The 57,671-nt window shown below is 62.5% G+C and carries 45 protein-coding genes (1 of these 45 running past the window's edge); 32 read left to right on the forward strand and 13 right to left on the reverse strand.

The window, feature by feature from the left end; genetic code table 11:
* A partial coding sequence (locus JMN22_RS14110; RefSeq protein WP_198797001.1) for a retention module-containing protein occupies positions 1 to 1,772 on the reverse strand: 1,772 nt, incomplete at its 3' end.
* Between the two features lie 360 nt (positions 1,773 to 2,132).
* On the opposite strand from JMN22_RS14110, the gene JMN22_RS14115 reads away from it, so the two are divergent.
* From JMN22_RS14115 to JMN22_RS14195, 17 genes are all read left to right on the forward strand, one after another.
* Entirely contained in the window at positions 2,133 to 3,482 is a 1,350-nt protein-coding gene (locus tag JMN22_RS14115) for a TolC family outer membrane protein (RefSeq protein WP_030138006.1), read from the forward strand.
* Positions 3,483 to 3,519: 37 nt separating this feature from the next.
* Positions 3,520 to 5,676: a type I secretion system permease/ATPase gene (locus tag JMN22_RS14120; RefSeq protein WP_030138005.1), complete on the forward strand. Its 2,157-nt coding sequence runs from the start codon at positions 3,520 to 3,522 to the stop codon at positions 5,674 to 5,676.
* Positions 5,666 to 7,033, forward strand: a complete 1,368-nt coding sequence (locus JMN22_RS14125) for an HlyD family type I secretion periplasmic adaptor subunit (protein WP_198797002.1) — start codon at positions 5,666 to 5,668, stop codon at positions 7,031 to 7,033. Before JMN22_RS14120 ends, JMN22_RS14125 begins: the two co-directional genes overlap by 11 nt.
* Before the next feature lie 427 nt (positions 7,034 to 7,460).
* Positions 7,461 to 8,363, forward strand: coding sequence for a TauD/TfdA dioxygenase family protein (locus JMN22_RS14130; protein ID WP_198797003.1), 903 nt, complete (start codon positions 7,461 to 7,463; stop codon positions 8,361 to 8,363).
* 37 nt (positions 8,364 to 8,400) lie between these two features.
* A complete protein-coding gene (locus JMN22_RS14135; RefSeq protein WP_198797004.1) occupies positions 8,401 to 9,426 on the forward strand; it encodes an ABC transporter substrate-binding protein in 1,026 nt (341 codons plus the stop codon).
* A 5-nt stretch (positions 9,427 to 9,431) separates the two neighbouring features.
* Entirely contained in the window at positions 9,432 to 10,292 is an 861-nt protein-coding gene (locus tag JMN22_RS14140; protein ID WP_198797005.1) for an ABC transporter ATP-binding protein, read from the forward strand.
* Between the two features lie 12 nt (positions 10,293 to 10,304).
* Entirely contained in the window at positions 10,305 to 11,171 is an 867-nt protein-coding gene (locus JMN22_RS14145) for an ABC transporter permease (RefSeq protein WP_198797006.1), read from the forward strand.
* Between the two features lie 281 nt (positions 11,172 to 11,452).
* Positions 11,453 to 11,941, forward strand: coding sequence for a cell division protein (locus JMN22_RS14150; protein ID WP_198797007.1), 489 nt, complete (start codon positions 11,453 to 11,455; stop codon positions 11,939 to 11,941).
* The gene (locus tag JMN22_RS14155; RefSeq protein ID WP_198797008.1) at positions 11,934 to 13,376 is read left to right on the forward strand and encodes a TIGR01777 family oxidoreductase; all 1,443 of its coding nucleotides are present in this window, start codon (positions 11,934 to 11,936) and stop codon (positions 13,374 to 13,376) included. Before JMN22_RS14150 ends, JMN22_RS14155 begins: the two co-directional genes overlap by 8 nt.
* 9 nt (positions 13,377 to 13,385) lie before the next feature.
* Entirely contained in the window at positions 13,386 to 15,821 is a 2,436-nt protein-coding gene (locus tag JMN22_RS14160) for a PEP-utilizing enzyme (protein ID WP_198797009.1), read from the forward strand.
* Between the two features lie 261 nt (positions 15,822 to 16,082).
* A complete protein-coding gene (locus JMN22_RS14165; protein WP_198797010.1) occupies positions 16,083 to 16,859 on the forward strand; it encodes an efflux RND transporter periplasmic adaptor subunit in 777 nt (258 codons plus the stop codon).
* The gene (locus JMN22_RS14170; RefSeq protein ID WP_198797011.1) at positions 16,856 to 18,175 is read left to right on the forward strand and encodes an efflux RND transporter periplasmic adaptor subunit; all 1,320 of its coding nucleotides are present in this window, start codon (positions 16,856 to 16,858) and stop codon (positions 18,173 to 18,175) included. Before JMN22_RS14165 ends, JMN22_RS14170 begins: the two co-directional genes overlap by 4 nt.
* Position 18,176: 1 nt before the next feature.
* Positions 18,177 to 20,273 carry a biotin/lipoyl-binding protein gene (locus tag JMN22_RS14175; protein WP_198797012.1) on the forward strand — a complete coding sequence of 699 codons (2,097 nt, stop codon included), beginning with the start codon at positions 18,177 to 18,179 and terminating at the stop codon, positions 20,271 to 20,273.
* Positions 20,274 to 20,288: 15 nt separating this feature from the next.
* The gene (locus JMN22_RS14180; RefSeq protein ID WP_030137993.1) at positions 20,289 to 20,780 is read left to right on the forward strand and encodes a GNAT family N-acetyltransferase; all 492 of its coding nucleotides are present in this window, start codon (positions 20,289 to 20,291) and stop codon (positions 20,778 to 20,780) included.
* A 291-nt stretch (positions 20,781 to 21,071) separates the two neighbouring features.
* Positions 21,072 to 21,605 carry a hypothetical protein gene (locus JMN22_RS14185; RefSeq protein WP_198797013.1) on the forward strand — a complete coding sequence of 178 codons (534 nt, stop codon included), beginning with the start codon at positions 21,072 to 21,074 and terminating at the stop codon, positions 21,603 to 21,605.
* Positions 21,602 to 23,011, forward strand: coding sequence for a PAAR domain-containing protein (locus JMN22_RS14190; RefSeq protein ID WP_198797014.1), 1,410 nt, complete (start codon positions 21,602 to 21,604; stop codon positions 23,009 to 23,011). The genes JMN22_RS14185 and JMN22_RS14190 overlap by 4 nt, the downstream gene beginning before the upstream one ends.
* On the forward strand, positions 23,008 to 23,397 hold the full coding sequence (locus tag JMN22_RS14195; protein ID WP_198797015.1) for a hypothetical protein: 390 nt from the start codon (positions 23,008 to 23,010) through the stop codon (positions 23,395 to 23,397). Before JMN22_RS14190 ends, JMN22_RS14195 begins: the two co-directional genes overlap by 4 nt.
* A gap of 76 nt (positions 23,398 to 23,473) precedes the next feature.
* Here JMN22_RS14195 and JMN22_RS14200 read toward each other — a convergent pair whose 3' ends face one another.
* Both JMN22_RS14200 and JMN22_RS14205 read right to left on the reverse strand, forming a co-directional pair.
* Positions 23,474 to 23,785, reverse strand: a complete 312-nt coding sequence (locus JMN22_RS14200; RefSeq protein WP_198797016.1) for a DUF6916 family protein — start codon at positions 23,783 to 23,785, stop codon at positions 23,474 to 23,476.
* 46 nt (positions 23,786 to 23,831) lie between these two features.
* Positions 23,832 to 24,419, reverse strand: coding sequence for a phage tail protein (locus tag JMN22_RS14205; RefSeq protein ID WP_030137988.1), 588 nt, complete (start codon positions 24,417 to 24,419; stop codon positions 23,832 to 23,834).
* A gap of 302 nt (positions 24,420 to 24,721) precedes the next feature.
* Here JMN22_RS14205 and JMN22_RS14210 point away from each other — a divergent pair, with 302 nt between their 5' ends.
* The 9 genes from JMN22_RS14210 (at position 24,722) to JMN22_RS14250 (ending at position 38,394) form a co-directional block, all read left to right on the forward strand.
* Positions 24,722 to 25,567: a sulfotransferase family protein gene (locus JMN22_RS14210; protein ID WP_030137987.1), complete on the forward strand. Its 846-nt coding sequence runs from the start codon at positions 24,722 to 24,724 to the stop codon at positions 25,565 to 25,567.
* Positions 25,568 to 25,618: 51 nt separating this feature from the next.
* A complete protein-coding gene (locus JMN22_RS14215) occupies positions 25,619 to 31,936 on the forward strand; it encodes an Ig-like domain-containing protein (RefSeq protein ID WP_198797017.1) in 6,318 nt (2,105 codons plus the stop codon).
* A gap of 43 nt (positions 31,937 to 31,979) precedes the next feature.
* A complete protein-coding gene (locus JMN22_RS14220) occupies positions 31,980 to 33,491 on the forward strand; it encodes a TolC family protein (RefSeq protein WP_181290289.1) in 1,512 nt (503 codons plus the stop codon).
* A gap of 12 nt (positions 33,492 to 33,503) precedes the next feature.
* On the forward strand, positions 33,504 to 34,289 hold the full coding sequence (locus JMN22_RS14225) for an aspartyl/asparaginyl beta-hydroxylase domain-containing protein (RefSeq protein ID WP_198797018.1): 786 nt from the start codon (positions 33,504 to 33,506) through the stop codon (positions 34,287 to 34,289).
* Complete coding sequence (locus JMN22_RS14230; protein WP_198797019.1) at positions 34,277 to 35,260, forward strand: sulfotransferase family protein; 984 nt, start codon at positions 34,277 to 34,279, stop codon at positions 35,258 to 35,260. Before JMN22_RS14225 ends, JMN22_RS14230 begins: the two co-directional genes overlap by 13 nt.
* Before the next feature lie 47 nt (positions 35,261 to 35,307).
* Positions 35,308 to 35,553 (forward strand): DUF2789 domain-containing protein, encoded by a 246-nt coding sequence (locus tag JMN22_RS14235; protein ID WP_181290286.1) that lies wholly within the window; start codon positions 35,308 to 35,310, stop codon positions 35,551 to 35,553.
* 211 nt (positions 35,554 to 35,764) lie between these two features.
* Positions 35,765 to 36,346 carry an alpha/beta hydrolase gene (locus JMN22_RS14240; RefSeq protein ID WP_198797020.1) on the forward strand — a complete coding sequence of 194 codons (582 nt, stop codon included), beginning with the start codon at positions 35,765 to 35,767 and terminating at the stop codon, positions 36,344 to 36,346.
* Positions 36,347 to 36,393: 47 nt separating this feature from the next.
* Positions 36,394 to 37,329, forward strand: a complete 936-nt coding sequence (locus JMN22_RS14245; protein ID WP_198797021.1) for a sigma 54-interacting transcriptional regulator — start codon at positions 36,394 to 36,396, stop codon at positions 37,327 to 37,329.
* 282 nt (positions 37,330 to 37,611) lie between these two features.
* The gene (locus tag JMN22_RS14250; RefSeq protein ID WP_198797022.1) at positions 37,612 to 38,394 is read left to right on the forward strand and encodes a MetQ/NlpA family ABC transporter substrate-binding protein; all 783 of its coding nucleotides are present in this window, start codon (positions 37,612 to 37,614) and stop codon (positions 38,392 to 38,394) included.
* Between the two features lie 110 nt (positions 38,395 to 38,504).
* On the opposite strand, the gene JMN22_RS14255 is transcribed toward JMN22_RS14250, so the two are convergent.
* The gene (locus tag JMN22_RS14255; RefSeq protein WP_198797023.1) at positions 38,505 to 39,665 is read right to left on the reverse strand and encodes an AAA family ATPase; all 1,161 of its coding nucleotides are present in this window, start codon (positions 39,663 to 39,665) and stop codon (positions 38,505 to 38,507) included.
* Positions 39,666 to 39,790: 125 nt separating this feature from the next.
* Between JMN22_RS14255 and JMN22_RS14260 the strand changes: the two genes are divergently transcribed.
* The 3 genes from JMN22_RS14260 to JMN22_RS14270 are packed head-to-tail and all read left to right on the forward strand — an operon-like array spanning position 39,791 to position 44,999.
* Positions 39,791 to 40,894 (forward strand): efflux RND transporter periplasmic adaptor subunit, encoded by a 1,104-nt coding sequence (locus JMN22_RS14260; RefSeq protein WP_198797024.1) that lies wholly within the window; start codon positions 39,791 to 39,793, stop codon positions 40,892 to 40,894.
* Positions 40,891 to 41,955, forward strand: a complete 1,065-nt coding sequence (locus tag JMN22_RS14265) for an efflux RND transporter periplasmic adaptor subunit (protein ID WP_030140539.1) — start codon at positions 40,891 to 40,893, stop codon at positions 41,953 to 41,955. The genes JMN22_RS14260 and JMN22_RS14265 overlap by 4 nt, the downstream gene beginning before the upstream one ends.
* The gene (locus JMN22_RS14270) at positions 41,952 to 44,999 is read left to right on the forward strand and encodes an efflux RND transporter permease subunit (protein ID WP_198797025.1); all 3,048 of its coding nucleotides are present in this window, start codon (positions 41,952 to 41,954) and stop codon (positions 44,997 to 44,999) included. Before JMN22_RS14265 ends, JMN22_RS14270 begins: the two co-directional genes overlap by 4 nt.
* Positions 45,000 to 45,197: 198 nt before the next feature.
* On the opposite strand, the gene JMN22_RS14275 is transcribed toward JMN22_RS14270, so the two are convergent.
* Complete coding sequence (locus JMN22_RS14275) at positions 45,198 to 47,417, reverse strand: heavy metal translocating P-type ATPase (protein WP_198797026.1); 2,220 nt, start codon at positions 47,415 to 47,417, stop codon at positions 45,198 to 45,200.
* Between the two features lie 87 nt (positions 47,418 to 47,504).
* On the opposite strand from JMN22_RS14275, the gene cadR reads away from it, so the two are divergent.
* Positions 47,505 to 47,951: a Cd(II)/Pb(II)-responsive transcriptional regulator gene (gene cadR / locus JMN22_RS14280; protein ID WP_030140536.1), complete on the forward strand. Its 447-nt coding sequence runs from the start codon at positions 47,505 to 47,507 to the stop codon at positions 47,949 to 47,951.
* Positions 47,952 to 48,088: 137 nt separating this feature from the next.
* Here the strand turns inward: cadR and JMN22_RS14285 are convergent, their stop codons facing one another.
* The 3 genes from JMN22_RS14285 to JMN22_RS14295 all read right to left on the reverse strand — a co-directional run bounded on the left by JMN22_RS14285 (position 48,089) and on the right by JMN22_RS14295 (position 50,769).
* Positions 48,089 to 49,060 carry a thymidylate synthase gene (locus JMN22_RS14285; protein ID WP_198797027.1) on the reverse strand — a complete coding sequence of 324 codons (972 nt, stop codon included), beginning with the start codon at positions 49,058 to 49,060 and terminating at the stop codon, positions 48,089 to 48,091.
* A gap of 48 nt (positions 49,061 to 49,108) precedes the next feature.
* Positions 49,109 to 49,918: a prolipoprotein diacylglyceryl transferase gene (gene lgt / locus JMN22_RS14290; RefSeq protein ID WP_030140534.1), complete on the reverse strand. Its 810-nt coding sequence runs from the start codon at positions 49,916 to 49,918 to the stop codon at positions 49,109 to 49,111.
* A 68-nt stretch (positions 49,919 to 49,986) separates the two neighbouring features.
* Positions 49,987 to 50,769, reverse strand: coding sequence for a sulfite exporter TauE/SafE family protein (locus tag JMN22_RS14295; protein ID WP_198797091.1), 783 nt, complete (start codon positions 50,767 to 50,769; stop codon positions 49,987 to 49,989).
* 292 nt (positions 50,770 to 51,061) lie between these two features.
* Here JMN22_RS14295 and JMN22_RS14300 point away from each other — a divergent pair, with 292 nt between their 5' ends.
* Positions 51,062 to 51,808: an NRDE family protein gene (locus JMN22_RS14300; protein ID WP_198797028.1), complete on the forward strand. Its 747-nt coding sequence runs from the start codon at positions 51,062 to 51,064 to the stop codon at positions 51,806 to 51,808.
* A gap of 126 nt (positions 51,809 to 51,934) precedes the next feature.
* Here the strand turns inward: JMN22_RS14300 and ptsP are convergent, their stop codons facing one another.
* On the reverse strand, positions 51,935 to 54,214 hold the full coding sequence (gene ptsP / locus JMN22_RS14305) for a phosphoenolpyruvate--protein phosphotransferase (RefSeq protein ID WP_030140531.1): 2,280 nt from the start codon (positions 54,212 to 54,214) through the stop codon (positions 51,935 to 51,937).
* A 22-nt stretch (positions 54,215 to 54,236) separates the two neighbouring features.
* On the reverse strand, positions 54,237 to 54,716 hold the full coding sequence (locus tag JMN22_RS14310; RefSeq protein WP_003186867.1) for an RNA pyrophosphohydrolase: 480 nt from the start codon (positions 54,714 to 54,716) through the stop codon (positions 54,237 to 54,239).
* 143 nt (positions 54,717 to 54,859) lie between these two features.
* On the opposite strand from JMN22_RS14310, the gene JMN22_RS14315 reads away from it, so the two are divergent.
* Complete coding sequence (locus JMN22_RS14315) at positions 54,860 to 55,516, forward strand: HAD family hydrolase (protein WP_030140530.1); 657 nt, start codon at positions 54,860 to 54,862, stop codon at positions 55,514 to 55,516.
* Positions 55,517 to 55,556: 40 nt separating this feature from the next.
* Here JMN22_RS14315 and JMN22_RS14320 read toward each other — a convergent pair whose 3' ends face one another.
* The 3 genes in view from JMN22_RS14320 to JMN22_RS14330 are tightly spaced (at most 15 nt apart) and all read right to left on the reverse strand, a layout consistent with a single transcriptional unit that may run on beyond the window.
* The gene (locus tag JMN22_RS14320) at positions 55,557 to 56,024 is read right to left on the reverse strand and encodes a DUF2269 family protein (RefSeq protein ID WP_030140529.1); all 468 of its coding nucleotides are present in this window, start codon (positions 56,022 to 56,024) and stop codon (positions 55,557 to 55,559) included.
* Positions 56,021 to 57,277 (reverse strand): SDR family oxidoreductase, encoded by a 1,257-nt coding sequence (locus JMN22_RS14325; protein ID WP_030140528.1) that lies wholly within the window; start codon positions 57,275 to 57,277, stop codon positions 56,021 to 56,023. Before JMN22_RS14325 ends, JMN22_RS14320 begins: the two co-directional genes overlap by 4 nt.
* A gap of 15 nt (positions 57,278 to 57,292) precedes the next feature.
* Positions 57,293 to 57,671, reverse strand: the 3' portion of a protein-coding gene (locus JMN22_RS14330) for a DUF2269 family protein (RefSeq protein WP_030140527.1). It continues 35 nt past the right edge of the window; 379 of the gene's 414 nt are visible here — the last part of the coding sequence; its start codon lies off the right edge, out of view; its stop codon occupies positions 57,293 to 57,295.

Here is a 57,671-nt window from a genome sequence, read left to right on the forward strand (position 1 = left end):
AATGTCACCGTGGTGGTGTCATCGACATCGCTAACGATGGTGCTGACCGGAACGGTGTTAGGAGCAATGGCTTCCAAGTTACCGCCCGATGCCGAAGCAATCGACTCAGTCACGGTGGTCGGGCCTTGGTAGACGTCATTACCGACCGGCACATCGAGCGCACCCGAACTTGCACCGGCTGCGATGGTGATGGTCTTACCGCTGTCCAAAGTCACGGTCACTGGACCGTTCTGCGCGGTGACAGGTTTTCCGTCGGCACCGGTCAGCGTGGCGGTGTAGGTGATGGTGCCGTTTTCGTTCACGGTCGGCGTAGCGGTCAATGTCACCGTGGTGGTGTCATCGACATCGCTAACGATGGTGCTGACCGGAGCGGTGTTAGGAGCAATGGCTTCCAAGTTACCGCCCGATGCCGAAGCAATCGATTCGGTGACGGTGGTTGGGCCTTGGTACACGTCGTTGCCGACAGGCACATTGAGCTCACCCGAACTTGCGCCGGCTGCAATAGTGATGGTCTTGCCGCTTTCCAACGTTACGGTAACCGGACCGTTCTGAGCGGTGACGGGTTTTCCGTCAGCACCGGTCAGGGTCGCGGTGTAGGTGATCGTGCCGTTTTCATTCACGGTCGGCGTAGCGGTCAGCGTCAGGGTAGTGGCATCTACCGAGTCGGTAATCGTAGTCACCGCAGGCGCCGTGCTCGGCACCAGATTCTCAAAGTTGCCGCCGGTTGCGCCGGTGATCGTGGTGCTAACGGTACTGCCGTTGTTGTAGACGTCGTTGGCTGGGGTATCGACAGCCACGGTACCGGTAGTTTGACCAGCAGCAATAGTAATGACCGAGCCGTTGCTCAAGGTCACAGTCACCGGGGTCTGAGCCGGATTGGTCAGCGTCGCGGTGTAAGTGATCTGGCCGCCTTCGGTAATCGTGTTGTTCGCACTCAGGGTGACGGTGGTGGTGTCGATGGTGTCGGTGATCTGGGTCACTGCCGGCGTGGTCGGCACGGTCACGGCGATGCCGCTGCCGCCGGTGGTACCCGTCACGGTCACGCTGATCTGGCTTGGGTCGTTGTAGACGGTGTCGTTCGGCGCGAGCGGTACGTTGACGCTACCGGTCAGTTGTCCGGCCTGGATCACGATGACCGCACCGTTGGACAAGGTCACGGTCAGGTTGGTCAGTGGCGCCTGGGTAACGGTTGCGGTGTAGACCAGCACGCCGCCGGCTTCGGTGATGGTCGGCGTGGCGCTCAGGCTCATGGTCGCATTGAGCACGGCGTTGGCTGTCGTATCGGCGGTGTCGCCGCCCAAGGTGTTGTTGTCGGTCGCGGCGGCCGCAGCGAGGCCTGCGGTCGGGAAGCCGATCGTCGGATCGACGCTGCCGGCCGTGGCGTCCAGCACGACGAAGCTGTGGCCGCCACCGGCGGCGCCACCTGTACCCGCGGCGGTTGGGCCTGCGGCGGTGGCTTCCAGGGCGGTCGTCGGGTCGACGCCGGCGGCGATGGCTTGCTGCAACTCATCTACAGACGGCGCGGCTTGGGCTGTGGCCTGTTCGAGGTCGGTGGAAGAGTCCGGAGCGCTGGCGCTCCACTGAGTGTCGCGACCCAGGTCCAGCGTGCGGCCATCGGCCAGCTCCAATGTGACGGCGCCGGCAGGGCCGGTGTCCAACTGGTCGCCCACATTCAGGCGATCGCCCTCAATGAGTACGCGCCGAATACCTTCGGGGGATACGGCGAAAACCTGACCAACAATGCTTTTGACAACGGCAATAACACTGCTCATTGAAGACTCTCCGGGTACCACGTTCAGTAGACTTCCATGGACCCGACAGCCTAGATGGCCATAGCGGTCTGGACGTTCATGCTCACTAAGGGGAAATGTTTTGACGCTTTAATATGACAATATTTTGACTGTGTTTTTCGGCGTATTTTGTTTCTGCCAAACTATTGACCTTCTGCCGGCCATCCTAAACAATCGCTTCCGTAATGTCACATTGATATTTAAGCGGCGACCTGTTCTTTCGGTGCGTGTTCCAGCCCCTGTTTTGAACTTTCCGACATACGGTCATTCCGGTTGCCATCATCCGATGCAGCGCCACGTTTCGCTGTGATTCAAGACAAGAGTTTCGGGAATAAACCAACCATGCGTTCGCACCTGCTCAAGGCTTTACCTTTCGCCCTCGCCGCCAGTTTCGTACAAGCACAAACCTTGCCGCAGGCCATGCAACAGGCATTGGACGTCCATCCGGAAATCCAGGCCGGCGTGAACAGTCGCCTGGCGGCGGACTATCAGCTCAAGGCGGCCAAAGGCGGCTACCTGCCTAGAGTGGACCTTGCAGCCGGTTATGGCCGTGAAGGCACCGACAGTGTGACGACCCGTTCGGGCAGTAATAATCATTGGGAAACCTTGAACCGCAGCGAGTCGAGCCTGCGTCTGTCGCAAATGGTTTTTGACGGTTTTGCGACGTCCAGCGAAGTAGGGCGTCAACAAGCCAACGTGAATTCCCGTGCTTATTCCTTGCTGGACGCGTCCGAGCGCACCGGGCTGACCGTGGCCCAGGTCTACCTGGACGTGCTGACCCGTCGGGAGTTCGTGCGCCTGGCCGAGGAAAACCTCAAGAGCCACGAGCGCATTTACGACCAGATCAAGCTGCGCACCTCCCGTGGCGTGGGCAGCGGTGCCGACCTGGACCAGGCCGAAGCGCGCATGGCCCAGGCCCGCAACAACCTGATCACTGAACAAACCAACCTGGCCGATGCCGAGACCAATTACCTCAGCGCCGTCGGCCAACTGCCCGATCAGTTGGATCGTCCCGCCGACTTTATGGCGCTGTTGCCGGCCAACCTGACCGAAGCCCGTGCCCAGATGCTGGAAAACAGCCCGGTGCTGCGTTCGGCCGAAGCCGACATCGCCGCTGCCGAGAAACAATATGAAGCTGCCAAGTCGAGCTTCTACCCACGCTTCGACGCCGAGTTGGGCCGCACCGCCGACAACGACCTGGACGGCCAGAACGGCCACAACAACGAGTGGCAAGCCATGCTGCGCATGCGCTTCAACCTGTATGCCGGTGGCAGTAACAAGGCCGACCTGGAGTCCAAGTCCTACCTGTCGAACCAGGCGTTGGATATTCGCAACAACGCGCTGCGCCAGTTGAACGAAGAGCTTGGCCTGGCCTGGAACGCCCTGAACAACGCCAACGCCCAGGTGCCGGTTGCCCAGCAATATGTGGATCGCAGCAACAGCGTGCGCACCGCCTATCAGCGTCAGTTCAGCCTGGGTGAGCGCACCCTGCTCGATTTGCTCGACAGCGAAAACGAGCTGTTCAGCGCCTCCCGCCGCCTGGCGGAGATCAAGAATGTGCAGCTGTTCACCCAGTACCGCATCAAGGCGACCATGGGCCAGTTGCTGAAAAGCCAGGGTGTGGTCGCGCCGTTGGCATCGGTTGTGCAGAACGACGTGAAACCCAAGGTCCAGTTGCCTGGGATGAATTGAGTCCTCCAACCCGTTTCAATCAGTCAGAGTGCCGAGCGTGGAATCAGAAGTCAGTCCAGTCGAACTAGTCCATGACCCGCGCACGCTGCACGACGACCCGCTGTTGGATGGTTTGCTGGCGCTCTGCATGCTGCATCAGAAGCCTGCCAGCGCGGCGATGCTCACCACCGGCCTGCCGTTGCCCAAGCAACGGCTGAGCGTCGAATTATTGTCGCGTGCGGCGGCCCGTGCCGGTCTGCAAGGCCGGGTGCTGCAACGCAAGCTCGAGCAAATCCCCGCCATCGCCATGCCGGCGCTACTGCTGCTGAAAGAAGGCCGCAGCGCCGTCCTGCTGGGCTGGGCCGAGGACGGCCAGGCGCGTTTGCTGCTCAGCGAAAGCGACGGCGGTGAGGTCACCGTCAGCCGTGACCTGCTCGCCGATGACTACAGCGGCAAGGTGTTCTTCGCCCAGCCGCAGCATAAATTTGACGTTAATCACGGCACGCTCATTCCCCGGGCGCGTTCGTGGTTTCGTGACACCCTCAAGCGGTCCCGCTGGCTGTACGCCGACGCCATCGCCGCCAGCCTGCTGATCAATATCATCGCCATGGCCGCGCCGCTGTTCGTGATGAACGTCTACGACCGCGTGGTGCCGAACCAGGCCGAATCGACGCTATGGGTATTGGCGGTCGGCATCACCGGCGCCTATGTGTTCGACCTCATCCTGAAAATGCTGCGCAGCCTGTGCCTGGATCTGGCGGGCAAGAAAACCGACCTGATCATCTCGGCGACGCTGTTCGAGCGTATCGTCGGCATGGCGATGAAATATCGTCCGGCGCGGGTGGGCAGCTTCGCCCAGAACATCCATGAGTTTCAAAGCCTGCGGGACTTCCTGGCCTCGCTGACGCTCACCAGCCTGATCGACCTTCCGTTCACTCTGTTGATCTTCATGGTCATCGCGATCCTCGGCGGGCATCTGGTGTGGATTCCGGTGGTGGCGTTTCCGCTTGCGCTGTTGATCGGTTATGCGCTGCAGAAGCCGTTGGTGGCGACCATGGAGCGAACCATGGCCCTGGGCGCCGAGCGCCAGTCCAGCCTGATCGAAACCCTGGCCGGCCTGGATGCGGTGAAGGTCAACAACGCCGAGAGCGAGCGCCAGTACCAATGGGAACAGACCATCGGCACCCTCAGTCGCCTTGAGCTGCGGGTGAAGATGTTGTCCGGCCTGGCGATGAACATCACGTTGCTGATCCAGCAACTGGCCGGTGTGGTCATGATTGTCTTCGGCGTCTACCAGATCATCGCCGGCAACCTCAGCATGGGCGGGCTGGTTGCCTGCTACATGCTCAGCGGCCGCGCCCTCAGCCCGCTGGCATCGCTCTCGGGTTTGCTGACCCGCTATCAGCAGGCGCGGGTGACGATGACCTCCGTCGACCAGATGATGGAGTTGCCACAGGAGCGCAATTTCGAAGAGCGTCCGCTGAGCCGCAAGGTGTTGCAGGGGGCGATTGAATGCCGTCAGCTGAACTTCACCTACCCGAACCAGCAGAACGCGGCGTTGAAAAACATCAACCTGGTGATCAAGCCTGGCGAGAAGATCGGCATCATCGGTCGCAGCGGCTCGGGCAAGAGTTCGCTGGCCAAATTGCTGGTGGGCCTTTACCAACCGGACGACGGCGCGTTGCTGGTGGACGGCGTGGACATCCGCCAGATCGATGTCAGCGAGTTGCGCTACAACATTGGCTACGTGCCCCAGGACATCCAGCTGCTGGCCGGCACCCTGCGCGACAACCTGACCTCCGGCGCCCGCTACGTCGAAGATGAACTGGTGCTCCAGGCTGCAGAACTCGCGGGCGTGCATGAATTTGCCCGCCTGCATCCGCAAGGTTACGAACTGCAAGTCGGCGAGCGCGGGCAGAACCTGTCCGGCGGCCAGCGGCAAAACGTCGCCCTGTCCCGCGCGCTGCTCCTCAACCCGCCCATCCTGCTGTTGGACGAACCCACCAGTGCCATGGACAACACCGGTGAAGAACGCTTGAAACAGCGCCTGGCCGCCGTGGTGGAAAACAAGACCGTGCTGCTGGTGACGCACCGGGCATCGTTGCTGTCGCTGGTGGATCGCCTGATCGTGATCGATCGGGGGCAGATCCTCGCCGATGGCCCGAAAGCCGCCGTCATGGAAGCGTTGAAGAAGGGGCAGATCAGTGTTGCTTAAATCGGATTCAAAAGGCGCTATCGGCCGCTACTTCAAAGGTTCCGAGTCGCTGCACGGCCAGCCGCTGCCCGAGGTCAACAAGGCGCTGATCGAAGACGCTCCCCGCGTGGTGCGCCTGACGATCTGGGGCATCATTGCCTTCTTCGTTTTCCTGGTGTTGTGGGCCAACTTTGCGGTGATCGACGAAGTCACCAAGGGCGACGGCAAGGCGATCCCATCGTCCAAGATCCAGAAAATCCAAAACCTTGAAGGCGGCATCGTCGCTGAGCTGTTCGTCAAGGAAGGGCAGATCGTCGAGGCCGGCGCGCCGTTGATTCGCCTGGACGACACCCGGTTTGCCTCCAACGTCGGCGAAACCGAGGCGGATCGCCTGTCGATGCTGTTGCGGGTCGAGCGCCTGAGTGCCGAAGTCGATGACAGGCCGTTGAAGTTTCCGCCCGATGTACTCAAGGCAGTACCGGGCCAGGCTGCCAGTGAGGAGTCGCTGTACATCAGTCGCCGCCAGCAATTGCACGATGAGATCGGCGGCTTGCAGGAGCAGTTGATCCAGCGTCAGCAGGAGCTGCGCGAATTCATTTCCAAGCAGGCGCAATATCGCTCTGGCCTGGCACTGCAACGCCAGGAAATCAATATGTCCGAGCCGCTGGTGGCCCAAGGCGCGGTATCGCCGGTGGAAGTGCTGCGGCTCAAGCGCGCCGAAGTCGAGACCCGTGGGCAACTGGACGCCACGACACTGGCGATTCCCCGTGCCGAATCGGCGATCAAGGAAGTGCAGCGCAAGATCGACGAGACCCGCGGCAAATTCCGCAGTGAAGCGCTGACCCAACTCAACGAAGCGCGCACCGACCTGAACAAGGCCCAGGCCACCGGCAAGGCCCTGGAGGACCGCGTGAGCCGTACCCTGGTCACGTCGCCGGTGCGCGGCATCGTCAACAAGATGCTGGTGAATACCATTGGCGGTGTGATCCAGCCGGGTAGCGACCTGATAGAAATCGTGCCGCTGGACGACACGATCCTGGTGGAAGCGAAAATCCGTCCCCAGGACATCGCTTTCCTGCACCCTGGCCAGGACGCCACGGTGAAATTCACGGCGTATGACTACACCATCTATGGCGGGATGAAAGCCAAGCTGGAACAGATTGGTGCCGACACCATCACCGATGAAGACAAGAAAACCACCTACTACATCATCAAGCTGCGCACCGAACGCAGCCACCTGGGCACGCCTGAAAAGCCCTTGCTGATCATCCCGGGGATGGTAGCGTCGGTGGACATCATCACCGGCAAGAAAACCATCCTGAGCTACCTGCTCAAACCGATCATCAAGGCCCGGTCCGAGGCGTTGCACGAGCGGTAAATAGACATTTGCGGCGCACGCGCTTTTGTGGCGAGGGAGCTTGCTCCCGCTTGAGTGCGCAGCGCTCATCGCTTTTTTGGGGCCGCTGCGCGCCCCAGCGGGAGCAAGCTCCCTCGCCACAGGACCGTGGCGTTCCCAGAACCCTTGTGGGAGCGAGCTTGCTCGCGATAGCAGTGTGTCAGCGACAGATACGTGTCTGACCTGACGCCATCGCGAGCAAGCTCGCAGGATTAGAGTTGCCCCCATTGGTTCTGCCATATACTTATGCAATTTTAGTATTTAAAATACTTTTCTTATACCTTTAAAGTCATCCCCCTGCGTACCTGCCGACCAATCGGCGCGCCGCACGACACAAACCAACACGGTGACCCCGTGAGTTTTGATCGAGTGCGCGCCCGTTCAAGCGCGCCGTGCGTGGGAGTGATGTATGCCAGCCGTCTCTTGTTTTTCAGATTCACCTATCGCGAACATTGCGCCGCAGTCGTTCGACATCAACCCATTCCCCGATGCCGTAGGCGCCGAGATCATCGGCCTGGACTTGTCCCTGCCCATCAACGACCAGGATTTCGCCCGCATCCACCGCGCCCACCTCGACTATCACGTGGTGGTGTTCCGCGAGCAACGCATCACCCCTGAACAACAGATCGCCTTCAGCCGTCGTTTTGGCGTGCTGCAGATCCATGTGCTCAAGCAATTCCTGCTGGCCGGGCACCCGGAAATCCTCATCGTTTCCAACATCATCGAAAACGGCCAGTCCATCGGCCTGGGCGATGCCGGCAAGTTCTGGCATTCGGACCTTTCCTATAAGGAATTGCCCAGCCTCGGCTCGATGCTTCATGCCCAGGAATTGCCGAGCGAAGGCGGCGACACGTTGTTCGCCGATATGCACAAGGCGCTGGATGGTTTGCCCGAAGCGCTGCGTAAGGCGATCGATGGCCGTTCGGCGGCGCACTCCTACACGGCGCGCTACAGCGAGACCAAATTCGAAGGTAACTGGCGCCCGACGTTGACACCGGAGCAATTGGCCCAGGTTGCCGAAGTCGTGCATCCGATCGTCCGCACGCATCCGGAAACCGGGCGCAAGGCATTGTTTGTCAGCGAAGGCTTTACCACCCGCATTGTCGGCCTGCCGGAGGATGAAAGCACCGCCATCCTGACGGAGCTGTATGCCCACAGCGTGCTGCCGCAGAACATCTATCGCCATCAATGGCAGCCCCACGACATGGTGTTCTGGGACAACCGTTCGTTGATTCACTTGGCCGCCGGTTGCCCAAGCCATCTGCGCCGCAAGCTGTATCGCACCACCATCCAGGGCGACGCCCCTTTCTGATCGGCTGCGCAGCGCGCAAAGAGCCTGGAGAATCACCATGTCCAAACGCATTGCTTTTGCACCGTTGGCCGCGGCCATCGGCCTGGGGTTCAGCCTGCTCGCCGGCAGCCTGGTTGCGCCGGCCAGCGCTCACGCCGAGGGCGAGATTCGCATCGCCGAGCAGTTCGGCATCGTTTACCTGCTGCTCAATGTGGTGCGCGATCAACAACTGATCGAAAAGCACGGCAAGCAGGAAGGCATCGACATCAAGGTCGACTGGACTCAACTGTCCGGCGGTGCGGCGGTCAACGATGCGTTGCTGTCGGGCTCCATCGACATTGCCGGGGCCGGCGTCGGGCCGTTGTTGACGGTCTGGGATCGCACCCGTGGCAAGCAGAACGTCAAGGCGGTGGCGTCGCTGGGCAACTTTCCCTATTACCTGTTGAGCAACAATCCGAACGTCAAGACCATCGCCGACTTCACCGAGAAGGACCGCATCGCGGTGCCGGCGGTGGGTGTTTCGGTGCAGTCGCGGATCCTGCAATACGCCGCCGCCAAGCAGTGGGGCGACAAGGATTTCAATCGCCTCGACAAGTACACCCTGGCCGTCCCGCACCCGGACGCCACGGCCGCGTTGATCGCCGGTGGCACCGAGTTGACCGGGCACTTTTCCAACCCGCCGTTCCAGGACCAGGCCCTGCAAAACCCCAACGTCCACGTCGTGCTCAATTCCTATGATGTGCTCGGGCCGAACTCGCCCACGGTGTTGTTCGCCACCGAGAAATTCCGTGATGAAAACCCGAAGACCTACAAGGCCTTTGTCGAGGCCCTGACCGAAGCCGCCGAGTTCGCCCAGAACGACAAGGGTGCTGCGGCGGACACCTATCTTCGGGTGACCAAGGCCAAGGTTGACCGAGCAACCTTGCTGAAGATCATCGATAACCCGCAGATCGAATTCACCGTCACGCCGAAGAACACCTACCCGCTGGCGGAATTCCTCTACCGCGTCGGCGCCATCAAAAACAAACCGGCGTCGTGGGAAGACTATTTCTTCCAGGACGCCAAACCGTTGCAAGGGAGCTGATTGTCATGAACGCGCCATTGCAAGGCCACGCGGCCAGCAACCCCACCTCCGCCAGCACGGCGTTGCTGTCAGTCGATAACGTCAGCCTGGAATACCGCACCCCGCAGCGTGTGGTGCGGGCCACCCATCAAGTCAGTTTCGAAGTCGACCCGGCGGACCGTTTTGTACTGCTCGGCCCGTCGGGTTGCGGCAAGTCCACGCTGCTCAAGGCCATCGGCGGTTTCATCGCGCCGTGCGAAGGCGAGATTCGCTTGCAAGGCCAAACCGTCAACGCGCCAGGCCCTGACCGGATCGTGGTGTTTCAGGAATTCGACCAGTTGCCGCCGTGGAAAACCGTGAAGCAGAACGTGATGTTCGCGCTGCTGGCGTCGGGCACGCTCAAGCGTCGCGAGGCCGAGGAGCGGGCGCTGCATTATCTCGACAAGGTCGGGCTGGCGGCGTTTGCCGATGCTTATCCCCACACCTTGTCCGGTGGCATGAAGGCCCGCGTCGCAATCGCCCGGGCGCTGGCGATGCAGCCGAAGATCCTGTTGATGGACGAGCCCTTCGCCGCCCTTGATGCGCTGACCCGACGCAAGATGCAGGAAGAATTGCTGCTGCTCTGGGAGGAGGTGCGTTTCACTCTGTTGTTCGTCACCCACTCCATCGAAGAAGCGCTGGTGGTGGGCAATCGCATCTTGTTGCTGTCACCCCATCCGGGCCGTGTCCGGGCGGAAACCCACAGCCATCAATACGACCTGCACAGCCTCGGCGGCATGGGGTTCCAGCATACGGCGCGGCGGATTCATGGATTGCTGTTCAATGAAGGTCAGCCGCCTGAAACCGAGCGTGAGCTGGATTTCACCGACATCCGTATTGCGTATTAAGGGGAGCCGTTCATGAGCCAATTATCGCCTGCGCGCGAAGAATACGAAGTCGACCTGCAACCGCTGACCCACGTGCCGCTGGAGCGCGAATTGCCCCTGGGCCAGCGCCTCTGGCAGCAGGGTTGGCTGCGTAAAAGTCTGATCCTGGTTGTGCTGGCGGTGCTGTGGGAGGGCGTGGCGCGCTACCAGAACAATGACCTGCTGTTGCCGGGCTTCCTGCAGACCAGTAGCGCGTTATACGACGGTTTGCTCAGCGGCGAGCTGTTGGGCAAGGTCTGGATTTCCCTGGTGGTGCTGCTCAAGGGCTATCTGCTGGGCATCATCCTGGCGTTTGGCCTGACCACCCTGGCGGTGTCGACGCAGTTGGGCCGCGACCTGCTCAGCACGTTGACGTCGATGTTCAACCCATTGCCTGCCATCGCCCTGTTGCCGTTGGCGTTGCTGTGGTTCGGCCTGGGGCAGAACAGCCTGATTTTCGTGCTGGTGCATTCGGTGCTGTGGGCGCTGGCGTTGAACATGTATGCGGGCTTTCTCGGCGTGTCGGAAACGCTGCGCATGGCCGGGCGCAACTATGGCCTCAAGGGCCTGCGCTTTGTGCTGTTCATCCTGATCCCGGCGGCGCTGCCGTCGATCCTCGCAGGGCTGAAGATCGGCTGGGCCTTCGCCTGGCGTACCCTCATTGCTGCCGAACTGGTGTTCGGCGCGACCAGTGGCAAGGGCGGCTTGGGTTGGTACATCTTCCAGAATCGTAATGAGTTGTACACCGACAAGGTGTTTGCCGGGTTAGCGGTGGTGATCCTGATCGGGCTGTTGGTGGAGAACCTGGTGTTCGACAGTCTGGAGCGGGTGACGGTGAAGCGCTGGGGGATGCAGCGTTGAGCCATTCCTGAAATCACTTGGAGCCCGTGGCGAGGGAGCTTGCTCCCGCTCGACTCTGTAGGCGCTGGCGAAGCCTGCGATCTTTGATCTTTGATCTTTGATCTTTCGCTTGAGATAGCAATGCCCAGGAAAAGATTGCAGCCCCTACGCAGCTCCACAGAAGCGCCTGTGGCCTGGCTGGGCGGTGCAATGCTTGTTAAACCCTCAACATAATTAGCCAAGTAAAGCCCCTCCCTTTTCCTTTAGACTTGCCGCCTCCAAGCAAGCCTTCAGGACACGGAATGCCAGTCCCTCCCAACCCCCTTCGCAAAGCCCTGGTCGTTTGGTTGTACGCGGCGGCCCTGATGCATCTGCTTGCCGGCCTCATGCTGACCTGGGCCGGTCATTCCGGCTTGCTCGATGACTATCTGAACACCATCGAACTCGCTTTCTGGGGCGCCGATTCAGTGCCTGCTACGGCCCGCGCGCAACAGGTCTGGTGGCTGGCGTTGTTCGGCGCCACGTTGCAAAGCTACGGGTTGTACATGCTCGCCCTCGTCCACATCGGCAATCGATTGAAGAGCGCCATGCCCTGGGGCTGGCTCATCGTCGGCATCCTGCTGTGGGCGCCCCAGGACATGTGGATTTCCGCCCAGGCACGGGTCTGGTCGCACCTGTGGTTCGACAGCGTTGCCTTGCTCGTTTTATTGCTGCCGCTGCTCTGGCTCTATCGCCACGACCGCCGCACTTCCCTGACTGACAACGCATCGAGCGCATCCCATCATGGCTGATTTTTCATCGCTGGACTGGGCCATTGCCCTGCTGATCGCCCAGGCAATCCTCGGTGCGCTGGACACCTTGTATCACCACGAACTCACCGTCGCCTTGCCCTATCGCCACAGTGCGCGGCTGGAGCTGTCGATCCACGCCTTGCGCTCGTGCTTCTACGGGATCCTGTTCCTGGGCATTGCGCATCTGGCTTTCGAGGGGACGTGGGCGATTGTCATCGCGCTGCTGTTCGCCCTGGAGATTTGCCTGACGCTCTGGGACTTCGTGGTGGAGGACCGCAGCCGCAAGCTGCCGCCTATCGAACGCATCATGCACACGGTGCTGGCGGTCAACGGCGGGGCGTTCTTCGCGTTGTATGGCGTGCAATTGGCGCAGTGGGCGAGTTTGCCAACCGGGCTGAGCGCTATCGACCTCGGCTGGCGCGGCTGGTTGTTGACCTTGTTCGCCATCGGCGTCACGGCCTCGGGGATTCGCGACGGCTTGGCGGCCTTGCGCATGCAACGCGCGGGCAAGCCTGCCAATCCGTTTGCCGGTGGCGCCTACAAGCGCGTGCTGGTCACGGGCGGCACTGGATTCATCGGCGAAACATTGGTCAATCAACTGCTCGACGCCGGGCACACGGTCAGCGTGTTGGCTCGCGACCCGTTGAAAGCGGCCTATCTGTTTGACGGTCGCGCCCGTTCCCTGCGTTCGTTGGGCAAGCTGGGGCATGAAGAAACCTTCGACGTGGTGATCAACCTGGCAGGCGCACCGGTGGCCGGTCCGCGCTGGAGTCCCAAGCGCCAGGCGCAACTCATCGCCAGCCGGGTCAATACCACCGAAGCCTTGATGGCCTGGTTGAGAAACGCGCGGCACAAACCGGCGTTGTGGATCCAGGCTTCGGCGATTGGTTTTTACGGCGTGCGTGACGCCGGTGAAAGCCTGGATGAAAGCGCCAGCCAGGGCGAGGGTTTCATGGCTGAGCTCTGCGCGCGCTGGGAAGCCTCCGCGCAGCCTGCCGTCGAGTTGGGCGTGCGCCAGGTGGTGCTGCGCCTGGGTGTGGTGTTCGGGCCGGGCGGTGCATTGCTGCCATTGCTGATTCCGTTTCGCCTGGGGTTCGGCGGGCGGATGGGCGACGGCAAGCAAATCATGAGTTGGGTACACCGCGACGATGTCATCCAGGTGATCGCCCGGGCCTTCGCTGATCAAAGCCTGAGCGGCACCTACAACCTGGTGGCGCCGGAAACGGTCAGCCAGGCGCTGTTCGCCGAAAGCGTCGGCAAGGTGCTCAAGCGCCCGGTGTGGTTCCATATTCCGGCCGCGCCAGTGCGTGCTTTGGCTGGCGAGATGGCCCAGCTGTTTTTCGATGGACAGCGCGTGGTGCCCGACCGTCTCGTCGAGGCCGGCTATGCGTTCCGTTACCCGACGCTCGACGCAGCCCTGCGCGACCTGGCCTGAGGAACATCCATGAGCAAGCCCCGGATGTACCTGCTGGCCGGCAACGGCAGCGCCGCCGATTGGTGGGATGACGCGTTGCCGCATTTTCAACGCTACGACGTGGTGCCGTTGGAACTGCCCGGCTTTGGCAATAACCCCCAGGCTCCCTGCGAAGACCTGGCGGCCTATGCCCAGGCGTTGCTGGCGGCGACGGTCCGGGGCAGCGCGATCATGGCGGTCGGCGTGAACGCCTTGCTGGTGCTGCACGCCTTGCAACGCCAGCCGGGGCACTTTTGCCGCAGCGTTTTGTTGGCGCCGGTGGGCGCGTTTTTGTGGCAGCGACGGTTGCCGGCGTTGATGTCGCCGTTGCCGATTCGCAAGACCATCCACTGGCTGCTGGCGAACAAGCCGACGTTGTTTGCCCATAAATTTTCCAGCCAAACCTGGACGCCCGCGCAATACCAGCGCATGGGCGCCGGCTATGCCCGCTGCCGGGCCTTTGTGCCGCATTGGGACCTGGTGCGCGCCGACACCGCGTTGCCGTTGCTGGAATGGATCAGCGACCCGGTCGAGCTGGTCTGGGGTGATCAAGACAAGGTGTTGGGCGTCGCCCAAGCGGCGGCCTGGTCGGCCATTCTGGCCCGTGCCGATTTGACGATCAGCTTGAAGGCCGGTTGGGGCCATTATCCGTGGATCGACTCGCCCGCTGAATTCGCCGCGTGGTTGGAATCCGGCGAGCGTGATTTTGTCGCGCACACCAAGGGCGGCCGCTTGCGTCTCGCGGTGTTGGCTGGGCAGCCGGTACCTGTGGCGCTGTCGCTCAACCATTGCGATGATCCACGTTTGCCAGGCTTTCTGAACGGCCAGCCGGATGCTACCTGGGCCGTGCGTTCTTCCAGCTACGGCGAGGATCAGGCCGATGCGGCGAATGCCGGCTTGAGCACCACGTTCCTGCGCGAACCGACGTGCAACGTGCCGGCGCGCATTGCCGAGTTGAGCGCGGCGGGTGTCGAGGAAGTGGTGGTGCAGCGCTTCATCACGCCACGGTTGTCCGGGATCGCGTTCGTGCGTCACTTGTCTGTTGAATTGGAGTGGGTCGAGGGGCATCTGGAGTCGTTGGCCGATGGCCAAGTGAGCCCCGAGCGCGCGGTGATGTCCCGCCTCGGCGAGTCATGGAGCAGCGGCACCTTCAGGCCTGCCTATGGCCTGACCGCCGAAGTGCTGTGGCGCTTTCTGCAAGGCGTGCTGCGGGTCTTTCATTACGTGCCCGGTGATGTTGAATGGGCCTGGGACGGGACCCAGCTGTGGCTGTTGCAATACCGCCCGATCAGCGACTACGGCTGGCGCCGTCACCTGACTGCCGCCAACATTGCCGAGATCCTGCCGCCCCGACCCAGCGTCCTGGTGGAGTACGCGCAGCGCCGTGCGGCGACGAGTATTCCGGCGATCATGGCGCGTTGGGATCGGCGGGTGCTGCAGGACAACGAGCCCTTCACGGCAGTGTTTGGCGGCGCTTCGTACATCAACAATGACCTGTTTCTCGCCCGGCTGGCTGATTGGGGCGTCAGCGCCAGCAGCTATGCCGGCGAGGTCGGCGGCGCGACACCGCACCTGCCCTGGCGGCCACTGCGCCTGCTGCGTTCGCTGCCGTTGTTCCTACGCATGCAACGCATCGCCCGGGGGCATCTGCTGACGCTGGAAAACGGCCTGCGACGTTTTGATCGAGAGCTGCACGAGCTGACCGGACAAGGCGCCAACGGCCAGCAATTGGCCGACTGGTTTGCCCGCTTCTACGTGTTCGTGGTGCAAGGCAACCTGTGCATTGCCAGCGCCTTGGCCAGCAGCGGCGGGGACTGGCTGGGACGACCGCCGACCGCCTATGACGATCTCGAACACAGCCCTCATCGGCTGCCGTGGGAGACCGACCCGGCCACACCGCGCCCGGCGCCGACTGCGCTGCCATTGCAGGCCTTTCCTCAATGGCCGTTGGCGATTCGCCTGGTCCATGGCGCCGGCCTGCCGGGGTTGCGCGGCTATTATTTGCAGGTGCGTGAATGGTATCGCGATAACCTGATGCGGATCTTTTTCCGTCTGCACCACGCCATGCCGGCCGCTGACCGCGCGCACTGGTTCGCACCGCACCCGGACATCCGCAGCCGCGACGGCAGCTTCTGGCAGGACGGTCGTGAAGGCACTGAACAGGCAAGCGGATTCCTCATCTACCCGGGCCAGGCCCAAGGCATCCTCGGCGAGGACATCCTGCTGGAAGACACCCTGGACCCTGGCCGCCACGCCCACTACCAAAACGCCCGCGCCGTGATTGCGCGCATGGGCGGTCGCCTGTCCCATGGCTCGACGCTGCTGCGCGAATTGCGCAAGCCTTCGGCAGTGTTGCCTCAGGCGGATGTGGGGTGGTTGGGGCGTGAGGTGGTGTATTGCGATGGGGAGTTGAGGTTGGTGGAGTAGACAGCGCGATATTTGTTGATCACAGAACCCGTGGCGAGGGAGCTTGCTCCCGCTGGGTTGCGCAGCGACCCCAAGCAATTTAAATGCGGTCTGCCTGACATACCGAGGTCTCAGGATTTGGGACTGCTGCGCAGTCCAGCGGGGATGAATCCCCTCGCCACAGCGAATGTCCCCGGGCGTATTCTCTTTTCACTCAACTACTCCCCTTGACGCCCCCCACCGCTGTCGTAGACTCCGACCATCCGTCAGGGAGTAACGGTCATGCGACGTTTATGCAGTTGGGTTGTGGGATTGACCTTTATAGCGTGCGGGGTGCAGGCGCAGACGCCGGCGTCCGACGATCCGTTGCTGGAGAGCAACGTTTCGGCCAGTGCGTCGGGCAACGAGGCGCGAGGGGTACTTCGGGCGCGGGATCAGGCGGTGCTGGCCAGTGAGTTGGCCGGGCGGATTGTCGAGTTGCCGTTCAGTGAGGGCGAGTCGTTCAAGAAGGGCGACACCCTGGCGCGTTTCGACTGTTCGGCCTATCAGGCCCAGCTCAATGCGGCCCAGGCGGCCAGCCGTGGCGCCGGTGAAGAGCTGGCCCACAATCGGCAGCTCGCGGCGCTGAAATCCGTCGGACGTTTCGAGGTGTCGCGGGCCGAGGCCCGTCTCAGCGAGGCGCAGGCGCAATCCCAGGTTTATCAAGTGCAGGTCAAGCGCTGCAGCGTCATCGCACCGTTTGACGGGCAGGTGGTGGCGCGCAAGGTCCAGCGTTATGAAAGCGTCGCGGCCGGTGCGCCATTGTTGGACGTCGTGGACAATCGCACGCTGGAAATCCATCTGTTGGTTCCTTCGCGCTGGATGGGCAAGCTCAAGCCCGGCCAGTCGTTCAGCTTCGTTCCCGATGAAACCGGCAAGCCGTTGCAAGCGACGGTCAAGCGCCTGGGCGCACGCATCGACGAGGGCAGCCAGACGCTGCTGCTGGTGGCGAGCGTGCCGGATGCCAGCGGTCTGTTGTCTGGCATGAGCGGTACGGCGCGTTTCTCGGAGTCGAAGTGAACGCGCCAGTGACGGGCAGCGCCGAGCAGGTGTTCGCCCGCTTCCTCGATCTGGAGCGCCAGACCAGGGCTGCGCGCACGCCCGAGCAGTTGCGCTACAGCCTGGTCAACGACGGCCAGGCGCTGTTTGGCTTTCGTCATGCCGCGTTGTTGATCGCAGGTAAAGTGCAGGCCGTGACCGGCGTCAGCGCCATCGAGCCGAACGCGCCGTTTGTGGCATTTGTCGAGCAAGCCGTCGCGCAGTTGTTCAAGAAGGGATCGCTGGACAAGGCGCGGGTCATTGCCCCTGGCGAGGTGAGTGAGCCGGTCCAGGCGGATTGGCGAAGCCTGTCGGCCGGGCAAGTGTTCTGGCTGCCCTTGATCGATCATCAAGGCCAAGTGTTTGGCGGCTTGTGGTTCGCCCGCGACCTGCCATGGACGCCGCCGGAGCAAGTGCTGCTGTCGCAACTCGGCGACACCTACAGTCATGCGTGGCTGGCGCTGCAACCGCGCAAGCCGTGGCGCCTGCGTTGGACGCGCAAGCGCCAGGTCGCACTGGTGGCGGTGTTGCTGCTGGGGTTGCTGATCCCGGTGCGCCAATCCGTATTGGCCCCGGCCGAAGTGGTACCGCTGGGCGGGCAGGTGGTGGCGGCGCCGTTGGATGGCGTGATTGCCGAATTCCTGGTCAAGCCCAACCAGGCGGTGAAGAACGGAGACCTGTTGCTGCGTTTCGAAAGCACCACCCTCAAGGCCCAGGCCGATGTCGCCGAGCGGGCATTGGGTGTGGCCGAGGCGGAACTCAAGGCCAATTCCCAGCGCTCGTTTGCCGATGCTGAATCCAGCTCGAAGATCGACCTGCTGGCGGCTCGCGTCGAACAGAAACGTGCCGAGCGCAACTATGCCATCGAGCTGCTCAAGCGCAGCGAAGTTCGCGCCGAACGTGACGGCATTGCCGTATTCGCCGATGCCGAGCGCTGGCTCGGAAAACCTGTGCAGACCGGCGAGCGGCTGATGGAAATCGCCGATCCGAACCAGGCCGAGTTGCGCATCGAGCTGGCTGTGGGCGACGCGATTGCGTTGGAGCCAGGCGCGCAAGTGGCATTGTTTCTCGACAGCGATCCGTTGCAGCGACACCTGGCCCGGCTTGAGCGTTCGGCCTACGAAGCGCAGCCCACCGCCGCCGGGCAGTTGGCCTATCGATTGGACGCGCGTTTCGATGCCACGGCGCCGCGCATCGGCCTGCGGGGCACGGCGAAAATCTTCGGTGATCGCGCGCCGTTGGCGTTGTATCTGTTGCGCCGGCCGCTTGCGGGTCTGCGCCAGAGCGTAGGCCTGTAGCGTGGACCTGCCGAGCCTGCGGTCGGACCTGCAATTGTCTGCCGCCGCCCCCGACCCCGACGGCTCGCCGCAATGGACCCTGGCCGATCCGGTACGCGGACGCTATTTCAAGCTGGGCGCGGCGGCGATGCGCATGTTGCGGCACTGGTCCCTGGGTGATCCGGAGCAGGTATTGCGAGCGGCGAACCGCGAACCGGGCCTGCCGCTCAATGGCGAATCGCTGGAGCAATTGCTGGGCTTTTTGCGCGGCCATGACCTGATCAGCGCGATGGACCCGCAGCAACGCGACAGCTATCAATACAAGACCGCTTCCCAGCGTCAGAGCCTGTGGCAAATCCTGCTGCATCAATACCTGTTTTTCCGCATACCGCTATGGCGTCCGGATGCGTTCCTCAATCGTGCCTGGCCATTTCTCGCGCGGTTCGGCCCCGGCATCCTGCGCTATGGAATACCGCTGACCCTGGGCCTGGGCATTTTCCTGGTGTCCAGGGACTGGCAGCGGTTCCTGGCGACGTTTCCCCACCTGTTCAGCCTCGGCGGTGCGCTGGCGTTCGGGGTGGCCTTGTTCTTTGCCAAGCTGTGTCACGAATTCGGCCATGCGTTCATGGCCAAGCGTGCCGGCTGCCGCGTGCAAAGCATGGGCGTGGCGTTCATGGTGCTGCTGCCGATGTTCTATACCGATGTTAGCGACGCCTGGCGGGTCAATGATCGTCGGGCCCGATTGCTGATTGGTGCGGGCGGCGTACTGGCGGAGTTGCTCTTGGCCTGCATCGCATTGCTGGCCTGGTCACTGTTGCCCGACGGCCCGGCGCGCACGGCAGCGTTCATGTTGGCCAGCGCCACGTGGATCACCACGCTGATCATCAACCTGAACCCTTTCATGCGCTTCGACGGCTACTTCCTGCTCAGCGATTTGTGGGCTGTGGACAATCTCCAGGGCCGTGCGTTTGCCCTGTGTCGCTGGCGCTTGCGCGAAGCCTTGTTCGGTTATGGCGCTGCTGCCCCGGAACCCTGGTCACCGAAAATGCGCCGGCGCTTGCTGGTGTGGGGCTATGGTTCCTGGCTGTGGCGTGCGGCGTTGTTCTTCGGTATTGCCCTGGCGGTCTATCACCTGTTCTTCAAGGTGCTGGGCATCTTCTTGATGTTGGTGGAATTGATCTGGTTCATTTTTATGCCCATCGTGAATGAAGGACGGCAATGGTGGAGCCGCCGCGAGCAGGCCCATGGCCCCCGCGTGTTGCTGACCTGTCTGGTGCTGCTGGTCGTTCTACTTGCCTTGCTGTTGCCGTGGCGCAGTGCCGTGGAAGTGCCGGCGATGCTTGAGGCCGGTCGCGCCAGCGCCTTGCATGCGCCAGTGGCGGCGCGGGTCAAGCAGGTGAATGTCCGTGACGGCCAGGTCGTGGCCCAGGGCGACGTATTGATCGAGTTGGAATCGCCGGACATGGCGTCGCGCCTGGCGATCGTCCGTCGGGAAATCGAGATCCAGCAACTGCAGATGCGCCGTCAGGCCGGCCGCAGTGAAACCGCCGCCGATGCCGGCATTGTCGAACAGCAACTGGCCGAAGCCGTGGCCGACTATCGAGGGCTGGTTGCCCAGCGTGAACGCCTGCTGTTGCGTGCGCCCCACGCCGGACAGGTGCGCGATCTGCTGGCGGACCTGACCGTGGGGCGCTGGTTATCGCCCACGCAGCCGCTGGCGCGGGTGGTGCAAGCCGACTCCCGCTTGCGCGGCTACCTCACCGAAGCCGAACTCTGGCGGGTCGCGCTTGGTGCCACCGGACGGTTTATTGCGGACGATCCGATGCACGCCTCGATTGCCATCCAACTGAACGAAATCGACACCAACGGCGTGGCCTGGGTCGAGCAACAGGCGTTGACCTCTGACCACCACGGGCCGATCGCGGTGCGCCGCGATTCGCAGCAACGGGCCGAGCCGGTGCAGGCGCAATACGGTGTGCGGCTCAGTGCGGTGGACGACACATCCGCCCCCGTACAGCCGCTGCGTGGCGTGGCGGTGCTGCAGGGCAAGGGCGAGTCGGTATTGGGCGCGGCCTGGCGTCGGTTGGCGGCGTTGGGCGTCAGGGAAAGCGGGTTCTAAATCCAGGGAGCGAGCATGGACTCAGTGGCGGCAGAAGGATTGGTGGTGCGTCCATCGCGGGTCAGCGATGGTCCGTTCCTGCAGGGCCTGTACCAAGCGGCGCGGCCGGACTTGCAATGGATCGACGGCGATCCCGAGCAGGTGCAGCAAGTGATCGCCCAGCAGTTCGAGATCCAAGAGCAGGGCCTGGGGGACAACTTCCCCAACGCCATGCATTACGTCGTGGAAAAGCTCGGCACCGCCATCGGCGCCTTGAGCACCGATTTCGGCCCTAACGAAATCCGCGTCCTCTACCTGGCTTTCGTCCCCCAGGCCCGTGGGCAAGGGTATGGCCGGGCAGTGTTGCAAGGCGTACAGAAAGCCGCACAACAGATCCGCTGCCCGGTGGCGACGGTGGTCTGGGCCAGCAACCCCCACGCCCGCCGACACTACCTGGCGCTGGGCTTCGAAGTGCAAGAGCGCAACCCCGCGGCGGAGCGGTTGGTCTGGTATCCGAAAGGCAATTGACCCGATCTTACAGACGCTAAAGAACCCCCGTGGGAGCGAGCCTGCTCGCGAAGGCGGTGTACCCATGACACCCGCGCCGCTGAACCCCCGCTTTCCGAGCCAACCCGCGATGGAGCGCTCCGAAGCGTAGGAAGAATCGGTTTTTTGCCTAGGACGTTTCCTATTCGTTCTAAATCCATACCCCCCGGGATTGCAGCTTTCCCGCAACACAACGTCTTATTCATGGCTCTGAAATTCGTTCGGCTTGGCAGGGGGCAAGCGGACAACTTCCCGTGAGTAGGAGCCTTAAAAATGCATGCATCCTTGCAACTCGCCTATACCAACGAAGCATCCGCTGAATATCTCCGTCGTCTGGACGACTCACCTTTTACTGATCATCAACTTGCCGGTTTCGACGAGCATGCGCTGGCGAGCGTTAACCAACAACAGGCGTACGCCCAGGCTCATCCACCGATCGCCATTTACCGAGTCGCCACCGAAGGCAGCCAGACCCGCGACGGTGGGGTAATCCAGCAAGGTACGGCACCGCTGGAATTGCCTTTGGCGGACGGACGCCAGGCCCGCGCAGCGTGCAAGGGTGACCAGGTTGTGTATGCCGATGGGAGCACTGCACGGATCGTCACTGGCGCAGGCGAGGGCAACAGCCATGTTGCGCTGGTAGGTAGCGTTCTGAGCAATGGCGATGAAATCATCAATACGCCACAAGGCGCACTGTTGCTCATTGCCCGTGAAGGCGTGCCGATGGCGGATGACTTCCTGCCCGCGATTGAACAGGTACAGGGTGCCAACCTACGATCGGATGAGATGAAGGATGTCATCCAATGAGCCGGGGTTATTACATTGGACTCGGTGACGAAACCACCTGTGGTGGGAAGGTGCTGGATGGGGATGCCAGCTTCAGTCTGGACGGCCTCCTTCATGCCTGTGAAGGTGACCGGGTTACGTGCGGCAAGAATGGCAAAACGTATCGGATCATCGGCGGTGTAACCCACATGACCAGCAATGGCCGGCTCATGGCAGGTACGCTGGACAGCCAAAGTGGCTGCCCCTGTAACGCGCGACTGCTCCCCTCCGTATTCACGGCCAGCTATAGGAACGAAAACCCTCCCCCGCGAGCCAGCCGCGCCGCTCAACCGGCTCCACAATCCGCGACCTATGCCTCGGCTGCACCGCGTCATTCGAGCTTCGCCCCCTCAAGCCAGCTGCCGTTCGGAGCATCCACCCACCTGGAACCTCAGGAGCCAGGTTTCTATGTCGTCCCTAAAAGCGTGAGCCGTGAAGCCTTGGAAGCCACGCTATTCCCCGCGCCCGACCCGCAGGTGATGCGCAAATTCCGAGCGCTGAACCCTCGCCGCGATGTGGTCAAAGCCGGTTCGATGATCGTGTTGAGCGACCCGAACAACCTGCAATGCACTCGCGAAGAAGCGCAGGTGATGGCGGCGGCGGAAACAGTCAATGCCGCACTCGAAGACCTGACGGCCGAACAAGCTGACTTCATGCACCGCCACGCGGCCGAGATCGCCAGCTTCACCGGCCAGACCTCGACCTGGCTGGGCGTGAGCGCCGTGGTGATGGAAAAACACCTGGCGAGCCTGCGCGACACCCTGCAAGCCATGGAGCGCTTGCACCAGGACAGCTATCGCCAGCATGGGCATCTCAAATCAGCGCAATTCTTTACCGAACGCAAACTCCTGCTCGCCCAGTTGGACGCTCACTTGCTGAATTCCACCCGCCTGCGCGGCCATACGACGCTGGGAGACCATCCCAAGTTGAAAACCGCCCTTGGCATTTCGAGCCGCAGCCTGGTTCATCATTGGAACAAGGCTGGCGCGCCGGGGCAGATACCGGGGTATGCCACGCATGTGGAGGCGACCAGTCGTGCTGCGAAATATATGCAGATGGGTGGGTATGTTGGTATTGGGATTGGTGGGGTGTCTTCTGTGCTGGCGGTTCAGGCTGTGTGCAACGGGGGTTCAGAGGAGGCTTGTGAGCGGGTCAGGTTTACTGAGGGAGGGAAATTTGTCGGGTCAGCAGTTGGTGGCTGGATTGGAGGGGTCGGTGCTTCTGCTGCGAGTGGTTCTGTTTGCTTACTGCTAGGAGTCACTACCGGCATTGGAGGTGTTCTCTGCGTCGGCGCGGTGGTGGCGGCTGGTGCGTGGGGAGGTACGACGCTGGGTGCTATGGGGGGCGAGGGGATTGGGGAAGTACTGTACGAGGAAATTTTGCAATGATACCGGAGGAGTTCTGGAAGTCTTGGCTGGCTTTTTGGTTTATGGCCGGCCCCACCCTGCTGGGCTTTTCGAGCTTTTTATTCTGCCTCTATCTGAGCCGCCGACATTTGAACGCCATGATGCAGGCCCTGAATAACAGCCGCTACATCCATCTTTGGGGCCCCGCATGGCGGAGGCGAGGCTGGGTCGGGGGGATCATACTGATCGTGAAAATCGCCGGAATGGTAGTGTTTCCAAGGGCAAATATACTGAGCGGTAATGTAGATCCAACCGATATTGAAAATTTCCCACCGCGTCTGAAACGCCTTTTGACTGTTTTTTTGGCGATCGTGTACGCTTCCTTAGTCTGGGCGATAGTTGTGTATTTGCTGATGAAATTTAAGTAGCTTGGGCGAGCAGCATGATGGTCTGGACGGGTGCCATCGCGAGCAAAGACGCTCCCACAAACTAAGCAAAATCCCATCAATTAAACGCAATATAAAAATACCCCACCCCCGGATCCCGTCCCATCGGCGGTACCCGTGATACGAACACCCCTTCGAGCCTGCCCAATTCCGGTACTTCCAGCGCGCAGAGCCCATCGACGAAGTCGGTGCTTTCCAGGCTGTTGAATTCGACGCTGAACGGCATGCGTTCGTTGCTGGGCATTTTCGCCCGGGGTGCTTCTTCCAGGGTTTCGATCCGTACGGGCAGGCAACTGCCGTCGGGCAAGGTCAGGTGGCTGGTCTGGCCGAGCAGTGGTTGGAAATGGCGACTATGAACGTGTTGCAGCATATCGATGCTCCCAAAAGCCGGAAGACCGAGGCCTTCCGGCGGGTGGTCAGTTGCGGGATGGGAAATAGCCTTGCAGCGCGATGCTGAAGTTGATTGCCAGGTACGGGTTCATGATTGCCATCGGCGTGCTGCCGCCAGTAGGGGCGACCGTGCCACTGACCACCGTGGTCACGCCTTGCAATGGCACCGGCGAAGCACCCACTTGATCGGAATATATCGCCGCCGAACCGGGCCCGGTGCCCGAGGTGCCGATGAATGAGTTGGTGGCCGTCGGCGTGTTCACCGGGTTGCTGGCCGGGTTCGCCAGTTGCAGCGTGGTGGCGGCGGTAATGCCGGTGAGTGCATGGGTGTGGTTGGGCAGGTTGTTCAGCGTTGCGCTGACGTTTTCCGTACCGGAAATTTCGCCGATTACCCGCGGAGTCAGGCCCAGCCCGTTGCCTTGGCCCAATGGCAGGCGCCCCTGCAGATTGGGCAGCATGAAGGTGGTCTGGCCGTTGCCGCCGTACGTTACGCCGATCAGCGCGAACAGGGTCTGATACTGGGAAAGGGCGAGTGTTTGCCCGTTGCACAGGGCCCAGTCCCTGGGTGCAAAGTTAAAGGCGAATGACTGGATAGTGCCGATGAATACTTCCATAGATTCCTCGTCCCTCGGGTTATGGGTCTTGCAATGCCTGGCACGTGAAGGACAAGAGTGCGATCAGCCCGACTCCTTCATCCCCTGGCCTGGTCACGCACGGCTGAGCGTAGACGGGGATGCCTGATTTTGCCGGACGGATCGAATGAAAAAACCGGCTCGGCGGGCTTAATCGATTCAGGTCTCGGGCGCCCCGATACCGTCCATCTTTTTTACAGGTTTTGATGTGTTTGATATCAAAACACCACTAGGCGAAGTTTTTTTCCTCGGCTACGCTTCGGCTACAAAGGACTACAATCAAGGTGAATGGATTGCCGCAGTTTCACTTTATCTCCGGTCTACCGCGCTCAGGCTCGACCCTGCTTTCTGCCATTCTGTTGCAGAACCCGCGCTTCCACGCCGGCATGACCAGTCCCGTCGGTACGCTGTTCAGCAGCGTCTTGCAGCAATGCAGTGCCGGTAGCGAGTTCGGTTCGGTGATCGACACCGATCTACGGCGGCGCCTGTTGCGCGGCCTCTTCGATTCCTACTACGCCGACAAGTCCGATAAACCGGTCATCTTCGACACCAACCGCCAATGGTGTGCGCGCCTGCCTGCCCTGCAGGACCTGTTTCCCCAAGCCAAGACCATCGCCTGCGTGCGCAACGTCGCCTGGATCCTCGACAGCCTGGAGCGGCTCTACCGCGCCAACCCCTTCGAAAACACCAAGCTGTTCAACGACGATGACGAGCGCAACACCGTCTACAGCCGCTGCGAAACCCTGGCCCAGCGCAACCGCCTGGTGGGGTTCGCCTGGACTGCGCTGAAAGAAGCCTATTACGGTGAAAACGCCGAATCGCTGCTGATCGTCGATTACGACCTGTTGAGCCAGGCGCCTGAACGCGTCATGCGGCTGGTCTACGAGTTCATCGGCGAGCCGTGGTTCGAGCACGACTTCAATCACTTGACCTACGACGCCCCGGCCTTCGATCAGGCCTTGGGTGTTGCCGGTCTGCACAAGGTCAAGCCCAAGGTTGCACCGCAAGCCCGACGGACGCTGCTGCCGCCGGATCTGTTCGATAAATATGCCGAATTGTCGTTCTGGCGCGATGGCACGGCCAGTGCCGCCAATGTCATTCGCATGAAAGCCGACGCCGCGATCAGTTGATCGCGGTTTTTATCATTTGCGTTTAAGAAAGTTCGAGTCCGGGTGATCGTCATGTGGTGGAGCAAAGGCAAATCGCGGGTAACCGAGGGCGCACAGGCCCTGGCATCGCCAATGATCATGTCGCTGGAGCCGCGAATGCTCTTCGACGGCGCGGTGGCCGCGACCGTGGCCGATGCCGCGCAGCCGGACGCGCACCCGACCGCCGACGCGGCGAAGACGCCAACGGCGGACCAGCCTTCCGACACCCATGCGCCCCAGGGCCAGACCGATGCCACCGAGGCGGCCGTCCCGGGCAAGTCCGTGGTGTTCGTCGACTCCCGCGTGAAGGACTCTGCCCAGTTGTTGCAAGGCGTGGCGCCGGGTACCGAGGTGGTGCAGCTCGATGGCACCAAGGACGGCTTGCAGCAGATCGCCGATTACCTGGACACCCACCAGGGCGTCAGCTCGGTGCAGATCATCGCCCACGGCAACGCCGGTGATTTGTGGCTGGGCAACAGCTACCTGTCGGCGGATAACGTCCAGGCCCGCAGCGAAGTGCTGGCGCAGATCGGCCAGGACATGAACGCTGGCGGCGACATCCTGATCTATGGCTGCTATACGGCCGAAGGCGACCGCGGCATGAGCCTGGTCAACTCGCTGGCGCAGCTCACCGGCCGGGACGTGGCCGCTTCCGACGACCGCACCGGCCTGGGCGGCGATTGGAACCTGGAAATCGCGACCGGCAGCATCGAAAGCGCCAACGTGCTGTCGGCGAATGCCATGAGCGACTACCAGTGGGGCCTGGCCACCTGGACCGCCACCAACAACCTCAACAGCGGCGTGGGTTCCCTGCGTGCAGCCCTGTTGTCCGCGCAGAACGGTGACATCGTCACGTTCAACACCAGCATGACCGTCGCCCTGACCCAGGTGCTGGTGGTCAACAGGAACGTCACCATCGACGGTGACCTGAACAATGACAACGTCGCCGACGTGACCCTCGACGGCCAGAACCGCACCCAGATCATGCAAGTGACGTCCGGCACCACGGCCACCCTCGATGGTCTGGTGATCACCCGGGGCATGGTGGCAGGCAACGGTGGTAACGGCGGCGACGACGCGCTGGTGTCCCAGGGCGGCGGCATCTATAACGCCGGCACCTTGACCCTGCGCAACGTTACGGTCACCGCGAACGCCGCTTCAGGCGGCGGTGGCGGCGGCGGTGTGACGCCGCAATACGCCGGTGGCGGTGGCGGTGGCGGTGGTGCGGTCGGTAGCGGTATCGGCGGCAAGGGCGGCGACACGCTCAACTCCACGGGTTCCAATGGCTCGGCCGGGCAGGGCGGCGCGGGCGGCGGCTTCTTCAACATTGGCGGGCGTGGCGGTTCCACCACGGGTGGCGCGGGCGGTGCGGCCTATCCGGGCTACAGCACCGGTTCGGCCGGCGGTACGGCCAGCAGCGGTGGCTTGTCCATCGGCGGTGGCGGCGGTGGTGACGGGTATGACAACTTCGGCGGCGACGGCGGCGGTGCGGTCGGTGGTATCTATAACGACACCGGCGCGACCCTGCGGATCATCGGCAATTCGGTCATCTCCAACAACGTCGGTGCCGGCGGTGGCGGTGGTGGCGGCGGGGCGGGCGGTAGCTATCTCCAGGCGGGCGGTGCGGGCGGCGTCGGTGTCGGCGCGATCTGGAACAAAGGTTCGATCCTGATCACCGCCGCCAACTTCGCCGCCCTGGCTGGCAACGTCGGCGGCAGTGGCGTAGGCGGGACAAGTGCAGGTACCGCAGGGGTTTCACCGGCGTCAGTGGCCAACGTCTACGGCGATGGCGGCACCATCAATACCAACTATGTGCCGGACGAGACGCCGCCCACCGCGACCGTCGTGGTGGCCAACACCAACCTGAACTCCGGTGGTACGTCGACGGTGACCATCACCTTCTCCGAAGCCGTGACCGGCCTCACCGCGGCGGACCTGACGGTGCAGAACGGCACCGTTGGCACCTTGACCACCAGCAACGGTGGCATCACCTGGACCGGTACGTTGACCGCGGCCAGCGACATCGCCGACACCACCAATATCATCACCCTGAACAACACCGGTGTGGCTGACTTGGCCGGTAATGCCGGGGTGGGCACCACTGACTCGAACAACTACATCGTCAACGACACCGTGGCGCCGACGGCGTCCATCGTGGTGAGCGACACGGCCCTCAGGATTGGCGAGACCTCGACGGTGACCATCACTTTCTCCGAGGCCGTCTCCGGCTTCACCACGGCCGACATGACGGTGGCCAACGGTACGCTCAGCGGCCTGAGCACCAGCGATGGTGGTATCACCTGGACCGCCACCCTGACACCGGATGCGACTGTCACCGACACCTCCAATCTCATTGTGCTGAATAACACGGGCGTGGCGGACCTCAATGGCAACGCCGGCGTGGGGACGACCAACTCCAACAACTACGCCATCGACACGCAACGTCCGACCGCCACCATCGTGGTCGCCGATACGGCGTTGAGCGCGGGCGAAACCTCGGTGGTGACCATCACCTTCAGCGAGGCCGTGAGTGGGTTCACCGCGGCGGACCTGACCGTTGCCAATGGCAGCGTGACCGGGCTGAGCACCAGTGACGGCGGCATCACGTGGACCGCGACGCTGACCCCGAGCGCCAGCACCAGCGACACCAGCAACCTCATCACTTTGGACAACACCGGCATTGCCGACCTGGCCGGCAACGCCGGCAGCGGCACCACCGACTCGAACAACTACGCCATCGACACCCAGCGTCCGACTGCCTCCATCGTGGTGGCCGATACGGCGCTGAGCGTCGGTGAAACGTCCCTGGTCACAATTACCTTCAGCGAGCCCGTCACGGGCTTCACCCTGGCCGACATGACCGTCGCCAACGGCAGCTTGAGCGGGCTGAGCAGCAGCGACGGCGGCATCACCTGGACCGCAACGCTCACCCCGAGTGCCAGCATCAGCGACGCCACCAACCTGATCATCCTGGCCAATACCGGCGTGGCGGACGCAGCGGGCAATGCCGGCAGCGGTACCACCAGCTCCAACAACTACGCCGTCGATACCCAGCGTCCCACGGCCAGTATTGTCGTGAGCGATACCTCGCTGAGCGTCGGCGAAACCTCTCTGGTGACCATCACTTTCAACGAAGCGGTAACAGGCTTTACCACCGCTGACCTGACGGTCGCCAACGGTACGGTCACCGGCCTGAGCAGCGGCGACGGCGGCATCACCTGGACCGGGACGCTGACGCCAAGCGCCAGCATCAGCGACACCAGCAACCTCATCACCCTGGATAATACCGGCGTGACCGACGCGGTGGGCAATGCGGGCAGCGGCACCACCGACTCCAACAACTACGCCATCGACACCGCGCGCCCGACTGCAACCATCGTTGTCGCCGACACGGCTGTCGGCGCCGGCGAAACCTCAGTGGTGACGATTACCTTCAACGAGGCGGTAACCGGTTTCACCCTGGCGGACCTGAGCGTCACCAACGGCAGCCTGAGCGGCCTGAGCACCAGCGACAACATCACCTACACCGCGACGTTCACTCCGTCGGCAGGCGTCACCGACACCACGAACCTGATCACCCTCAACAACACCGGCGTGGTGGATGGCGCGGGCAACACCGGCAGTGGCACCACCGACTCCAACAATTATGCCGTCGACACCCAACGTCCAACTGCGACCATCGTGATCGCCGACACCGCGTTGAGCGTGGGCGAAACCTCCCTGGTGACCATCACCTTCTCCGAAGCGGTCAGCGGTTTCGACAATTCGGACCTGAGCGTGGCCAACGGCACGTTGAGTGCGGTCAGCTCCAGCGATGGCGGCATTACCTGGACCGCCACCTTCACCCCGGCCCTCGGCGTCAGCGATACGTCCAACGTCATTACCTTGAATAACACCGGCATCACTGACGGGGCGGGCAATACCGGTACCGGGACCACCAACTCCAACAACTACCAGGTCGACACCAACGTGCCGACGGCGACCATCGTGGTCGCCGACAGCACCTTGGGCATTGGCGAAACGACGATCGTGACCGTGACGTTCAACTCGGCGGTCAGTGGCTTCGACAATTCGGACCTGACCGTCAGCAACGGTACCTTGGGCACCATGAGCAGTACCGACGGCGGCGTCACCTGGACCGCCACCTTCACGCCGAGCGTGAGCATTTCCGATACCAGCAACGTGATCACCCTGGACAATACCGGCCTGATCAACGGCGCGGGCAACGCCGGTGTCGGCACCACCGACTCCAATAATTATGTGGTGGATACGGTGCGTCCGACCGCGACCATTGTCGTGGCCGACACCGCCATCGCGGCCGGCGAAACCTCCCTGGTAACCATCACGTTCAGCGAGGCCGTGACAGCGTTCACTGCCGGCGACCTGACCGTCGCCAACGGAACGATCTCCGGGCTGAGCAGCAGCGACGGCGGGATCACCTGGACCGCGACCTTCACGCCCACCAACGGCGTCAACGACAGCAGCAATGTGATTTCGCTCAACAGCGGCGGCATCATCGATCTGGCGGGCAACGGCAACGTCGGCACAACCGATTCCAACAATTACGCCCTCGATACCCAGCGTCCGACTGCCACCATCGTGCTCAGTGATTCATCACTGAGACCGGGCGAAACGGCGCAAGTGACCATCACCTTCAGCGAGGCGGTGAGCGGTTTCAGCAACGATGACCTGAGTGTTGCCAACGGCACCTTGAGCGCCGTGAGCAGCAGTGATGGCGGCCTGACCTGGACCGCCACGTTTACCCCGTCCCTGGGCGTGAGCGACACCACCAACCTGATCATTCTCGACAACACCGGGGTGAGCGATGCGGCGGGCAACACCGGAACCGGCACCACCGATTCGGCCAACTACGCCGTCGAGACTCGCGTGCCGACCGCCACTGTCGTCGTCGCCGACACAGCGCTGAGCGTGGGCGAAACGTCGCAGGTGACGATCACCTTCTCCGAAGCGGTCAGCGGCTTCGACAACAACGACCTGACCGTCAGCAACGGAACGCTGAGCAATGTGTCGTCCACCGACGGCGGCGTCACCTGGACGGCAACGTTCACGCCGGCGAGCAATATCACCGACACCAGCAACATGATCAGCCTGGACACCAGTGGCGTCACTAACGTTTCGGGCAACAGCGGTGTCGGCGTGGTCAACTCCAACAACTACGCGATCGACACCGTGCGTCCGGGCGCAACCATCGTGGTGGCCGATACCTCGCTGGGCATCGGCCAGACCACCACCGTGACCATCAGCTTCACCGAGGCGGTGTCCGGTTTCGACCTATCGGACCTCAGTGTCGCCAACGGCGTGCTGTCCAACCTCGCCAGCAGCGATGGCGGCCTGACCTGGACAGCGACCCTGACGCCAACGGTGGGTGTCAACGACGCCACCAACCTGATCCTGCTCGACGCCAGCAACGTACAGGACAGTGCCGGCAACGCCGGCGTGGGCATCGCCATCTCCGCCAACTATGCCCTCGATGCGACCCGGCCGACCGCGACCATCGTAGTCGCCAACCCGAACCTGGGCGTGGGCCAGACGACCCAGGTGACCTTCACCTTCAGCGAGGCGGTGACGGACTTCGACCTCTCGGACCTGAGCGTCACCAACGGCGAACTGAGCAACCTGACCAGCAGCGACGGCGGCAAGACCTGGACGGCGACCTTCACGCCCACGGTGAACCTCACCGATCCAAGCAATTTCATTGCCCTGGACACCGGTAACGTCAGCGACCTGTCGGGCAATGCTGGATCAAGCGTGGCGGTGTCCAACAACTACGCGATCGACACCGTGGTGCCCAACGATGTGAAGCCACCACCGGACTTCCTGACATCGGACCCAGTAACGGTCATCCCGCCGTCCGAGGTGCCGTTGCAGCCGATCGTCTTCACGCCGCCGACTGGCAACCTGGGCTCGCCGCTGGGCTTCCCGCCGCTGTTCGAGCAGCGCGATGTCGGCGGTCTCGATCCTATCGGCAGCATCTTCATCAACCGGGGCGAGCTGGCGCCCAGCTATATCGCCCAGGTGTTCAGCAGCGACGCCGCCGGGGATGGTTCGGGCCAGGGGTTCCTGGGCTTTGGTGGTGGCGATGGCGGGGTGTTCGGCAGCAGCACGATTTCCAGCCTGTTCAACCAGGACGCCAGTTCCGATGGCGAATCGCTGGATGCGTTCGACAACCAGTCGATCAAGGGGGGCGATGCGTCCCAGGGCGTGCGCGGGGTATTCGGCGCACCGACCTTGGGCCAGCAATTGCAGCAACTCAAAGACACAGAGCAACGTCAGGTGGACAGCCTGGCAATGGCCCTGAAACAGGCCGGTACCCGCCAAGTGCAGGCCTGAGAAATTCCCATAAGAAAATACGGCAGCCAGGGGCAATCCAGGGATGAATAGAAGTCAGAAGTTATTCGGTATGAGTCTGCTGGCGTTGGTGGTCAGCGGTTGTGCGGTCACCAGCGAGCCGATCGATCGCAGCGTCAGCGAACAGCGCGCCCGCACCGACCTGCAGAATATGTACAAGGACCAGGAGCCCCTCAGTGGGCCACTGACCTTGCACCAGGCGATGGCCCGCGCGGTGAAGTACAACCTTGAAGGCCGCTTGAAAATCATGGAAGAGGCCTTGGCCAAGCGCCAACTCGACCTGGCCAGTTTCGACATGCTGCCGCGCATGGCCCTGGATGCCGGTTATGTGGGGCGCAATAACGTCAACGCCTCCAGCAGCCAGAGCGTGGAAACCGGCACGCAGTCACTGGAGCCGTCCACTTCTCAAGATCGTGACCGTGAGGTGGCGGACCTGACCATGGTCTGGAATGTCCTCGATTTCGGCGTCAGTTACATCAGCGCCAAGCAGGCCGGTGACCAGCGGCTGATCGTGCAGGAGCGCCGGCGCAAGGTGATCAACACGATCGTCCAGGACGTGCGTTCGGCCTACTGGCGAGCCATGGCCGCCGAGCGTCTGCTCAAGCAGATCGACAGCCTGATGGCGCGGGTCGAGACGGCACGTGGCAACAGCCAGAGCATGAGCGAGCAGCGCATCGGTGACCCCGTGCAGGCCCTGGGGTACCAGCGTTCGCTGATCCAGGCCACCCGCCAGCTGGAAGAACAGCGCCGGGCCTTGTCCCTGGCCAAGACCGAACTGGCGACCCTGATCAACCTGCCGCTGGGCACCGAGCTGACCCTGGCCACCCAGGACGAATACGCCATCCCGGAACTCAAGGTCGACCTGGCTCGCCTCGAACAGGAAGCCCTGGCCAGCCGGCCGGAACTGCGCGAGCAGGATTACCAGACCCGCATCACCGCCGCCGAAACCCGCAAGGCCATGCTGCGCCTGCTGCCTGGGCTGGAGTTCTCGGCCGGCGGGCATTACGACAGCAACTCGTTCCTGGTCGAACAGGGCTGGGCCGACTACGGCGTGAAAGTCACCTGGAACCTCTTCAATGTCATCTCTGCTCCGGCGGCGATCGACGTGGCCAAGGCCGGCGAAGAAGTCGCGGCGGCGCGGCGCCAGGCCATGTCAATCGCCGTGCTGGCGCAGCTGTACGTCGCCAACGCGAACTACCGTGAAGCGCTGCGCCAGTTCAAGACCAGCCAGCAACTGTCGGACATCGACGGACAGATTGTCGGCCAACTGCGCAGCCGTCATCAGGCCGCAGGCATCGGGGAATTGGACCTGATCCAGGGCGAGTTGAACACCTTGCAGGCCGACCTGCGCCGTGACCTGGCCTACGCCGACCTGCGCAACGCCTATGGGCAGATCTTCGCCAGCGCCGGCCTCGACCCGCTGCCAAACGAAGTGCAATCGACCGAGGTGCAGTCGATTGCCACTGCGCTGGCTAACCGCGAAGCGGCCTGGGCCCAAGGGGACATCGCGGTGGCAACGCCGCCGGTGGCGCAATAACGGAGTGCTGGGATGACGCTTGCGGCGTTTTCCCGGCTGCCCGTCACGGTACACCTGCCGCTGCTGTTGCAGGCGTTGGCCGCCGTCGAAGAAGATCGTTGGCAAGGCCACTTCAATACTGCCTATCACAGCGGTAATTGGAGTGGCGTGGCGCTGATTTCGGCGGCCGATGCCTTGACCGAACTGTCGCCCGGACGCGGCAGGCCGTTGCCTCGTGCGCCCTGGCTGGAGGATGAGCGCTGGCGACAGGCGTTGCGCGATTGGCCCTTGGAAATTGTCTCGGCTCGACTGCTACGGTTGGGCCCTGGCGGACGCATCCACGAACATCGCGACTATGACCTGGGCGGGCCTGATGCTGACTTGCGCCTGCACGTTCCGCTGCTTAGTCCGCCTGACGTGGATTTCTGGCTGGACGGGCAGATCATTCCGATGAAAGCGGGTGAGTGCTGGTTCCTTGACCTGGCGCGCCCGCATCGCGTGGCTAATCGAAGTGACCGGGTGCGGGTTCACTTGGTTCTCGATTGCCGTCCCGGACCGTGGTTGGAACAGCAGATTGTCGACGGGCTGACCTCCACGCCCATCGCCGGCATCAAGCAAAGTGACTTGGACTGCTTTCAGCGGCGCGTGGAGGCTGATCCCCACCTTGCCCGGACGTTGCAAGGCCTGCAGGACCTGGACGCGTTCATTGAGTCGGCCCTGGTGTTGGGGGCGGAGCAGGGGTTTCATTTCACCCGGGAAGAACTGCGCACCGCCATGCGCACCGGTCGCCGACAATGGAGCGACCAGTGGAAGACCTGAACCTGGAGGGCTGGTTGCCGATCCGCCTATGGCAAGAGGTGGGGCAGTGGCGGGTCGATTGGTGCTGGTTCGGTGACCAACGACTGTCACAGCCATTCTTCAGCGATGCCGTCGAGCAAGCCCTGCGCTTGCCGTTCAACCAAGCCTTCCGCCGCCAGACGCCGCTGGACGCTCTCGGTCAGTGGCAACGTCAGCGCCCGGGACTCGAGCCCGGTGCGTTCATTTTCCATGCTTCCCGATGCGGCTCGACATTGATCAGCCAGATGCTTGCCCAGTTGGACGACCACATCGTTATCTCCGAGCCGCCGCCCCTGGACGCACTGCTGCGCAGTGACCTGCCGACCGCCGAACGGTGCGTGGCGCTCAAGGGCTTGATGTCCGCCTACGGGCAGCGCCGCCGAGGCGTGGAACAGCGGTTGGTCATCAAGCTCGACGCCTGGAACATCGGTGAGCTGGCGTTGCTGCACGAGTGTTTTCCCGATACGCCTTGGCTGTTCCTGTACCGCGCCCCCCTGGAAATCGCGGTTTCCCATATCCGCCGTCCCGGCATGCACATGGTGCCGGGGTTGATCGGGGCAAGCGTGCTGGACGACGGAACTCCGTTTGATGGCCAGGAGGATTATGTTGCGCGGCGATTGGGACGGCTGTTGCAGGTGGGACTGGAGCACTGCCGGGCGTTTGCCGGAACGGCGGTCAATTACGACGAATTACCCGAGGCGATGGCAGGCCGGCTAGCCGGTTTTTTCCGATTGGACACCGAACAACGCAGGCAAGCCTTATCGGCGGTGGGGCAGCATGCCAAGCAGCCGGCGCAGGTATTTGCTGGCGACAGCGAGGACAAGCGCCGGGAGGCGTCGCCCCTGTTGCGCGATCGGGTAGAACGTTGGGCACAAGCGCCTTACCAATCGCTGGAGTCGCTGAGAATGGTCGAAGCCAAGACAAAGGGCTCGGTGTCCACGCCAAAGGACTAGACTTCGAGGGAAGCGTCCCAGCCATCCGACCCTGCTCAGGAGCCCCCATGGAAACCCCGGTCCATACCCTTCCCGCCTTGTTCAAACAGCTCGGCCTGCCCGACGACGCCGTCAGCATTGACCAGTTCATCGCCAGCCATTCGCCGCTCAAACCGGATCTGCATCTGGCCGACGCCTTCTTCTGGAGCGAGGGCCAACGGCAATTGCTGCGCGACGAAATTCTTGAAGATGCCGACTGGGCAGTGGTGGTGGATCAGCTCGACGTGCTGCTGCGCAAGGGCCGTAGCGATTGAAGCGAATGCATGACCTGTGGGAGCGGGCTTGCTCGCGAATGGGTTGTATCAGCCAACGCACCCGTTAACTGACTGACCGGATTCGCAAGCAAGCCCGCTCCCACAGCTCTTCATATTCTTTTGTGCTATTAATAAATAGCTTCTTATTCCTTAAATAATATAACTCTCCTCCTTATACTCCTCCGGGAACAGACACGCAGGAGAGCAACCCATGCGCAACGAATCGATTCGCTACCTGATTGTGCCGGGCTGGCAAGGATCGCCGGAAAATCATTGGCAAACCCACTGGCAGAACAGCTTGCCCAACAGCACCCGGGTCGAACAGGCCGATTGGTTGACGCCCCGGCGAGAGGATTGGGTGGCCGCGTTGGCAGAAGCTGTCGCTGCTGATAGCACACCGGTGATCCTCATCGCCCACAGCCTGGGCTGCATCACGGTGGCCCATTGGGCCGCTACCGCGCCGGTGCAATTGCTGCGACAGGTTCGCGGTGCTTTGTTGGTCGCGCCGGCGGATGTGGAGCGGCCGGCCTGCGCTCCGGCGTTGCGCAATTTCGCACCGATCCCGACCACGTTGCTGCCGTTTCCCAGCCAAGTGGTCAGCTCCGACAACGATGCGGCGGTCAGTGCCCCACGCGCCTTGGAGTTGGCCCGCAACTGGGGCGCCGAGGCCGGGATTCTGTCAGGGGCGGGGCACATCAATGTGAAGTCCGGCCACCAGCGTTGGGAACAGGGTTTCGCTTATCTCTATCGCCTGCAAAACCGCATGGAGCATCACGCCCTGCGCCGCGCCTGAATTTTTAACGCCCTCCGTCTCCCGGCGGCCTGGGGCGGGAGCCTGCCATGAGTTTGCATGAAACCTTTGGTCAGCCCTTGCTGACCTTTCCCGATGCGGAAAAAAGCCCCCTGAGCATACGCGCCAAGGCGCTGGTGTTCGTCGATCCGCGTTCGCGGCAACTGCGCGAGGAACTGGAGCAACTGGCGCCACGCTCGGTCTCGGTGTTGATTCGCGGTGAAACCGGCACCGGCAAGGAACTTCTGGCCCGGCATATCCATCGCGAGAGTAATCGCGGCGGGTTGTTCGTCTCGGTCAATTGCGGCGCCATCAGCCCGACCTACGCCGATGCCGAATTGTTCGGCTATGCCGCCGGCAGCCATAGCGGTTCGGCCAGCAGCCGGGCGGGGTGGTTTGGCTCGGCCAATGGCGGCACGCTTTATTTGGATGAAATCGGCGACCTGCCGCTGCCGATCCAGGTCAAGTTACTGGCGGCGCTGGAGAACCACGAAGTCACCCGTGTTGGCGCGCATCAGCCCAACCCGGTGGATGTACGCTTGGTCGCGGCAACCAGCATCGACCTGGCGCAAGCGGTGGCGGCCGGGAAATTCCACGATCGGCTCTATCACTACCTGAGCGAGGGCCAACTCGAGTTACCGGCCTTGCGCGAGAGGGTGGGCGACATTTTGTCCCTGGCCGAATATTTTCTGGGCATCTACGGCCAGCGCCTTGGGTTCACCGTGCCGTTGATCAGCGAAGCGGCGCAGTATGCGCTGGAACAGCACAATTGGCAGGGCAATACCCGTGAGTTGGAAAACGTCATTCATTTTGCGTTGTTGGTGAGTGCCGGTGATGAGATTTTGCCGCAGCACCTGAACCTGCCTTCCCAGCCATCGACGCTGGAATCGATTGAGCGGCAGGTGGCGCAGGTCATCGCTCGGGGTTCGGAAGCCGAGCGTAAATCGCTCAAGGCGCTGCTCGATCAATGGGGCCAAACACTATAGCTCGGGACCCGCTCAACTGTGGTGAGGGAGCTTGCTCCCGCTGGGCCGCGCAGCGGACCCAAGATTTTTTGCGGTCGCTGCGCAACCGAGCGGGAGCAAGCTCCCTCGCCACAAGAGCGGCGTTTTTCCTATATGAGTAAAATGAATATGAACTTGAATAAAAGATATTGTTAAGGCATAAAAAATATCGGTATCTTCCGCATCACGTCAGCGATAGCACTTCGCTGGCACCTCACTTTGGCCGTCGTCGATGACGACAGTGATTTTCGATAAGGACACTGCATGAAAAAGGTTCTGTTGTTCACCGCATTGGCGGCAGCCCTGACCTCGGGCCTGGCCCAGGCCGCGGAGAAACTGGTCGTTGCTGCCACCCCGGTACCCCACGCCGAAATCCTCGAGCTGATCAAGCCAGCCCTCGCCAAAGAAGGCGTGGATTTGCAGATCAAGGTGTTCACCGACTACGTTCAGCCCAACGTACAAGTTGACCAAAAGCGCCTGGACGCCAACTACTTCCAGACCCTGCCTTACCTCAAGAGCTTCAACGAAGGCAAAGGTACTAACCTGGTGACAGTCATCGGCGTGCACGTCGAACCGTTTGGCGGCTACTCGAAAAAGGTCAAGAGCCTGGCTGAGCTGAAGGACGGCGCAACCATCGCCATCCCTAACGAAGGCAGCAACAGCGGCCGCGCCCTGATCCTGCTGCAGAAGGCTGGCCTGATTGAGCTCAAGGATCCGAAAAACGCCCTGGCTACGCCGAAAGACATCGCCAAGAACCCGAAGAACTTCAAGTTCAAGGAACTTGAATCGGCCATGTTGCCGCGCGTGCTAGACCAGGTTGACCTGGACATGATCAACACCAACTATGCCTTGGAAGCAGGTCTGAATCCGGCCAAGGATGCACTGGTAATCGAGGGTGCGGATTCGCCTTACGTGAACTTCCTGGTGGCCCGTCCGGACAACAAGGACAGCCCGGCCATCCAGAAACTGGCCAAGGCCCTGACCAGCCCGGAAGTGAAAGCGTTCATCGAGAAGAAATACAGTGGCGCGGTACTGCCGGCGTTCTGATTCTCCCGATAAAACCCTTCACGGTTTCAAACGCCGACGGCTGATACAGCGTCGGCGTTTTTTTATGCTCAAACAAAGTACTTTGGAAGTGATCACCTGTGGCGAGGGAGCTAGTCCGGCCAATGCCACGCTGGCTCATCCAACGCGCGCTGCCCGGCAATCCCGGTCTGCCCAAAGTCCTTTTCCAGCACGATGCAATTGCAGTCCTCGTCCTGTTCCAGCGTGGCAATCAGGCGCGTGGCGTGGGACACGACCCAGACCTGGCAACTGGCCGAGGCTCGGATGATCAAGCGTGCCAGGGCCGGCAACAGGTCCGGGTGCAGGCTGGTTTCCGGCTCGTTGAGCACCATCAGTGACGGCGGTCGCGGCGTGAGCAGGGCGGCAACCAGCAACAGATAGCGCAAGGTCCCGTCCGACAGTTCTGCGGCGGTCAGTGGCCGCAGCAGGCCGTGCTGTTGGAACGCGATGGCGAAACGTCCACCTTGCAGCTTGTCGATCTGCAGGTGAGCGCCCGGGAAGGCATCGCCGATGGCGGCATGCAACGCCTCGAAGTCGCCTATCTCAAGGATCGTCTGCAGCGCGGCGGCGAGGTCGCGGCCATCGTGGTGCAACACCGGCGTGCGGGTGCCCAGTTGCGGTTGGCGCACCGGGGCGTCGGCGTCGCTGCGAAAGTGATCGTAGAAGCGCCAGCGGCGGATGAACTCGCGCATTTGCAGCACCTCCGGCGAGGCACGCAGGCTGCCGACCTGGTCGAACAGGCTGTCGAAGGTCGGGGTGTGCTGGGACAGGACATCCCAGGAGCGCCCCTCGCGGGCCCGGACCATCGGCCCGTTGCGGTCCACCAGCAGGCTGGCCGGTCGAAACATCGGGCCGGCCCAGATGCATTCACGCTTGATCTCCGGGTCCAGGGAGAAAGCCGAGCGACTGGGCTCCGGCAGGCCCAGGGCGATCGAATAGCTGAAGTCTTCAGCGGCGAATCCCAGGCGCAGGCGCTTGGTGCCCTGACGCACAGTCGCCTGGACAGGTACTTCGCCGTTGCGCATGCGCCGGCTGATGTCTTCCGGGCCGGCCCAGAAGGTCGAGTCCAGGCCTCCTTCCCTGGCAAGCGCATTGACTACACCGCCTTGTGCCGTTTCCGCCAGCAGCCGAAGGGCGCGATACAAATTGGATTTGCCACTGCCCTTGGGGCCGGTGATCAAGTTCAGCCGGCCCAGTGGAATGACCAGTTTATTGATGGATCGGTAGTTGGCCACTGCCAGGGTCTTGAGCATGCGAATTCCCTTCGTGCATGGATGTCTGAGACGAGTCTGCCCGATTGCCGTGCATTCGGTGAACCCTGTTCTAAGCTCACAGTCGTATCGTCACTGGTACGTCGGTACAACGCAAAGGAGTCTGCATGACTGGTCCTGGAATCAAATTGATTGTTGGCTTGGGCGTGTGTGCGTTGTTGACGGGGTGTGGTGACAAGAAACCCGAGGAAAAAGCCTTGCCCCGGGTGTTCATCCAACAAGCCACACCCAGCGAGTACGCGGCCTCGGTCACGCTGACCGGCGATGTCCAGGCCCGGGTGCAAACCGATCTGTCGTTTCGTGTGGGCGGCAAGATCATCGAGCGCAAGGTCGACGTCGGCGACCGGGTCTCGGCCCGGCAAGTGCTGGCCCGGCTCGATCCTCGCGACTTGCAGACCAACGTCGATTCCGCCGAAGCCCAGGTGGCCGCCGAACAGGCGCGGGTCAAGCAGAGCGCGGCGGCCTTCGTTCGCCAGCAGAAACTCTTGCCCAAGGGCTACACCAGCCAGAGCGAATACGACACGGCCCAGGCGCAATTGCGCAGTAGCCAGAGCGCGTTGACGGCGGCCCAGGCCCAATTGGCCAACGCCCGCGAACAGCTCAGTTATACCGCGCTCATTGCCGAGGTGCCCGGCATCATCACGGCGCGCCAGGCCGAAGTCGGCCAGGTGGTCCAGGCCACGGAGCCGATTTTCAGCCTGGCCCGGGACGGCGAGCGTGACGCGGTGTTCAACATCTACGAATCACTGCTGCGCGAACCGCCCTCGGACCCGCAGATCACCATCAGCCTGCTGGACAACCCGGCCATCAAGACCACCGGCACGGTGCGCGAGATTACCCCGGCGGTGTCCGCCGAGACCGGTACCGTGCAGGTCAAGGTCACGCTCAATGATTTGCCTGAAGGCATGCGCCTGGGGTCGGTGGTCAGCGCCACGGCCAAATCCGCCGGCAAGACCGCCGTGGAATTGCCTTGGTCGGCACTGACGAAGAACCTCAGCGAGCCGGCCGTGTGGTTGGTGGACGGCGAGGGCAAGGCGCAGTTGCAGACGGTCACGGTCGGCCGCTATTTGACCGGCAAGGTCATCATCAGTGACGGGCTCAAGGGCGGCGAGAAGATCATCATTGCCGGCGGGCAATTGCTCCATCCTGGCGTGCGCGTCGAAGTCGCCGAAAACAATCACGACAAAGCCCCGACAGGAGCCCAGCCATGAAGCGCCTGTGGATGGTTTCGGCCGGCCTGCTGCTGGCCGCCTGTTCGAAAGAAGAAGCGCCGCCGGAGCCGATCCGACCGGTGTTGTCCATCGAGGTTCGGGCCCTCGACCAACAGGCCCTCGGACGCTTCGCCGGGAATATCCAGGCCCGCTACGAAACCAACGTGGGGTTCCGGGTGCCGGGCCGTATTGCCAGCCGCAACGTCGATGTCGGTGCCGAGGTGAAGAAGGGCGACTTGCTCGCGACCCTCGACCCCACCGACCAGCAGAACCAGTTGCGCGCCGCCCAGGGCGACCTCGCGCGAATCCAGGCGCAGTACATCAATGCCCAGGCCAACGCCCGTCGCCAGCAACAATTGTTCGACCGTGGCGTTGGCGCCCAGGCGCAACTGGACGTCGCCCAGACCGATCTGAAAACCACCGCAGCATCCCTGGAGCAGGCGCGGGCCTCGGTTGAGCAGGCCCGTGACCAGCTCAACTACAGCGAACTGCACACCGATCATGACGCCGTCGTCACGGCTTGGACTGCCGAGGCCGGGCAAGTGGTGACCGCCGGCCAGCAGGTGGTGACACTGGCCCGTCCGGACATCAAGGAAGCGGTGATCGACTTGCCTGCCGGGTTGGCCGAACGCCTGCCGGAGGACGTGGTGTTCGAAGTCGCCGCGCAACTCGACCCGGCGACCCGCACCACGGCCATCGTGCGCGAGATCGAACCCCAGGCGCAAAGCGCCACCCGCACGCGACGCGCACGCCTGACCCTGACCGATACACCGCCAGGATTTCGCCTGGGCACGGCCATCAGCGTGACCCTGAGCTCGGCCATCGAACCGCGCATCGAGTTGCCGCTCAGTGCGCTGCAGGAAGTGGATGGCAAGACGCGAATCTGGCTGGTCAACCCGCAGGACCAGACGGTTTCGCCCCGGGACGTACAGGTGCTCGAACGGTCGGACGACTCGGTGTTGGTGGCCAACGGCATCAAGCCCGGCGACCGCGTGGTCAGCGCTGGCGTGAACAGTCTCCAGCCGGGGCAAAAAGTGAAACTCGACGAGGACGCACGATGAAAGGGCCTTTCAACTTATCGGAATGGGCCCTGCGGCATCAGTCATTCGTCTGGTACCTGATGTTCGTCGCGCTGCTGATGGGCGTGTTCTCCTACATGAACCTGGGCCGCGAGGAGGATCCGTCGTTCACCATCAAGACCATGGTCATCCAGACCCGCTGGCCTGGCGCGACCCAGGAAGAAACGCTCAAGCAGGTCACGGACCGCATCGAGAAAAAACTCGAGGAGCTCGATTCCCTCGATTATGTGAAGAGCTACACCCGGCCCGGTGAGTCCACGGTGTTCGTGTACCTGCGCGATACCACGGGCGCCAAGGAAATCCCGGAGATCTGGTACCAGGTCCGCAAGAAGATCAACGACATCCGCGGCGATTTCCCCGAAGGCCTGCAAGGTCCGGGATTCAACGATGAGTTCGGCGACGTCTATGGCTCGGTGTACGCCTTCACCGGCGACGGCCTGTCGATGCGTCAGTTGCGCGATTACGTGGAGCAAGTACGCGCCGAGATCCGCGACGTGCCTGGCCTGGGCAAGGTGGAGATGGTCGGCGAGCAGGACGAAGTGCTGTACCTGAACTTCTCCACGCGCAAACTCGCGGCCCTGGGCATCGATCAACGCCAGGTGGTGCAGAGCCTGCAATCGCAGAACGCCGTCACCCCGGCCGGGGTGATCGACGCCGGGCCGGAGCGAATTTCCGTGCGCACGTCGGGGCAGTTCCAGTCGGAAAAGGACCTGGCCAACGTCAACCTGCGACTCAACGATCGCTTCTATCGACTGGCTGACATCGCCGATATCCGCCGTGGTTATGTCGACCCCGCCACACCGATGTTCCGCTTCAATGGCACGCCGGCCATTGGCTTGGCCATCGCCATGAAGAAGGGCGGCAACATCCAGGAATTCGGCAAGGCGCTGCACGCGCGCATGGATGAACTGACCGCCGACCTGCCGGTGGGCGTCGGCGTGCATACGGTGTCGGACCAGGCCGAGGTGGTGGAGGAAGCTGTCGGCGGTTTCACCAGCGCGCTGTTCGAGGCGGTGATCATCGTGCTGGTCGTCAGTTTCATCAGCCTCGGCATCCGGGCCGGGCTGGTGGTGGCCTGCTCGATTCCGTTGGTGTTGGCGATGGTATTCGTGTTTATGGAATACAGCGGCATCACCATGCAGCGGATCTCCCTCGGCGCGCTGATCATCGCCCTCGGGCTGCTGGTGGACGACGCGATGATCACCGTGGAAATGATGGTGACCCGTTTGGAAAAGGGCGACAGCAAGGACCAGGCCGCCACGTTCGCCTACACCTCGACCGCTTTCCCCATGCTCACCGGGACCCTGGTGACCGTGGCCGGTTTCGTGCCCATCGGCCTGAACGCCAGTTCGGCGGGCGAATACACCTTTACCCTGTTCGCGGTGATTGCCGTGGCGATGCTGGTGTCATGGATCGTCGCGGTGCTGTTTGCGCCGGTGATCGGTGTGCACATCCTCAGCGCCGACGTCAAACCCCACAGCGCCGAGCCGGGGCGGATCGGCCGGGCGTTCAATGGCGGCCTGCTGTGGGCGATGCGCAATCGCTGGTGGGCCATCGGGATCACGGTGCTGCTGTTCGCGTTGGCGGTGTTTTGCATGCGCTTCGTGCAGAACCAGTTCTTCCCGTCTTCGGACCGCCCGGAGATCCTGGTGGACCTCAACCTGCCGCAAAACGCCTCGATGGACGAGACGCGCAAAGCGGTCGACCGCCTGGAAGCGACCCTCAAGGATGACCCGGACATCGCGCGCTGGAGCACTTACATCGGCGAAGGCGCCATTCGTTTCTATCTGCCGCTGGACCAACAGTTGCAGAACCCGTACTACGCGCAACTGGTGATTGTCAGCAAGGGCCTGGAGTCGCGGGCGGCGCTGACCGAGCGCTTGCAGAAACGCCTGCGGGAAGATTTCGTCGGCATCGGCAGCTACGTGCAAGCGCTGGAAATGGGCCCGCCGGTGGGACGGCCGATCCAGTATCGGGTCAGCGGCAAGGACATCGACCAGGTGCGCAAGCATGCGATCGAGTTGGCGACCGAGCTGGACAAGAACTCGCACATCGGCGAAATCATCTACGACTGGAACGAGCCGGGCAAGGTGCTGCGCATCGACATCGCCCAGGACAAGGCGCGGCAGTTGGGGCTCTCTTCGGACGACGTGGCCCGGCTGATGAACAGCATCGTCAGCGGCTCGCCGGTGACCCAGGTCAACGACGATATCTACCTGATCGACGTGGTAGGGCGCGCCGAAGACGCCGAGCGTGGTTCGCCGGAAACCCTGCAGAACCTGCAGATCGTCACCCCGGGCGGCACGTCGATTCCGCTGCTGGCCTTCGCCACGGTGCGTTATGAGCTGGAGCAGCCGCTGGTGTGGCGTCGCGACCGCAAGCCGACCATCACCATCAAGGCCGCCGTGCGCGATGAAATCCAGCCCACGGACCTGGTGAGGCAGTTGCAACCGGACATCGACAAGTTCGCCGCCAAGTTGCCGGTGGGCTACAAGATCGCGACTGGCGGTACGGTGGAAGAAAGCAGCAAGGCCCAAGGACCTATCGCCAGCGTGGTACCGCTGATGCTGTTCTTGATGGCGACGTTCCTGATGATCCAACTGCACAGCGTGCAGAAGCTGTTCCTGGTGGCGAGCGTCGCGCCGTTGGGCCTGATCGGCGTGGTGCTGGCGCTGGTGCCGACGGGCACGCCCATGGGCTTCGTGGCGATCCTTGGCATCCTTGCGCTGATTGGCATCATCATTCGTAACTCGGTGATCCTGGTGACCCAGATCGACGAGTATGAGCGTGACGGCTACGAACCCTGGGACGCGGTGGTGGAAGCCACCGAACACCGACGCCGGCCGATCCTGCTGACGGCGGCTGCGGCGAGCCTGGGGATGATCCCGATTGCCCGCGAAGTGTTCTGGGGGCCGATGGCCTATGCGATGATCGGTGGGATCATTGTCGCCACGTTGCTGACGCTGCTGTTCCTGCCGGCGCTGTACGTGGCCTGGTACAAGATCCGCGAGCCGAAGCGTGATTGAAGCGCGTGCAGACCTTGTGGCGAGGGAGCTTGCTCCCGCTGGGCCGCGAAGCGGCCCCAATAAGGCCTGCTGCGCAGCCCATCGCGAGCAAGCTCGCTCCCACAGGGATCTTTAGTGAACACATATTCTGTGAGCAACAAAGAACCACTGTGGGAGCGAGCTTGCTCGCGATAGGGCCCTTCCAGTCACCGTCAATCTTTACTTGCGCAACAACCGCAACCCATTGAACACCACCAGCAAACTCACCCCCATGTCGGCAAACACCGCCATCCACATGGTCGCCAGCCCGGCGAAGGTCACGCCGAGGAAAACCGCCTTGATAACCAACGCCAGGGCGATGTTCTGCTTGAGAATGCTCGAGGTCTGCCGCGACAGCCGGATGAACGCCGGAATCTTGCGCAGATCGTCATCCATCAAGGCAACGTCGGCGGTTTCGATGGCCGTGTCGGTGCCGGCCGCCGCCATGGCGAAACCGATTTCCGAGCGGGCCAGGGCCGGGGCGTCGTTGATGCCGTCGCCGACCATGCCGACCCGGTGGCCTTGGGCATACAGATTTTCGATGGCGTGCAGCTTGTCCTCCGGCAGCAGGTCGCCACGGGCCTGATCGATGCCGACCTGCTGGGCGATCGCCTCGGCGGTGTGGGCGTTGTCGCCCGTCAGCATCAATGTCTTGATACCCAGTCCGTGCAATTGCCGGATGGCTTCGCGGCTGGAATCCTTCACGGTGTCGGCGACGGCAAACAGCGCCAAGGGCTTTGTGCTGTCGAGCAGCAGCACCACGGACTTGCCTTGCTTTTCCAGGGCGAAGAGTTGCTCTTCCAGTTCCGGGGAACACAGGCCGAGATCTTCCACGAGGCGGTGATTGCCCAAGTGATAGGTCTGGCCGCCGATGTCGCCACGAACACCGCGCCCGGCCAGCGCGGCGAAGTTATCCACAGCATGCTGCGCCAGTGGTTTATCCACAGCCGCCTCGGCAATCGCCCGGGAAACCGGGTGGTCCGAGCGTGCCGCGAGGCTGGCGGCCAAGGCTGGGACGGTGGCTTCCGTGGTCGGGTCCAGCAGCACGTAATCGGTCTGTACCGGCTTGCCGTGGGTGATGGTGCCGGTCTTGTCCAGGGCCAGGTAATCGAGCTTGTGGCCGCCTTCAAGATAGACGCCACCCTTGACCAATATGCCTTTGCGCGCCGCTGCTGCCAGGCCGCTGACGATGGTCACCGGGGTGGAAATCACCAGCGCGCAAGGACAGGCGACCACCAGCAGGACCAGCGCGCGATAGATCCAGTCGAACCAGCTCGCGCCCATGAACAGCGGTGGGATGATCGCCACGGCCAGGGCCAGGGCAAACACCGCCGGGGTGTAGACTTTCGAGAATCGATCGACGAAGCGCTGGGTAGGCGCCCTGGAACCTTGGGCCTGTTCCACAGCGTGGATGATTCGCGCCAGGGTCGATTGATCGGCAGCGGCGGTGACCGTGTATTCCAGTTCGCCGGCCTGGTTGATGGTGCCGGCGAAGACTTTATCGCCCACGGTTTTTTCCACCGGCAGGCTCTCACCGGTGATGGGCGCCTGGTCAATGGTCGAGCGCCCGGCGACCACGTCACCGTCCAGCCCAACCCGTTCGCCAGGACGAAGCCGTACCCTGGCACCGAGGGCAATGGTCTTCACGTCCTCTACCTGCCACGTGCCATCGGCCTGTTGCACCGTGGCTTGTTCCGGCGCCATTTGCATCAGGCCGCTGATGGCGTTGCGTGCGCGATCGAGGGATTTGGCTTCGATCAGTTCGGCCACGGTGAACAGGAACATCACCATCGCCGCCTCCGGCCATTGGCCGATCAGCACGGCGCCGGTCACCGCGATGCTCATCAAGGCGTTGATGTTCAGGTTGAGGTTTTTCAGGGCAATCCAACCCTTCTTATACGTGCCGAGACCGCCGCTAAGAATCGAGACCAATGCAACCAACGCGACCACCCAGTTCGGCGCGGCGTTGGTGAAGTGAATCACCTCGGCAGCCAGTGCCGTGACGCCGGACAACGCCAGTGGCCACCAGGGCTTCGCTGGGGCAGGCAAGTTATTGGTCGGCTTTTCCTGGCCGGCCGCCAGTGGCTCCGCCTGCATCCCGAGGGATTTGATGGCCTTGATGATGGGGGCATCGCTGGGCAAATCATGGGTCACGCCCAGCACGCGGTTGATCAGGTTGAATTCCAGCTGCTGCACGCCTTCGAGCTTGCCGAGTTTGTTCTGGATCAGCGTCTGCTCGGTGGGGCAGTCCATGGCTTCGATGCGAAAACTGCTCAGCCGCGCACCGTCCGTCGGCGTTTTGCCGAGGCTGACCACCGACGGTGCCGCTTTCGAGGCGCAGCAGGAGTGCCCATGGGCGTGGCCGTGGTCGGGTTTGTGGATGTGAAGGGAATCGCTCATCGGAAGATGTCCGTAAAAAGTGCCTGTTGCGCAGTAAAGACCCTGTAGCCACTATAGGGTCAAGCACCTATTTTCGGAGGCCACACCATGAAGATCGGAGAACTGGCGAAAATCACCGACTGCCAGGTCGAGACCATCCGCTACTACGAGCGCGAAGGCCTGCTGCCGGAACCGGCCCGCAGCGACGGTAATTATCGCGTTTATACCCAAGCCCACGCCGAGCGGCTGACGTTCATCCGCAACTGCCGCACCCTGGACATGACCCTCGAAGAAATCCGCAGCCTCCTGGCCTTGCGCGACAGTCCCCAGGATCAGTGCGAGAGCGTCAACGCCCTGATCGACGAGCACATCGACCACGTCAAGGCGCGCATCGATGGCCTGATGGCCTTGCAGGCGCAACTGATCGACCTGCGCCATCGCTGCGGCGAAGGGCCGGACCTGGATCAATGCGGGATCCTGCAACGGTTGGAAGTGAGCGGCGCGGTGGCGCCGGAGGTGGAGCATTCACATGTGGGCAGGAGTCATGGGCATTGAACTGGTATTTGAACAAAGGAGAACCAATGTGGGAGCGAGCTTGCTCGCGATAGCAACCTATCAGTCAACATTGATGTTGAATGTACTGGACCTATCGCGAGCAAGCTCGCTCCCACAGGGGGGGATGGCGGTGTCTTTCAGACCGCCATCGGCGCGGTCATCGGCGCGTGGTGCTGGTAGCCTTCGAGGGAGAAATCGCCCGGCTCCACTTGCTCCAGCCACTCCGGCTGGTAAAAACCGGTCTTGGCAAACTCCGGCACTCGCTCGGAAATCACCAGCTTGGGCATCGGGAACGGCTCGCGGGTGAGCTGTTCGTTGAGCATGTCCAAGTGGTTTTCGTAGACGTGGGCGTCGCCGATGAAATAGGTGAACCAGCGCGGCGTGTAGCCGGTCAGGCGCCCGATCAGGCTCAGCAGCGCGGCGCCTTCGGTGAGGTTGAACGGCGTGCCCAGGCCCAGGTCGTTGGAGCGGATGTAGAGGGTCAGGGAAATTTCCCGGGTCTCGACATTCGGGTGGAACTGGTAGAGCAGATGGCACGGCGGCAGGGCCATTTCATCGAGCTGGGCGCAGTTCCAGCCGTGGAACAGGATGCGCCGGCTGCCCGGGTCCTTGATGATGGTGTCGACGCACTGGCGAACCTGGTCGATGGCCTTGTACAGCACCACGTAGGCCTGGCCGTTTTCTTCGCCCTCGGCGATCTGCCGGTAACCCTGGGCCAGCGTCTGCTCGATGGCCGCCTGGTTGTTCAGGGAGATCTGCTTGTAGGCCGGCCATTTGCGCCACTGCACGCCGTAGATCTCGCCCAGGTCGTCTTCACCCTGGCGGAACGGGTTGGCCAGCCACTGGGCGTTTTCGTTGGCGTTCTGGTCCCAGACCTTGCAGCCCAAGGCGCGAAATTCAGCGGCATTGTTCACGCCACGCAGGAAACCGCACATTTCGCCGATGGCCGATTTGAAGGCCATCTTGCGGGTGGTGATGGCGGGAAAGCCTTCCTTCAAGTCATAGCGCAGCATGGCGCCGGGGAAGCTGATGGTGTTCACGCCGGTGCGGTTGGCTTGCTTGGTGCCGTTCTTGATGACGTGGGCCACCAGATCGAGATATTGCTTCATGGGTTACCTGTGTCCTTGAACCCGGGGCCAGCGCCCCGGGGTTCGAATTTAAACTTTGGCGGCGGCAGCCGGCGCGCGACGATAGGCCAGCCAGATCAGCGCGAGGCCACCGATGATCATCGGCAGGCACAGCACCTGGCCCATGGTCAGCCAGTTCCACGCCAGATAGCCGAGCTGGGCATCCGGGACGCGGACGAATTCGACGATGAAGCGGAAGATGCCATAGAACAGGGCGAACATGCCCGACACCGCCATGGTTGGCCGCGGCTTGCGCGAGAACAGCCAGAGAATCAGGAAGAGTGCCACGCCTTCGAGGGCGAATTGATAGAGCTGCGACGGGTGGCGCGGCAACTGCGCCGGGTCGCTGAAGGGTGGGAAGATCATCGCCCACGGCACGTCGGTCGGCTTGCCCCACAATTCGGCATTGATGAAGTTGCCGATGCGCCCGGCGCCCAGGCCGATCGGCACCATCGGCGCGACGAAGTCCATCAGTTCGAAAAACGACTTGTTGTTGCGCTTGCCGAACCACAACGCCGCCAGCATCACGCCGATGAACCCGCCGTGGAACGACATGCCGCCCTTCCAGACTTCGAAAATCAGCGTCGGGTTGGCCAGGTAGGCGCTCAGGTCGTAGAACAGCACATAGCCCAGGCGTCCGCCGACGATCACGCCCATGGACAGCCAGAACACCAGGTCGGAGAGCTTTTCCTTGTTCCAGGTCGGGTCGAAGCGGTTGAGCCGGCGCGACGCCAGCAGCCAGGCACCGCCGATGCCGATCAGGTACATCAGGCCGTACCAGTGGATTTTCAGCGGGCCGATGGCCAGGGCCACCGGATCGATCTGCGGGTAAGGCAGCATTGATATTCCTCGTAAACGTCAAAAATACCCGGGCGACGCTGCCACCTCGGGATTAAGCCAGGATTGCGTCAGAGCAGGAAACTCAAGCCCACGCTGAACAGCAAAGCGGCGAACAACCGTTTGAGCAAGCGCGGTGACAGGCGATGGGCCAGCCGCGCGCCGACGCGGGCGAAGACCATGCTCGTCAGGGCGATCCCCAGCAGGGCAGGCAGATACACAAAACCGAGACTATGGGGCGGTAACAGCGGATCGTGCCACCCCAGAATCATGAAACTTAGCGCACTGACCAGGGCGATCGGCAGCCCGCAGGCCGAGGAAGTCGCCACCGCTTGTTGCATCGGTACGCTGCGCCAGGTCAGGAATGGCACGGTCAGCGAACCGCCGCCGATGCCGAAAATCGCCGAGGCCCAGCCAACGACCGTGCCGGCCAGGGTCAGCCCGACCTTGCCCGGCACCGTGCGGCTGGCCTTGGGCTTGAAGTCCAGGGCCAGTTGCGCAGCGACGAGCATGGCGAACACACCGATGATTTTTTGCAGGTGCGGGCCGGAAATGGCTTCGGCGGTAAGCGCGCCGAAACCGGCGCCGATCAGGATCCCGACGGTCATCCAGGCGAAGATCAGCCAGCGCACCGCGCCTTTGCGATGATGTTCGCGCACGGCGTTGACCGACGTGAAGATGATCGACGCCAGGGAGGTACCGACGGCCAGGTGCGTCAACACCTGCGGATCGAAACCCTGCAAGGTGAAACTGAACACCAGCACCGGGACGATGATCATTCCGCCCCCCACGCCGAACAGCCCGGCCAGCACGCCGGCGCAGGCGCCGAGCAGCAGATAGAGCAAAAATTCCACCAGCGTCGCCTCGACCATCGCAAATAAGAGCGGCATGGTAACGGATCGAGGGCATCTGGCTCCACTGAAGGCGATGGATGCCGGGGCAATGTATGAGTAGAGTGGCAAAGATCGCTGTCCCTGTGGCGAGGGGATTTATCCCCGCTGGGCTACGAAGTAGCCCCTGGACCTTCAATTTGGTCAACTGATATACCGAGTTGCCGGAGCTTGGGGCCGCTGCGCAGCCCAAACGGGGATAAATCCCCTCGCCACAAAAGCGCTGCTCGGTTTTATCCCATAACAGGACAACCTGATGTGCCTGATCGTATTTGCCTGGCGCCCTGGCCACGCCCAGCCGCTGATCGTGGCGGCCAACCGCGACGAGTTCTACGCCCGGCCGACCTTGCCCCTGGCCCAGTGGCCTGACGCGCCCCATGTCCACGCCGGTCGTGACCTGGAGGCTGGCGGCACCTGGCTGGGTGTGGGCGCCGACGGTCGCTTTGCGGCCCTGACAAACATCCGCGATCCAGGCCAGTTGCCGGCCTTCAAGTCCCGCGGCGAGCTGGTGGCGCGGTTCCTGGCCGGGACTCTGTCGATTACTGATTACCTAAGCGAAGTGGTGCCACGTGCCGGCGAGTACGGTGGTTTTAACCTGCTGCTTGGCGACGGTACGGAGCTTTGGCACTACAACGCCCGCGATACCCGGCCGCAACAGTTGGCCGAAGGGGTCTACGGCGTGTCCAACGCCGGGCTGAACACGCCCTGGCCAAAGTTGCTCAAGGCTCGAACGGCATTGAGCGAAGTGCTGGACGATCCGCAGCCCCAGGCCTTGCTGGCGCTGTTGAACGACCCGCAACCTGCGCCAGTGGCTGAACTGCCGGACACGGGGGTGGGGTTGGCGACGGAGATGCTGCTGTCGAGTGTGTTTATTGCCAGCCCGGCCTACGGAACGCGGGCGAGTACGGCGCTGATCGTCCATGCCGATGGGACGCGGCAGATGGTCGAGCGCAGTTTCGGGCCCCATGGGGGGCATTTGGGGGAGGTGGAGCTGCTCGTTTAATGCCGACGATATCCCGTGGCGAGGGAGCTTGCTCCCGCTGGGCTACGAAGTAGCCCCAAAGCTTTTGGGCGGGCTTCGCCCGCCAGCGGGAGCAAGCTCCCTCGCCACAAATGCTCGCCGCAGGATTTAGAGCGTCTTGCTCGACGCCGGATTGATCATCCGCGCCAGCCCAAGGTTCTTCAGCGCCAACTGCAAGGAACTATGAATCACCTGCGGATTGTCGATGGTCATCAGCTCCGCCAGCAGTTCCTGGGCCTTGCTGAGGTTGATCTGGCGCAGCATCCATTTCACTTTCGGCAGGTTGGTGGCGTTCATCGACAGGCTGTCGAAACCCATCGCCATGAGCAGCACCGCCGCCGCCGGGTCACCGGCCATTTCGCCGCAGATGCTCACCGGCTTGCCTTCGGCATGGGCGTCGCGCACCACGGTCTGCAAGGCTTGCAGCACCGCCGGGTGGAGGTAATCGTAGAGGTCGGCCACCCGTGGATTGTTGCGGTCCACGGCGAGCAAGTACTGGGTCAGGTCGTTGGACCCTACCGAGAGGAAGTCCACCTGCCGCGCCAGTTCCTTGGTCTGGTACACCGCTGCCGGAATTTCGATCATCACCCCGACTGGCGGCATCGGCACGTCGGTGCCTTCATCGCGCACTTCGCCCCAGGCCCGGTGGATCAGGTGCAGGGCTTCTTCCAGTTCATGGGTGCCGGAAATCATCGGCAACAGGATGCGCAGGTTATTCAAGCCTTCGCTGGCCTTGAGCATGGCGCGGGCCTGGACCAGGAAGATCTCCGGATGGTCGAGCGTCACGCGAATGCCGCGCCAGCCAAGGAAGGGGTTGTCTTCCTTGATCGGGAAATAGGACAGGGACTTGTCGCCGCCGATGTCCAGGCTGCGCATGGTTACCGGTTGCGGGTGGAACGCGGCCAGTTGCTCGCGGTAGATCGCCAGCTGTTCCTTTTCGCTGGGGAAGCGCTGGTTGATCATGAATGGCACTTCGGTGCGGTAAAGGCCTACGCCTTCGGCGCCACGCTTCTGTGCCCGGGCCACGTCGGCCAGCAGGCCGGTGTTGACCCACAGCGGCATGCGGTGGCCGTCGAGGGTCACGCACGGCAGGTCCCGCAGCGCATCCAGGCCCAGGGACAGTTGCTTTTCTTCCTCCACCACATCGGCGAACTGCTTGCGCAGCACGTCGCTGGGGTTGGTATAGACCTCGCCATGGTAGCCATCGACGATCATCTGGATGCCGTCGACCTTCGAGTACGGCAGGTCCACCAGGCCCATCACCGTCGGGATGCCCATGGCCCGGGCCAGGATCGCCACGTGGGAGTTGCCCGAGCCCAATACCGAGACCAGCCCCGCCAGCTTGCCTTCGGGGACTTCGCCGAGCATGGCCGGGGTCAGCTCTTCACTGACCAGGATGGTGTTGTCGGGGTAGACCAGGGTCTGCTGGCGCTCTTGCTGCAAGTAGGCCAGCAGTCGGCGGCCAAGGTCCTTGACGTCCGAGGCGCGCTCGCGCAGGTAGGCGTCGTCCATCAGTTCGAAACGGTTGACGTGGTCGGTCACCACCTGGCGCAGCGCGCCCTGGGCCCATTGGCCGGTCTTGATGACCGTGGTGACTTCGCTGCCCAGAGAGGCATCGTCGAGCATCATCAGGTAGACGTCGAACAGTGCCCGTTCTTCCGGGCGCAACTGCGTCGCCAGCTTCGCCGACAAGGCGCGCATGTCGGCCCGCACGCCTTCGATGGCGGTCTTGAACAACCCCAGCTCGGCGTCGATGTCGCTGATGGCCTTGTCCGGCACCACGTCGAGGTCGGCGGGCGGCAACATGACCACCGCCGTGCCCACCGCCGCGCCCGGTGAACCCGGCACGCCGACGAACTTGGCTTCCTGGATGCCCTTGCCCTGGCGACCCAGGCCGCTGATCGAGCCAGTGGCCTCGGCGTGGGCGATAACCCCGGCCAGTTGCGCGCTCATGGTCACGAGGAAGGCTTCTTCACCTTCGTCGAACTGGCGGCGCTCTTTTTGCTGGATGACCAACACGCCGACGACGCGGCGGTGGTGAATGATCGGTGCGCCAAGGAACGAGGCGTAGCGCTCTTCGCCCGTTTCGGCAAAGTAGCGGTAGCGCGGGTGATCCGCGGCGTTTTCGAGGTTCAGGGGTTCTTCGCGCGTGCCGACCAGGCCGACCAGGCCTTCATTGGGGGCCATGCTGACCTTGCCGATGGAGCGCTTGTTCAAGCCCTCGGTGGCCATCAGCACGAAACGGTTGGTCTCGGGATCAAGCAGGTAGACCGAGCAGACTTGGCTGCCCATGGCCTCTTTGACGCGCAACACAATAATCCCCAACGCCGCCTTGAGATCCTTGGCGGAGTTAACTTCCTGGACGATCTTGCGCAGCGTATTGAGCATGGCTCGGGGTCGAACTCCGTCGTCAGTCGCGCGTCAGCAGGCGCGGGGCAAGCTCTTTAAGGGCGCGTCGATACACCTCGCGCTTGAATGTCACCACCTGGCCCAACGGATACCAATAGCTGACCCAGCGCCAGCCATCGAACTCCGGTTTACCGGTCAAATCCATCCGCACCCGCTGCTCGTTGGAGATCAGGCGCAGGAGAAACCATTTCTGCTTCTGGCCGATGCACAGCGGCTGGCTGTGCGTCCTGACCAGGCGTTGCGGCAAACGATAGCGCAACCAGCCTCGGGTGCAGGCGAGTATCTCAACATCCTCTCGCTCCAGCCCGACTTCTTCATTCAACTCGCGGTACAAGGCCTCTTCCGGCGTCTCCTGGGGATTGATCCCACCCTGGGGAAACTGCCAGGCGTCTTGATTGATACGGCGTGCCCATAGCACCTGCCCAGCATCATTCGTAAGAATGATCCCCACATTGGGACGGAAACCATCGGGATCGATCACGGCAACAACCTCGCAAACGCATGTCGCCGCATTGTTCCACAAAGGTTGTGAAAGCAGCAACGAGCGTCCCTAGCTTATGTGCACTCTTGTGAAAAGTCCGTATTCTGGACGCCTTTCTTCAGAATTTTCAGCGAGTAACTGCAATGCGGCTGGCTTTATTCGACTTGGACAATACGCTGTTGGGCGGCGACAGCGACCACGCCTGGGGCGATTACCTGTGTGAGCGCGGGTTCCTCGACGCTGTTACATACAAGGCGCGCAACGACGCGTTCTACCAGGACTACCTGGCCGGCAAGCTCGACAATGCCGAATACCTGAACTTCTGCCTGGAAATCCTCGGCCGCACCGAGATGGAAGTACTGGCGCAGTGGCATCTTGACTACATGCGCGACTGCATCGAGCCGATCGTGTTGCCCCAAGCCATCGAACTGTTGAAAAAGCACCGCGACGCTGGCGATAAACTGGTGATCATCACCGCCACCAACCGCTTCGTCACCGCCCCGATTGCTGAACGCCTGGGGGTCGAGACCCTGATCGCCACCGAATGCGAAATGATCGACGGGCGCTACAGCGGACGCAGCACCGATATCCCGTGTTTCCGCGAAGGTAAGGTGACCCGACTGAACCGTTGGCTGGAGGAGACCGGCTATTCGCTGGAGGACAGCTACTTCTATAGCGACTCGATGAATGACTTGCCGCTATTGGAAGCGGTGACGCATCCGGTGGCGGTGGATCCGGATCCGAACCTGCGGGCCGAGGCCGAGAAGCGGGGTTGGCCGGTGATCAGCCTGCGGGACTGAGTGCTTCGGCGCCCACCGTAGATCGTCAGGTGGGCTGGCCTCAAGCGGGCTTGGCCACCATCAAATAGAAAATCGCCATGAATGCCAGGAACGCTGGCCAGCCCAGCGCAAACCACCAGCGCATGTAAGTGGCGGCTTTGATCGGCATGGGCGTGCCGTCCCGCAAGGCGTGCTCGGCCATTTTGTGTACGCGGATCTGCAACCAGACCACCGGCAGCCAACAGGCGCCCGCCAGGCAATAAAGGCCGATGCTCCACATCAACCAGCTCTGCTGCAATGGCCAGCCGGCGATGTGCACCAGGGCCAGGCCGCTCAGTGGCTGGAACACGGCGGTCGTGGCGGTGAACGCCCAATCGGCGAAGACCAGATGCCTGAAGGTGACGGCAATGACTTCAAGCTTGCCGCTGCGCCAGGCCCGAAGCGCGTAGTAGGCAGACCCGGCGCCCAGGCCGAACAGGACGGTCGAAGACAGGATGTGCAGGGTTTTCAGTAGCAGGTAAATGCTCATTGGCGGGGTTCGGTCCAAAGCAGCCATAAAGTCGCGACTATCAACACCAGGTTCTTGGCGACAGCCGCATAAGGGTCGAACCAATAGTGCGGCAGGATAAAGCTGATGCACAGCGTGTAGCCGAGCATCAATCCCAACTGCAGCCGCAATGCCTGGCGTCGCCAACGCTGGAGCAACATGCCCACGCCCAGCGCACCGTCGCACAGCGCGCCGCTGACCACCGCAAGCTTCGCCCAGGTGCCGTAGACGCCGGCTTCGGCCAGGATGCGCAAGCCCCAGTCGTAGCCGGGGCCGAGGCACACCGCGGCGGTTCCCAGCCAGATAAGTGCCAGTACGGCGAACATCAATGGACGAATAGCCCGAAGGCTGCTTTGGGCGATCGTCGGCCATTCATGCAGGCAGGTTTGCACCGGGGCGGCGCGATAGCCGCAGACTGAAGCGAGTACCGCAGGGTCAGCCAGGTTGTCCCGTTGCGCCAGCGCCACGCTTTGCCGGTTCAGGGCGCGCCAGCCGAACCGATCCCCCATCCGGCTGCCCACTTCGGTCAACAAGGTCGGCGCTCGCAGGTAGCGCGCTGGCGGCCAACCTTGGGCGGCTCGCAAACGGTCGATAAGCTGCGCCAGGGTCATCGGCTCTGGCCCCACCAATGGCAGCACCACCGACTCGGTTGGCCAGTGCCGCAGGAGGGCGAGGACTGCGCCGGCCAGGTCATCGATGTGCACGGGTTGAATACGGGCTTTCAGATCCAGCAAGGGGATCACCGGCCAAGGCGAAAGTCCTGCCAGCCAACCGCTGCTTGCGCCGCCCGGTCCCAGCACCAACGACGGTCGCAGCACAACGGAAACATTGTTCAAGCCGGACAAGTATTCGTCGGCCATGCCTTTGCTGTTCAGAAAGGGCACGTCGGATTGGGCACTCGCTCCCAGCGCGGAGATCTGCAGGACCGGTACGCCCCGGCGTGCGGCCTGGTCGAACAGCGCTCGGGCGCCGTGATCCTGGACCAGGCTCAGCGCTTGAGTATCAACGCTCAACAGGCCGGCAGCGTTGATCAGCAAGTCGACGTCGTCGGGGAACGAAAAATGCCCGGGATCGCTCGCCAGCAAGCCGAGATCCAGCGCCAGCCATTCGACTCCGGGCCAGCTCGATGCTCGTGCCTGGCGGCTTGTTGCGATGATCGAATGGCCGGCGCCGTGCAGCGCTCGCAGCAGATTGCCGCCGATAAAGCCGCCGCCACCCACCAGCAAAATCTTCATGGCGATCCTTGTCGCTTAGATCGGCTTGGCGCCCATCAAGGCGGCAATGGACAGGAAACCGATCCCACTGATGATCGCCAGCACCCAGGTGAATTTGCCGCCACCGCCGCTGGCCGTTCGCTGACGATTGAGCCGTGCCAACAGCCAGAAAACGCTGAGCGCCGCCACGGTATAGATAACGCTGGAGCCCAGCAGCCAGGTTTGGCCCAGCGGCCAGCCCACCAGATGGACGAGCCACCAGCCGGTAAACGGCATGCTCAGCATGCAGAGCAGCATCACGCCCCAGGCGAACAGCCATGGGCGCCGCAGCGTGCAGGTCGGCCCCTCGCTGCGCTTGCGCCAGGCCAGGACGGCCAGGCTCACACCGCAAGCCAGCAGAACGACCGTGGCTGCG

The sequence above is a fragment of the Pseudomonas sp. HB05 genome (assembly GCF_016756915.1).
Classification (GTDB): domain Bacteria; phylum Pseudomonadota; class Gammaproteobacteria; order Pseudomonadales; family Pseudomonadaceae; genus Aquipseudomonas; species Aquipseudomonas alvandae.

Coding starts and splice junctions, on each gene's coding strand:
- JMN22_RS14215 (WP_198797017.1), top strand. CDS start 25,619: ATGTGGTGGAGCAAAGGCAAATCGCGGGTAACCGAGGGCGCACAGGCC.
- JMN22_RS14185 (WP_198797013.1), top strand. CDS start 21,072: ATGCATGCATCCTTGCAACTCGCCTATACCAACGAAGCATCCGCTGAA.
- JMN22_RS14315 (WP_030140530.1), top strand. CDS start 54,860: ATGCGGCTGGCTTTATTCGACTTGGACAATACGCTGTTGGGCGGCGAC.
- JMN22_RS14205 (WP_030137988.1), bottom strand. CDS start 24,419: ATGGAAGTATTCATCGGCACTATCCAGTCATTCGCCTTTAACTTTGCA.
- JMN22_RS14275 (WP_198797026.1), bottom strand. CDS start 47,417: ATGAGCGATTCCCTTCACATCCACAAACCCGACCACGGCCACGCCCAT.
- JMN22_RS14220 (WP_181290289.1), top strand. CDS start 31,980: ATGAATAGAAGTCAGAAGTTATTCGGTATGAGTCTGCTGGCGTTGGTG.
- JMN22_RS14320 (WP_030140529.1), bottom strand. CDS start 56,024: ATGAGCATTTACCTGCTACTGAAAACCCTGCACATCCTGTCTTCGACC.
- JMN22_RS14130 (WP_198797003.1), top strand. CDS start 7,461: ATGCCAGCCGTCTCTTGTTTTTCAGATTCACCTATCGCGAACATTGCG.
- JMN22_RS14300 (WP_198797028.1), top strand. CDS start 51,062: ATGTGCCTGATCGTATTTGCCTGGCGCCCTGGCCACGCCCAGCCGCTG.
- JMN22_RS14245 (WP_198797021.1), top strand. CDS start 36,394: ATGAGTTTGCATGAAACCTTTGGTCAGCCCTTGCTGACCTTTCCCGAT.
- JMN22_RS14180 (WP_030137993.1), top strand. CDS start 20,289: ATGGACTCAGTGGCGGCAGAAGGATTGGTGGTGCGTCCATCGCGGGTC.
- JMN22_RS14285 (WP_198797027.1), bottom strand. CDS start 49,060: ATGAAGCAATATCTCGATCTGGTGGCCCACGTCATCAAGAACGGCACC.
- JMN22_RS14225 (WP_198797018.1), top strand. CDS start 33,504: ATGACGCTTGCGGCGTTTTCCCGGCTGCCCGTCACGGTACACCTGCCG.
- cadR (WP_030140536.1), top strand. CDS start 47,505: ATGAAGATCGGAGAACTGGCGAAAATCACCGACTGCCAGGTCGAGACC.
- JMN22_RS14190 (WP_198797014.1), top strand. CDS start 21,602: ATGAGCCGGGGTTATTACATTGGACTCGGTGACGAAACCACCTGTGGT.
- JMN22_RS14200 (WP_198797016.1), bottom strand. CDS start 23,785: ATGCTGCAACACGTTCATAGTCGCCATTTCCAACCACTGCTCGGCCAG.
- JMN22_RS14150 (WP_198797007.1), top strand. CDS start 11,453: ATGCCAGTCCCTCCCAACCCCCTTCGCAAAGCCCTGGTCGTTTGGTTG.
- JMN22_RS14250 (WP_198797022.1), top strand. CDS start 37,612: ATGAAAAAGGTTCTGTTGTTCACCGCATTGGCGGCAGCCCTGACCTCG.
- JMN22_RS14135 (WP_198797004.1), top strand. CDS start 8,401: ATGTCCAAACGCATTGCTTTTGCACCGTTGGCCGCGGCCATCGGCCTG.
- JMN22_RS14145 (WP_198797006.1), top strand. CDS start 10,305: ATGAGCCAATTATCGCCTGCGCGCGAAGAATACGAAGTCGACCTGCAA.
- JMN22_RS14115 (WP_030138006.1), top strand. CDS start 2,133: ATGCGTTCGCACCTGCTCAAGGCTTTACCTTTCGCCCTCGCCGCCAGT.
- JMN22_RS14240 (WP_198797020.1), top strand. CDS start 35,765: ATGCGCAACGAATCGATTCGCTACCTGATTGTGCCGGGCTGGCAAGGA.
- JMN22_RS14140 (WP_198797005.1), top strand. CDS start 9,432: ATGAACGCGCCATTGCAAGGCCACGCGGCCAGCAACCCCACCTCCGCC.
- lgt (WP_030140534.1), bottom strand. CDS start 49,918: ATGCTGCCTTACCCGCAGATCGATCCGGTGGCCCTGGCCATCGGCCCG.
- JMN22_RS14265 (WP_030140539.1), top strand. CDS start 40,891: ATGAAGCGCCTGTGGATGGTTTCGGCCGGCCTGCTGCTGGCCGCCTGT.
- JMN22_RS14155 (WP_198797008.1), top strand. CDS start 11,934: ATGGCTGATTTTTCATCGCTGGACTGGGCCATTGCCCTGCTGATCGCC.
- ptsP (WP_030140531.1), bottom strand. CDS start 54,214: ATGCTCAATACGCTGCGCAAGATCGTCCAGGAAGTTAACTCCGCCAAG.
- JMN22_RS14165 (WP_198797010.1), top strand. CDS start 16,083: ATGCGACGTTTATGCAGTTGGGTTGTGGGATTGACCTTTATAGCGTGC.
- JMN22_RS14325 (WP_030140528.1), bottom strand. CDS start 57,277: ATGAAGATTTTGCTGGTGGGTGGCGGCGGCTTTATCGGCGGCAATCTG.
- JMN22_RS14270 (WP_198797025.1), top strand. CDS start 41,952: ATGAAAGGGCCTTTCAACTTATCGGAATGGGCCCTGCGGCATCAGTCA.
- JMN22_RS14160 (WP_198797009.1), top strand. CDS start 13,386: ATGAGCAAGCCCCGGATGTACCTGCTGGCCGGCAACGGCAGCGCCGCC.
- JMN22_RS14195 (WP_198797015.1), top strand. CDS start 23,008: ATGATACCGGAGGAGTTCTGGAAGTCTTGGCTGGCTTTTTGGTTTATG.
- JMN22_RS14255 (WP_198797023.1), bottom strand. CDS start 39,665: ATGCTCAAGACCCTGGCAGTGGCCAACTACCGATCCATCAATAAACTG.
- JMN22_RS14235 (WP_181290286.1), top strand. CDS start 35,308: ATGGAAACCCCGGTCCATACCCTTCCCGCCTTGTTCAAACAGCTCGGC.
- JMN22_RS14260 (WP_198797024.1), top strand. CDS start 39,791: ATGACTGGTCCTGGAATCAAATTGATTGTTGGCTTGGGCGTGTGTGCG.